The sequence below is a fragment of the Gottfriedia sp. NPDC057991 genome, assembly GCF_042886615.1.
Taxonomy (GTDB): domain Bacteria; phylum Bacillota; class Bacilli; order Bacillales; family Bacillaceae_G; genus Gottfriedia.
Map to the genome: position 1 here is coordinate 56,081 of NZ_JBHVQN010000005.1, position 54,315 is coordinate 110,395.

Annotated in this window: 54 protein-coding genes and 1 riboswitch (1 of these 55 running past the window's edge); of the genes, 10 read left to right on the top strand and 44 right to left on the bottom strand. The window is 32.7% G+C overall.

What is annotated here, in order from left to right:
- From ACFVR2_RS16910 to ACFVR2_RS16935, 6 genes are all read right to left on the bottom strand, one after another.
- Positions 1 to 108, bottom strand: the 5' end (the start) of a protein-coding gene (locus ACFVR2_RS16910; RefSeq protein ID WP_387364074.1) for a GlcG/HbpS family heme-binding protein. The gene continues 372 nt to the left of window position 1, outside the view; 108 of the gene's 480 nt are visible here — the first part of the coding sequence; the start codon lies at positions 106 to 108; its stop codon lies off the left edge, out of view.
- A 13-nt stretch (positions 109 to 121) separates the two neighbouring features.
- Positions 122 to 1,594, bottom strand: coding sequence for an aldehyde dehydrogenase family protein (locus ACFVR2_RS16915; protein WP_387364077.1), 1,473 nt, complete (start codon positions 1,592 to 1,594; stop codon positions 122 to 124).
- Between the two features lie 58 nt (positions 1,595 to 1,652).
- Positions 1,653 to 2,381, bottom strand: coding sequence for an iron-containing redox enzyme family protein (locus ACFVR2_RS16920; RefSeq protein ID WP_387364080.1), 729 nt, complete (start codon positions 2,379 to 2,381; stop codon positions 1,653 to 1,655).
- 219 nt (positions 2,382 to 2,600) lie between these two features.
- Entirely contained in the window at positions 2,601 to 4,055 is a 1,455-nt protein-coding gene (locus tag ACFVR2_RS16925; protein ID WP_387364083.1) for a hypothetical protein, read from the bottom strand.
- A 27-nt stretch (positions 4,056 to 4,082) separates the two neighbouring features.
- Positions 4,083 to 4,853, bottom strand: a complete 771-nt coding sequence (locus ACFVR2_RS16930; protein ID WP_387364086.1) for a creatininase family protein — start codon at positions 4,851 to 4,853, stop codon at positions 4,083 to 4,085.
- A 112-nt stretch (positions 4,854 to 4,965) separates the two neighbouring features.
- On the bottom strand, positions 4,966 to 5,298 hold the full coding sequence (locus ACFVR2_RS16935; RefSeq protein WP_387364089.1) for a 2Fe-2S iron-sulfur cluster-binding protein: 333 nt from the start codon (positions 5,296 to 5,298) through the stop codon (positions 4,966 to 4,968).
- Between the two features lie 281 nt (positions 5,299 to 5,579).
- Here ACFVR2_RS16935 and ACFVR2_RS16940 point away from each other — a divergent pair, with 281 nt between their 5' ends.
- The gene (locus tag ACFVR2_RS16940; protein WP_069033298.1) at positions 5,580 to 5,915 is read left to right on the top strand and encodes a hypothetical protein; all 336 of its coding nucleotides are present in this window, start codon (positions 5,580 to 5,582) and stop codon (positions 5,913 to 5,915) included.
- An 89-nt stretch (positions 5,916 to 6,004) separates the two neighbouring features.
- Here the strand turns inward: ACFVR2_RS16940 and ACFVR2_RS16945 are convergent, their stop codons facing one another.
- Complete coding sequence (locus tag ACFVR2_RS16945; protein WP_387364092.1) at positions 6,005 to 7,381, bottom strand: hypothetical protein; 1,377 nt, start codon at positions 7,379 to 7,381, stop codon at positions 6,005 to 6,007.
- 458 nt (positions 7,382 to 7,839) lie between these two features.
- Here ACFVR2_RS16945 and ACFVR2_RS16950 point away from each other — a divergent pair, with 458 nt between their 5' ends.
- Positions 7,840 to 7,995 carry a DUF1540 domain-containing protein gene (locus ACFVR2_RS16950; RefSeq protein ID WP_335408493.1) on the top strand — a complete coding sequence of 52 codons (156 nt, stop codon included), beginning with the start codon at positions 7,840 to 7,842 and terminating at the stop codon, positions 7,993 to 7,995.
- Positions 7,996 to 8,135: 140 nt separating this feature from the next.
- On the opposite strand, the gene ACFVR2_RS16955 is transcribed toward ACFVR2_RS16950, so the two are convergent.
- From ACFVR2_RS16955 to ACFVR2_RS16975, 5 genes are all read right to left on the bottom strand, one after another.
- Positions 8,136 to 8,462, bottom strand: a complete 327-nt coding sequence (locus ACFVR2_RS16955; protein WP_387364095.1) for an antibiotic biosynthesis monooxygenase family protein — start codon at positions 8,460 to 8,462, stop codon at positions 8,136 to 8,138.
- A 110-nt stretch (positions 8,463 to 8,572) separates the two neighbouring features.
- Positions 8,573 to 8,710, bottom strand: a complete 138-nt coding sequence (locus ACFVR2_RS16960) for a hypothetical protein (protein WP_387364098.1) — start codon at positions 8,708 to 8,710, stop codon at positions 8,573 to 8,575.
- Between the two features lie 124 nt (positions 8,711 to 8,834).
- The gene (locus ACFVR2_RS16965; protein WP_387364101.1) at positions 8,835 to 9,995 is read right to left on the bottom strand and encodes an MFS transporter; all 1,161 of its coding nucleotides are present in this window, start codon (positions 9,993 to 9,995) and stop codon (positions 8,835 to 8,837) included.
- Positions 9,996 to 10,120: 125 nt separating this feature from the next.
- Positions 10,121 to 10,492, bottom strand: a complete 372-nt coding sequence (locus ACFVR2_RS16970) for an ArsR/SmtB family transcription factor (protein WP_129690585.1) — start codon at positions 10,490 to 10,492, stop codon at positions 10,121 to 10,123.
- Positions 10,492 to 10,917, bottom strand: coding sequence for an SRPBCC family protein (locus ACFVR2_RS16975; RefSeq protein WP_387364106.1), 426 nt, complete (start codon positions 10,915 to 10,917; stop codon positions 10,492 to 10,494). The genes ACFVR2_RS16970 and ACFVR2_RS16975 overlap by 1 nt, the downstream gene beginning before the upstream one ends.
- A gap of 416 nt (positions 10,918 to 11,333) precedes the next feature.
- On the opposite strand from ACFVR2_RS16975, the gene ACFVR2_RS16980 reads away from it, so the two are divergent.
- Complete coding sequence (locus ACFVR2_RS16980) at positions 11,334 to 13,433, top strand: TerD family protein (protein WP_387364109.1); 2,100 nt, start codon at positions 11,334 to 11,336, stop codon at positions 13,431 to 13,433.
- 37 nt (positions 13,434 to 13,470) lie between these two features.
- On the opposite strand, the gene ACFVR2_RS16985 is transcribed toward ACFVR2_RS16980, so the two are convergent.
- The 6 genes from ACFVR2_RS16985 to ACFVR2_RS17010 all read right to left on the bottom strand — a co-directional run bounded on the left by ACFVR2_RS16985 (position 13,471) and on the right by ACFVR2_RS17010 (position 19,867).
- Complete coding sequence (locus ACFVR2_RS16985; protein WP_387364112.1) at positions 13,471 to 13,944, bottom strand: GNAT family N-acetyltransferase; 474 nt, start codon at positions 13,942 to 13,944, stop codon at positions 13,471 to 13,473.
- 127 nt (positions 13,945 to 14,071) lie between these two features.
- Entirely contained in the window at positions 14,072 to 14,362 is a 291-nt protein-coding gene (locus ACFVR2_RS16990; RefSeq protein WP_387364115.1) for a hypothetical protein, read from the bottom strand.
- Positions 14,363 to 15,072: 710 nt separating this feature from the next.
- Positions 15,073 to 16,266 carry a CapA family protein gene (locus tag ACFVR2_RS16995; protein WP_387364118.1) on the bottom strand — a complete coding sequence of 398 codons (1,194 nt, stop codon included), beginning with the start codon at positions 16,264 to 16,266 and terminating at the stop codon, positions 15,073 to 15,075.
- A gap of 326 nt (positions 16,267 to 16,592) precedes the next feature.
- Positions 16,593 to 17,633 carry a hypothetical protein gene (locus ACFVR2_RS17000; protein ID WP_387364121.1) on the bottom strand — a complete coding sequence of 347 codons (1,041 nt, stop codon included), beginning with the start codon at positions 17,631 to 17,633 and terminating at the stop codon, positions 16,593 to 16,595.
- Between the two features lie 90 nt (positions 17,634 to 17,723).
- On the bottom strand, positions 17,724 to 19,181 hold the full coding sequence (locus ACFVR2_RS17005; protein WP_387364124.1) for a sensor histidine kinase: 1,458 nt from the start codon (positions 19,179 to 19,181) through the stop codon (positions 17,724 to 17,726).
- Positions 19,178 to 19,867 carry a response regulator transcription factor gene (locus ACFVR2_RS17010; RefSeq protein WP_387364127.1) on the bottom strand — a complete coding sequence of 230 codons (690 nt, stop codon included), beginning with the start codon at positions 19,865 to 19,867 and terminating at the stop codon, positions 19,178 to 19,180. The genes ACFVR2_RS17005 and ACFVR2_RS17010 overlap by 4 nt, the downstream gene beginning before the upstream one ends.
- 257 nt (positions 19,868 to 20,124) lie before the next feature.
- Between ACFVR2_RS17010 and ACFVR2_RS17015 the strand changes: the two genes are divergently transcribed.
- Positions 20,125 to 20,457, top strand: a complete 333-nt coding sequence (locus ACFVR2_RS17015) for a hypothetical protein (RefSeq protein WP_387364130.1) — start codon at positions 20,125 to 20,127, stop codon at positions 20,455 to 20,457.
- Between the two features lie 52 nt (positions 20,458 to 20,509).
- Here ACFVR2_RS17015 and ACFVR2_RS17020 read toward each other — a convergent pair whose 3' ends face one another.
- Together ACFVR2_RS17020 and ACFVR2_RS17025 are read right to left on the bottom strand one after the other, a co-directional pair.
- Positions 20,510 to 21,355 carry a class I SAM-dependent methyltransferase gene (locus ACFVR2_RS17020; RefSeq protein WP_387364133.1) on the bottom strand — a complete coding sequence of 282 codons (846 nt, stop codon included), beginning with the start codon at positions 21,353 to 21,355 and terminating at the stop codon, positions 20,510 to 20,512.
- A 68-nt stretch (positions 21,356 to 21,423) separates the two neighbouring features.
- The gene (locus ACFVR2_RS17025; RefSeq protein WP_387364136.1) at positions 21,424 to 22,143 is read right to left on the bottom strand and encodes a toast rack family protein; all 720 of its coding nucleotides are present in this window, start codon (positions 22,141 to 22,143) and stop codon (positions 21,424 to 21,426) included.
- A gap of 291 nt (positions 22,144 to 22,434) precedes the next feature.
- On the opposite strand from ACFVR2_RS17025, the gene ACFVR2_RS17030 reads away from it, so the two are divergent.
- The gene (locus tag ACFVR2_RS17030; RefSeq protein ID WP_387364139.1) at positions 22,435 to 23,877 is read left to right on the top strand and encodes a flavin monoamine oxidase family protein; all 1,443 of its coding nucleotides are present in this window, start codon (positions 22,435 to 22,437) and stop codon (positions 23,875 to 23,877) included.
- Between the two features lie 167 nt (positions 23,878 to 24,044).
- On the opposite strand, the gene ACFVR2_RS17035 is transcribed toward ACFVR2_RS17030, so the two are convergent.
- The 4 genes from ACFVR2_RS17035 to ACFVR2_RS17050 all read right to left on the bottom strand — a co-directional run bounded on the left by ACFVR2_RS17035 (position 24,045) and on the right by ACFVR2_RS17050 (position 26,718).
- Positions 24,045 to 24,548 carry a GNAT family N-acetyltransferase gene (locus ACFVR2_RS17035; protein WP_387364143.1) on the bottom strand — a complete coding sequence of 168 codons (504 nt, stop codon included), beginning with the start codon at positions 24,546 to 24,548 and terminating at the stop codon, positions 24,045 to 24,047.
- A 23-nt stretch (positions 24,549 to 24,571) separates the two neighbouring features.
- The gene (locus ACFVR2_RS17040; protein ID WP_387364146.1) at positions 24,572 to 25,141 is read right to left on the bottom strand and encodes a nucleotidyltransferase domain-containing protein; all 570 of its coding nucleotides are present in this window, start codon (positions 25,139 to 25,141) and stop codon (positions 24,572 to 24,574) included.
- Between the two features lie 61 nt (positions 25,142 to 25,202).
- The gene (locus ACFVR2_RS17045) at positions 25,203 to 25,466 is read right to left on the bottom strand and encodes a hypothetical protein (RefSeq protein WP_387364151.1); all 264 of its coding nucleotides are present in this window, start codon (positions 25,464 to 25,466) and stop codon (positions 25,203 to 25,205) included.
- Between the two features lies 1 nt (position 25,467).
- On the bottom strand, positions 25,468 to 26,718 hold the full coding sequence (locus ACFVR2_RS17050) for a helix-turn-helix domain-containing protein (protein WP_387364153.1): 1,251 nt from the start codon (positions 26,716 to 26,718) through the stop codon (positions 25,468 to 25,470).
- Positions 26,719 to 27,145: 427 nt separating this feature from the next.
- Between ACFVR2_RS17050 and ACFVR2_RS17055 the strand changes: the two genes are divergently transcribed.
- On the top strand, positions 27,146 to 27,643 hold the full coding sequence (locus ACFVR2_RS17055; protein WP_387364156.1) for a hypothetical protein: 498 nt from the start codon (positions 27,146 to 27,148) through the stop codon (positions 27,641 to 27,643).
- 242 nt (positions 27,644 to 27,885) lie between these two features.
- Here the strand turns inward: ACFVR2_RS17055 and ACFVR2_RS17060 are convergent, their stop codons facing one another.
- From ACFVR2_RS17060 to ACFVR2_RS17075, 4 genes are all read right to left on the bottom strand, one after another.
- The gene (locus ACFVR2_RS17060; protein ID WP_387364159.1) at positions 27,886 to 28,347 is read right to left on the bottom strand and encodes a hypothetical protein; all 462 of its coding nucleotides are present in this window, start codon (positions 28,345 to 28,347) and stop codon (positions 27,886 to 27,888) included.
- A 65-nt stretch (positions 28,348 to 28,412) separates the two neighbouring features.
- Entirely contained in the window at positions 28,413 to 28,700 is a 288-nt protein-coding gene (locus tag ACFVR2_RS17065; protein ID WP_387364162.1) for a hypothetical protein, read from the bottom strand.
- Between the two features lie 245 nt (positions 28,701 to 28,945).
- Positions 28,946 to 29,665 carry a YebC/PmpR family DNA-binding transcriptional regulator gene (locus ACFVR2_RS17070; RefSeq protein ID WP_387364165.1) on the bottom strand — a complete coding sequence of 240 codons (720 nt, stop codon included), beginning with the start codon at positions 29,663 to 29,665 and terminating at the stop codon, positions 28,946 to 28,948.
- Positions 29,666 to 30,242: 577 nt separating this feature from the next.
- Positions 30,243 to 30,695: a hypothetical protein gene (locus ACFVR2_RS17075; RefSeq protein ID WP_387364167.1), complete on the bottom strand. Its 453-nt coding sequence runs from the start codon at positions 30,693 to 30,695 to the stop codon at positions 30,243 to 30,245.
- Positions 30,696 to 30,911: 216 nt separating this feature from the next.
- Between ACFVR2_RS17075 and ACFVR2_RS17080 the strand changes: the two genes are divergently transcribed.
- Entirely contained in the window at positions 30,912 to 31,433 is a 522-nt protein-coding gene (locus tag ACFVR2_RS17080) for a cupin domain-containing protein (RefSeq protein ID WP_387364170.1), read from the top strand.
- A 153-nt stretch (positions 31,434 to 31,586) separates the two neighbouring features.
- On the opposite strand, the gene ACFVR2_RS17085 is transcribed toward ACFVR2_RS17080, so the two are convergent.
- A complete protein-coding gene (locus ACFVR2_RS17085) occupies positions 31,587 to 32,114 on the bottom strand; it encodes an SH3 domain-containing protein (protein ID WP_387364172.1) in 528 nt (175 codons plus the stop codon).
- A gap of 187 nt (positions 32,115 to 32,301) precedes the next feature.
- Here ACFVR2_RS17085 and ACFVR2_RS17090 point away from each other — a divergent pair, with 187 nt between their 5' ends.
- Together ACFVR2_RS17090 and ACFVR2_RS17095 are read left to right on the top strand one after the other, a co-directional pair.
- A complete protein-coding gene (locus ACFVR2_RS17090) occupies positions 32,302 to 33,873 on the top strand; it encodes a catalase (RefSeq protein ID WP_387364175.1) in 1,572 nt (523 codons plus the stop codon).
- A 207-nt stretch (positions 33,874 to 34,080) separates the two neighbouring features.
- Positions 34,081 to 34,515 (top strand): SRPBCC domain-containing protein, encoded by a 435-nt coding sequence (locus ACFVR2_RS17095; protein ID WP_387364178.1) that lies wholly within the window; start codon positions 34,081 to 34,083, stop codon positions 34,513 to 34,515.
- Positions 34,516 to 34,981: 466 nt separating this feature from the next.
- Here the strand turns inward: ACFVR2_RS17095 and pbfA are convergent, their stop codons facing one another.
- From pbfA to ACFVR2_RS17125, 6 genes are read right to left on the bottom strand one after another with little or no spacing between them, the layout of a single operon-like run.
- Positions 34,982 to 36,334: a (R)-1-hydroxy-2-aminoethylphosphonate ammonia-lyase gene (gene pbfA, locus ACFVR2_RS17100; protein ID WP_387364181.1), complete on the bottom strand. Its 1,353-nt coding sequence runs from the start codon at positions 36,332 to 36,334 to the stop codon at positions 34,982 to 34,984.
- Entirely contained in the window at positions 36,328 to 37,140 is an 813-nt protein-coding gene (phnX, locus tag ACFVR2_RS17105; protein WP_387364184.1) for a phosphonoacetaldehyde hydrolase, read from the bottom strand. Before phnX ends, pbfA begins: the two co-directional genes overlap by 7 nt.
- Positions 37,137 to 38,231 (bottom strand): 2-aminoethylphosphonate--pyruvate transaminase, encoded by a 1,095-nt coding sequence (locus tag ACFVR2_RS17110; protein WP_387364187.1) that lies wholly within the window; start codon positions 38,229 to 38,231, stop codon positions 37,137 to 37,139. Before ACFVR2_RS17110 ends, phnX begins: the two co-directional genes overlap by 4 nt.
- A 21-nt stretch (positions 38,232 to 38,252) precedes the next feature.
- Positions 38,253 to 39,245 carry an extracellular solute-binding protein gene (locus ACFVR2_RS17115; RefSeq protein ID WP_387364190.1) on the bottom strand — a complete coding sequence of 331 codons (993 nt, stop codon included), beginning with the start codon at positions 39,243 to 39,245 and terminating at the stop codon, positions 38,253 to 38,255.
- Positions 39,246 to 39,285: 40 nt separating this feature from the next.
- The gene (locus ACFVR2_RS17120; RefSeq protein ID WP_387364193.1) at positions 39,286 to 40,911 is read right to left on the bottom strand and encodes an ABC transporter permease subunit; all 1,626 of its coding nucleotides are present in this window, start codon (positions 40,909 to 40,911) and stop codon (positions 39,286 to 39,288) included.
- A complete protein-coding gene (locus tag ACFVR2_RS17125; RefSeq protein WP_387364196.1) occupies positions 40,904 to 41,656 on the bottom strand; it encodes an ABC transporter ATP-binding protein in 753 nt (250 codons plus the stop codon). Before ACFVR2_RS17125 ends, ACFVR2_RS17120 begins: the two co-directional genes overlap by 8 nt.
- 224 nt (positions 41,657 to 41,880) lie before the next feature.
- Here ACFVR2_RS17125 and ACFVR2_RS17130 point away from each other — a divergent pair, with 224 nt between their 5' ends.
- On the top strand, positions 41,881 to 42,642 hold the full coding sequence (locus ACFVR2_RS17130) for a DeoR/GlpR family DNA-binding transcription regulator (RefSeq protein ID WP_387364199.1): 762 nt from the start codon (positions 41,881 to 41,883) through the stop codon (positions 42,640 to 42,642).
- A gap of 503 nt (positions 42,643 to 43,145) precedes the next feature.
- On the opposite strand, the gene ACFVR2_RS17135 is transcribed toward ACFVR2_RS17130, so the two are convergent.
- The 9 genes from ACFVR2_RS17135 to ACFVR2_RS17175 all read right to left on the bottom strand — a co-directional run.
- Positions 43,146 to 43,901, bottom strand: a complete 756-nt coding sequence (locus ACFVR2_RS17135; RefSeq protein ID WP_387364202.1) for a WD40/YVTN/BNR-like repeat-containing protein — start codon at positions 43,899 to 43,901, stop codon at positions 43,146 to 43,148.
- Entirely contained in the window at positions 43,898 to 44,365 is a 468-nt protein-coding gene (locus tag ACFVR2_RS17140; protein ID WP_335408566.1) for a flavodoxin, read from the bottom strand. Before ACFVR2_RS17140 ends, ACFVR2_RS17135 begins: the two co-directional genes overlap by 4 nt.
- 41 nt (positions 44,366 to 44,406) lie before the next feature.
- Complete coding sequence (locus tag ACFVR2_RS17145) at positions 44,407 to 44,802, bottom strand: hypothetical protein (RefSeq protein WP_387364205.1); 396 nt, start codon at positions 44,800 to 44,802, stop codon at positions 44,407 to 44,409.
- Between the two features lie 626 nt (positions 44,803 to 45,428).
- Entirely contained in the window at positions 45,429 to 46,154 is a 726-nt protein-coding gene (locus ACFVR2_RS17150; protein WP_387364208.1) for an ECF transporter S component, read from the bottom strand.
- A complete protein-coding gene (locus tag ACFVR2_RS17155; protein ID WP_387364211.1) occupies positions 46,133 to 47,806 on the bottom strand; it encodes an ABC transporter ATP-binding protein in 1,674 nt (557 codons plus the stop codon). The genes ACFVR2_RS17150 and ACFVR2_RS17155 overlap by 22 nt, the downstream gene beginning before the upstream one ends.
- The gene (locus tag ACFVR2_RS17160; RefSeq protein WP_387364214.1) at positions 47,779 to 48,669 is read right to left on the bottom strand and encodes an energy-coupling factor transporter transmembrane component T; all 891 of its coding nucleotides are present in this window, start codon (positions 48,667 to 48,669) and stop codon (positions 47,779 to 47,781) included. Before ACFVR2_RS17160 ends, ACFVR2_RS17155 begins: the two co-directional genes overlap by 28 nt.
- Positions 48,666 to 49,550: a DUF4430 domain-containing protein gene (locus ACFVR2_RS17165; RefSeq protein WP_387364217.1), complete on the bottom strand. Its 885-nt coding sequence runs from the start codon at positions 49,548 to 49,550 to the stop codon at positions 48,666 to 48,668. Before ACFVR2_RS17165 ends, ACFVR2_RS17160 begins: the two co-directional genes overlap by 4 nt.
- Before the next feature lie 94 nt (positions 49,551 to 49,644).
- Entirely contained in the window at positions 49,645 to 51,963 is a 2,319-nt protein-coding gene (locus ACFVR2_RS17170; RefSeq protein ID WP_387364220.1) for an Ig-like domain-containing protein, read from the bottom strand.
- A 358-nt stretch (positions 51,964 to 52,321) separates the two neighbouring features.
- A riboswitch (cobalamin riboswitch) is annotated at positions 52,322 to 52,519 on the bottom strand.
- 59 nt (positions 52,520 to 52,578) lie between these two features.
- A partial coding sequence (locus tag ACFVR2_RS17175) for an Ig-like domain-containing protein (protein WP_387364223.1) occupies positions 52,579 to 54,315 on the bottom strand: 1,737 nt, incomplete at its 5' end.

The window sequence follows — 54,315 nt, forward strand, 5'->3', positions numbered from 1 at the left end:
ATCTACAATTGCAATCGTCTCTGGAACGTTGATATCCTCTGATTTTTTCTTACCAGCTTCGATCATTACCTTTGCTTCATCTAGTTCTAATTTTAATATTTTTTTCATTTAAACCCCTCCTTTAGTAACCGATATAGACTGTTTTTATTTGTGTAAAGAATTCAAGTCCCACTCTGCCTGACTCACGGAATGTAGAAGTACTAGAGCGTTTAACTCCACCAAATGGTGCATTCATCAAATTACCTGTCGTTGTACGATTTACTTTAACTGTCCCTGCTTGAACATCTTTAGTAAATTGATGAGCGAGTTTCAAATTATTCGTAACAATCGATGCAGATAATCCATATTCAACATCATTAGCAATTAATACGGCTTCTTCATAGCTTTTTACTTCAATTACAGCAACTACTGGGCCGAAAATCTCTTCTTTAGCAATGCGCATTTCGGGTTTTACATTTGTAAAGATCGCCGGTTCAATATAGTAGCCGTTTTCGTATTTTCCATACGTAAGCTGTTGACCTCCATATTCAAGAGTAGACCCTTCTTCTTTAGCAATCTCTATATACTTCAGAACGTTTTTTAACTGTTTTTCATTTGCAAGAGGTCCAATAATGACACTTTCGTCAAAGCCGTCTCCAATTTTTAAAGCACTTGTTTTTTCTACTAATTTCTGAACAAATTGTTCCTTAACTTCCTTCATAACAATTACACGACTAGTGCCTGTACATGCTTGACCAGTAAGGTGAAAGCCTCCATTCACGGTTAGGTTAACTGCTAAGTCTACGTCTGCGTCATCCATTACAATTAGAGGATTTTTTCCACCAAGCTCCATTTGTGTTCTTGTAGTAAAGGATGTGTTTTTATGAATATGTTCCCCAGCACTCGTAGACCCAGTGAAAGTAACGCCTCGTATAGCAGGATGTTTAACTAAAATATCCCCGATATCGGATGAACTTCCTGTTACAAAATTGATTACTCCTTTTGGTATGCCAGCTTCATGTAGCGCCTCAACGAGTCGAAATGCAATTAAAGGAGTATCAGATGAAGGCTTGAAAACAACTGTATTTCCAGTTATTAATGCCGGAGCAATCTTTCTCGATGGTATGGATAGTGGGAAATTCCATGGTGTAATGACTGAAATAACACCAAGAGGCTCCCTTTCAGTTGTGACTCTCATATTTGGATCATCATTTGGGAACGTTTCCCCCGTAAAGCTTTGTCCCTCTATTGCATAATAACGAAGGGTTTCCGCTGAGCGAAGCACTTCCTGTTTGGCCGCGCTTATAACTTTTCCTTCTTCTCTTGTTAATTCCTCTGCTAGTTGTTCCACTCTCTGTTCAAGTATTGCTGCCGCCTTATTTAAAATGGCAGCACGTTTAGAAGGTGGAGTTTGTGCCCATGCAGGAAAAGCCTGGCTTGCTGCATCAATTGCTTGTTTCACGTCCTGTTCTGTCGATGCTTGAAATGTGCCGACAATATCTTCCTTATTAGAAGGATTAACGCTTTGGAACGTTTTATTATTTACAGACTCGACCCAACTTCCAGATATGTAATTTTTATAAGTTTCTAGTTTAGTAGTTAGCAAATTTATCATCCTTTCTGAACAAGATGGCAGTTCCCTAGACGGAAACTGCCATTTTATTTTCTAATTATTATGCTTGTACTAGAGCACCTAAATCTTTTTCAAGATATTCTCTCCATAAGCCATCCATATACATGCGACGCATTTTTGCACCAGTACGAACTACTTCCAAGCAACGTTGTTGTAACTCAGGAGTATCAGCATGATCAAGTACAATTTTGTATCCACGCTCTCCGTGAATTTCATCTGATACGATGTGTAAGTCGAAGAATTCAATCTCTTCATCTGTAAAGTTGTACTTCTCACGTAATGCTGGAGTTTGCTTACGATAAATGTCTGGAACTTGAGATTCTAGTCCTACAACCAATGCTGCAGTTGCTACTACGAAGTTTTCACGTGCTGCTACCGCAAAACACCAGCTTTGTAAACCTAGCGTTGTTGGAGCAATGTTGTTAGGATCCAATACACGCTCACGAGTTGTTCCGCAAGCTTCAGCAAATCGAATTAATAAGTCTGTATGACGATCGCCAGCGATTTCTTCTTCGTACATGTTTTGTAATGTGAAATCTTTTGCAGCTTCATATTTTGGTAAGTTTGGAGTGTTATGGTAGATATAAGCTAAGTAATCTGCAAAAGGTCCAACATAATGGTAATGGTTTTCAGCCCAACGAGCGAAGTGGCTACGCTCTAATTTCCCTTCAGCCCATGCTACAGTAAAAGGTGCTTTTTGGCTGTGGTTCCCTTTAATCGCTTCTTCTAATTCCTTACGAAACTCATCTTTAGATAATAATCTAGTCATCCAAACTCCTCCTCCAATATGTTTATGTAGTTTAATAGTTTAGTTAAACAATCGAAGTATACCAAATCACTTAAAACACTGATAAAAACTACTTAAATCGAGTTATTTATTTGTATTTTGTATTTGGTATACCAACTAACCTTATAGTAACCCATTGTTTTTTGTTTGTAAATACATTTTAATTAAATTTTCTAATTTTTCTAAATTCAAAAGATTGCTCTACCATATAACGAGAGCGAAAATGGTAGAGACTATTAGACCCGTAGCAACAGGAAGTAAGTTTTTCCTAGCTAACTCTAAAACATTCACACCACAAAAACTAGCAACCGCTACCAATGATGACCACGCAATTAACGTTCCACCACCTGTCCACACAGATCCCATTTGACCGATTGCTCCTAACGTACCAGGTTCCATACCAACTCCAGGTGCCAATGCTCCTGATAAAGCTCCCACTAGCGGTAATCCAGAAAACCCTGAACCTTCTAACCCAGTAATCGCTCCAGTAATTAATAGACCAAATGCTGTTAAAACTGAATTATGTGGAATGATCGATTGACCAGCCTGAACTAAATCAACTAAGAACGCTGGCTTTGCTACATTTTCTCCTAAGGAAAAAATGGTACCGCTAAAGTCCGAACTGCCTAAGAAGAAGAATGCTGCAATCGGAATAACTGGTCCCATTGCACGAAATGCAAATACGAATCCTTCTGTAATATGCTCACTAATTTTATCAAGAGCTTGCAAACGACGGAACGCTACACATGTTACTACTAACAACATAGTCGCAACACCACCGATAAATGCTGCACCGTCTCCTCCTTCAAAACCACTCATTTTACCATTGCCGATTTTCGTTGAAAACATAAATATGATAACTGCTAGTAGTGATAGTGGGACTAATACAGCAAAGATTTTTCCCCATTTTTCACGTTCTCTATCACCCACAGTAGCTTCTGTTGTAGCAGCTATTTCATTTGCGGAAGAGTTATTGTTTGCAAGTGATTGTAAATGTTGCAATGAAGCTTCACTTTCTGATTTACCGATTGATTTGCGTTCAGTAAAGTACGTAATCGCGATTGCCACTCCCCCTGTAATTAAAGAGAGAATCATGACCTTACCTGACACAGCTGATGTTTGAATACCTGCTGATTTTGCAGTAAGCATTGGAGCAATCTGCATAATATAGTCCGAAGATAATGCCATACCTTGTCCTGCAATCGAAACAACCATGGCACAAGCAATTGGCGACAAACCAGCACGAATAGCCGCAGGTACTAATAACGTACAAATAAGCGGAACGGCAGGAGTAGGCCAGAAGAATAAAGAAATAACGTATGTGACGACTAATAGAACAGCAAAAGCAATATGTCCGTTTTTCATTACCTTTTGCATAGGAGCAATCATTCTTTCATCTGCACCAGTATCTTTTAAGGAATGTAATAAAGCCACCATAAAAGTGATGATTAAAAAGATCGTAAATAGCTCCTTTGCTGCTACAAGATTTGCATTGAACAACGCTTGAAATCCGCCAACCAATGATCCTTTATAAGCAACAGAAACAAGAAAGGTTCCAATGATGGTAGGCAATACAACCCCTTTTCGAAACAGCATAGTCACAATTACAACAAGTGTCATGATACCATAAAGCCAGTGAGCAACAGTTAAATCCATAAACCCCACCCTCTCATTTATAGGTACTTACAACTTACATTCTACTTCTAGATGTAATAGCTTTTGGAGTTCGTTTGAAAGGTTATCGAGTGCTTCACCTACAATCTTTTCTCCTATTTCGTAACTTGCTTTTGTTGCATCCCCAATGCAACCATTAGTCGTCATCTCTTCGTATCGATAAAACCCTTGAATAGCTTTACCAGGTCGTAGTTGCTTCCATCTACCTTCGTTTTGGATACTTCCTTTAGTAATTTTATTTGGTCTAATTAAGTGAGGAGCCAAGTAAAGTGCTTCTGACACTTCTCGTTCACAGCTGTGACCGAACAATGGCGAGTGAATAGATTCTGAGATTGATAGTTTGGCAGATGCTGTCGTTTTAGCATAATAGATTTCTGAACCTAGCTCTTCAGACAACATGGTGCAAGCAACATTTAAAGTTGACTGATTGCCACCGTGAGAGTTTAATAATAAAAATTTTTGAATACCATGATGTTTAAGAGAGACAATCATATCTTTTAAAATGGCTATAAGCGTAGTCGGTTGCAATGAAATGGTTCCTGGAAAGTTCAAATGATGGTGCGAGACTCCCATATTGACAGTAGGCGTTACAATTACATGAGGATACATTTTTTCAGCTAATTTCTCAGCCATTTTCTCAGCTAGTACAGCATCACAGCTTTCAACCATGTGAGGGCCATGCTGTTCGTGTGCACCAATTGGAATTATTGCTAGTTTTACAGTATGTAATGCATCCTTTACTTCTTCCCAAGTCATCTCAGTTAACAAATATGATTTCATATTTTCACCCCCTTTCATAGTTGTATCCGCTTACAAAACTTTCTACTTTCGTCCTATGAATTCAACATTTAAATTAAATAGGTATTTTGTATACCTAGATGATGCAAAAAAATTACTGTGCATTTACTGGCTTTGCAACTTTCGGTATTGGGGCGTTTATATTTTCTTGTGAAATGACAATATCATCTTTGATCGTTAACTGACAGCATAATCGCATGCCTTCTTCAAGCTTTTCACCTAGCATTTTCTGCTCTTTCCAGTTTGGCGGATCAAGTTTTTCTGCTCCTTCCAGCACTCTACATGCACATTTTGTACATTTTCCCATCCCGCACCCATATTTCAGTTTTGGGAATTGACGAATGCCTGCCAACACTACTAAATTCGCGTGATCACGCACTTCTTGCTCAATAATTTCTCCTTCTACATGCAAGCGTACTTTTGGCATATGTATCCCTCCTATATAATTTTCTTAAAATTTAAAAAATTTAATCTGATTATAATTCGAATTTTTTAGAAAGTAAATACTATTATTTATTTGGAAATCTTTAACATTAATTGTATTGTCCATTCAAAAAAACTTTTTCTTACAAACGTACATCATTTTTATTAAAAATTCAGAAAATTATATTGATTAATATTTTTTTCTGTATTACACTATGGATAGAAATTTGGTATACAAAATACCTTATGCTCAATACTACATAATTAGATGAGGAGTGTGCAAAGATGGGTAAGTATATTGTTTTGACGAATAAAGACACGTTTCAAACTATTGTAGATAACGAGGGATTAAAGGCAATCGAAACATACCACTTCTACTTTTTCAACGAACTAAAAGCTAAATATACAATTGCCGAAGTGTTAGACGACAATATTAAAATTAAACTTTATGAAAAGTATGAAGGAAAAGAGTACGTGAATGATATTCGGGTAAAATTCTTTGAGACGTTTGAAACGATTGAAGCAGCACTAGAAGAGTTATACGAAATAGTAAAAGCTCAAGGAAACAGCGAGGACTCACAGCATTCCAAATTAGTGAAGTCGGACGTATTAACTGTATAGATTACATAGAAATAGCACTGATCCAGTGCTATTTCTTAATTTTACAAATAAAAAAAGACAACTATCATAATGTTGTCCTTTCGATTCCTCTAAATAAGCCACTCTAAACCAAACAAATAAAACATAACAATGAGTAAATAACTAATTGTATATGGAATATTCCAATTCGAAACTTTAAAGGAGCTTTCTTTAATGATGCTCGACATTAATCCGATCGTCGCATTATATGGCCCTACTAAAAACGCAGAAATAGCTCCGGCAAGTAATGACACGGTTAAAATATATGGTGAAATACCTAAGCTATGTGGATCAAGGGCTTCTGCCATTAACGTCAAAGTTACTGCAGGATGTAACCCTGTAAACGCAAATGCTAAAGGAATTAATGGTAATAGAATTAAAAATACCTCTGGTCCTACAATATCTTTAAAATGAGTGACTGCTATATTCACTGATTCATTTATATTCGTACCTTTTACAACGGAAATAAAAAAGCCAGCTGACAAAAAGATAAAAAATTGGTCTTTCATTTTAAAGGAATAGGAATGAAAATATTCCTTAAAACTATGTAAAAATGCTTTTTGTTGCTTAATGAGAAGTGACCAACTAAGAGCAAACGGAATTACTAGAATTGATACGATAATAACAAAAGAATACGAAAAAAGATGTTCTGCAAACGATATGATGAGATTGAATAGAATAATTGCTATGAAAATATGAAAAACTCTTCCTTGAGTAACCGCACCTTCTAGTGAAGCAGCAGTTTCATCTTTTACTAAATCATTTCTATGTCCTTTTGTGACATTTTTCCGTGAATTCCTTGACGCCAATACCCAATCTAACACAATCCCCAATATACTTAAGGGTAATACATATGGCAAAATAGATACCCATCTTACCCCAGTTACGTCAATAACAATCCCTACGATTGGTGTAATAGGAGCCCATAATAGAGGCATTGCAAATCCATGGGTAATGGCTCGACTCATAAATCGATCTTCTTTTTTTATAGAAAACAGACTTAAGGATGGTTGAATAGAATAGTAAGTCATTGGTAAAGTTGCCAAATTCATAAACATACTTAAAAAGTAAGATATTCCCGATGTCATGATGTACAATTGACCGGATGTTTTTACTTTTTTCTGTATGATCGTTTGAATCCCCTTTGCATACCCTCCAAATTTAACCGGAAATCCTAATATTGGTATTAATGCAAACAAGGTAAGCAAATCCAGCATTGGACCGAATGAAAGGATATATTCTTTTAAACTGGCATTACTTCTCCAAAGAAGAATAAATCCTATTAGTAAGAAAATACTTCCTATTGTTCTAACGAGCAATTTAACAGTAAACATCGTATAAAGAACAATTAAGACACATAAAGAAGAAATAACAAATTGTAAATCCAAATGAAATAAAGAGGAAAATAAATATAAAAAGATTACTAATCCAAACACATACTTCAACATTGTATCACCATCCTCCTCTTAAACTTGGTATACCAAAAGAGTTTAATTAGTATGATTTACAAGAAATTATACCATAAATACCTAGTTTTGGTATACAATTTTAACTTTTTCCGTTTTCCATTTGGAAAGTTAGGTATAAGTTAAAGAGGAATACATGATGAACTTTGACTTTGGAAAGTAAAAAATTTATTTATTTTAACTTTTATGAAATTAAATAATTGTTTAAAAAGATGAGCACCAATCTTTATATGGTTTTAAAAGTTATTATATTCAACTTCCAATATGTTTAACCAAGTTCAAGGAGATCACAATATAAAAAAACCTTACCGTATTTAGATAAGGTCTAAACTTGCCTTATAGAGTTTCTCACCTGAATTAATAAACATTAAAAAAAGAAATTATGGATGTATCAATCCCTTTATTAATGTAAATGATAAAATTAAGGGAGGTGTCTTATAATGGCAAAAGATGTACTTTGCGAAGTTGATAACTGTAAATTTTGGGCTTCTGGAAACAAATGTAGTGCAGATTCCATTTATGTTGTGAGCCATAAAGGGAAACAAGCTAAAAACAATGCTGAAACAGATTGTAATACATTTGAAGCTGGAATGTAATTGTCTTAAGGGTAACCTATTTAGAAGGTTGCCCTTTCTTATTTATAGTATTGATAATAACTATCATTTTCATTCAAATTTATTCCAATTATTTTATATTTTTACATCTAAACTACCATTTAATTTAATCACTACATTTACTACATTTCAAAAAAATTATCCCTTTCAATTTTACACACTCTTAATGCGAAGGATTCATACCAGTCTTTTTTTCCACGTTCTTGAGCAACTTTGTGAGCTGCGTGCTCTTTCCATGTCTTAATAGCATCTAAGGAATCCCAATAAGAAACCGTTATCCCCATTTCTTGATCACGAGCGCTTTCAACTCCTAGGAATCCTTGTTGACTTGATGCTAATTCAACCATTTTTTCGGACATCTTACTATACCCGTTATCTCCATCCGTTCTTTTAGAACAAAAAATTACAGCATAGTATGGAGGTTTGGGCGTTTTTGCAAATGAACTCATTTTTATCCCTCCTCTTTCTTTTAATCATATTTGATGAAAGAGTTAAATAATATAGACAAATTCAAAAAATGTAAATAAAAAAGCGATACCAAATGTATCGCTTTCAAATCTTACTCAAAAAAATAAGGATTTCCGCTTATGTTATTTCTCATTTCTTCTGTTACTTGATAATCCTTTTGTTGGTAATTTTGATCTAATGCTTCTTCATTCATTCCGCTGCCATCAAAATGTGCTGGTTTATTTTCCATACAAATCACCTTCTAATTAAGATTAGTTTAATGCCGCAAAACTACATTAATAGAATGTCCAATTCTGAAAAATAAATTAGTAAAAACGATGCAATAAAAATCGCATCGTCTCCCATTTTTTATATTAATTTGTACTTGCCTTCACTTTATTTGTTAGAGCAAAAGAATAAATCGCAGAAAATAAAGCAAAAATAACAATAACTCCTCCTACTAATGCGTTCATTGTTACTGCATACTGAGTAATTAGGATCCCACCTAAACTTGAACCTAAAGCAATTCCCGTATGAGAAAAAGAGTTGTTTAATCCAACTTGAATATCAGCCGAATCTTTTGCCACTCTCGCTAAACTATCTTGAACTGCTGGACTAATTGACCAAGATACAGTTCCCCAAAGAACAACTATAATAAATAAACTAATAATTGAACTAGGAGCGAATGTTAAAGTTAAAATAGAAATAGCTAATAACCCTAAATTAAACACTAATGTTTTACTTCCACCAAATTTATCAGTAGACCAACCACCTAACCATCCACCTAAAATTCCTGCCATACCAAATACTAGTAAAACAATACTGATCATATTAGTAGATAATCCCATCGTTTTCATTAAGTATGGTGTAAAGTAAGTATAAATTGTAAAATGTCCTGTTAATTGTAAAAATGAAATTAGTTGAATCGATAAAATCCGTTTATTTTTAAGTGTTGCAACTTGCTTAATCAATGGGATTGTAGGCTGACCTTTAACTTTCGGCAAGAATTTATAAATCCCTAACATAGCTAATAAGCTTAATAACCCGACTAAAACAAATGTCATTCTCCAACCGAAGTTTTCTCCGATAACTGTACCTAATGGGACACCAAAAACTAGAGAAGAACTGATTCCCATAAAAATAACTCCAATTGCTCTACCTCTAATTTCAGGAGAAACGATGTTTGCTGCAGTCGTTATTGAAACAACAATTACAACTGAGCAACTTGCTGCAAGTATAATACGAGCAATTAATAATACAGCGAAATTCGGACTAATGATGGAAAGAATATTTCCAAAGAAAAATACTGTTAATGCGATTAATAGTAATTTTTTACGTTCTATTTTTGAAGTGATCGCTATAAAAATAGGAGCCCCAAATGCAAATACTACTGAAAAAATTGAAACTAGTTGACCAACCGCACCAACTGAAACATGTAAATCCCCTGCAATCATTGACAGTAAACCAGTAATAATAAACTCAACGGTTCCTGCGACAAATGTTGCAATAGCTAAAATATATATACCTTTATGCATTGCTTAACTCCTCAAGTATGATCCTATTCATTCATAATAATTTTTTGCCACATTAGTTTATTATATAGATATAACGAAAAATGTCTATGTAAAAAAAACGAACCTATTTCAGATTCGTTTTGAAATTACTCTTCATTATTGTCTTTATTTGATTTAACTAGTTTTATACTTTGATCTTCTTTATTTTCAACTAAATGTTGTAAGATAGATAATTTATTTGCCCAAAATTGCTCGTAATATGATAACCATTGTTTAATCTCTAAAAATGCTTCTGGCTGTAATCTGTATCTTCTTTCTCTGCCAACTTTTCTTCCACTAATTAATTCAGCTTCTGAAAGTATATGGAGATGTTTTGCAATTGCTGTTCGACTCATCGGAAAATTACTTGATATCTCTGAAATCGGCAATTCATTATTAGCTAATAATTTAAGTACTTCTCTTCTAGTAGGATCGGCTATCGCTTGAAATACGTCATATTTTTGTGCAGAACTGGACACTAGTTTTCAACAACCTTTTTAAGCTTCTGAACAATACCAGCCCAGCCACCATTCATATTGTCGCGGACAATACCACTTTTTTGATTTGGTTTTGGAAGAATTTCGTCAGCTGCTTTCCATCCACTATGGATTAACGTAAATTCAGTTTGATTCCCTAAATCTTTTAAAATAAACGATACTACCCATCCATCAACATCCCAAGTAAACGATACTCGATTTGGTTCATCAATTTCTAAAACTTTACAAGGTGATGCACCGAATGGACCTTGCAAATGAAACTCGTGACCTACTTCTGGTTTAAAGTCATTTGGCATGAACCATGCAGATATACCTTCTGATGTTGATACGACCTCCCAGACTTTTTGAATAGGTGCATTATATATTAGAGTTTGTTTAATATCTTCAACTTGATTTTGTACGCCCATTTCAATCCTTCTTTCAAGTCAATATAAAACCTTTTGGTTATATTTGAAATTATATACAACCATTTAGTTTTATGTCAATCTAATTTTGCGTACTTATTTTTTCCTTAAATTATTAAATTATGATTAATCGGAAAACTAATTTATATTACGTTATTTTTCCTAATCAACGATAATATGTTTTCTGTTGCAAAACGTTTTCATAAATACTAAACTAATATAACAGGCTATGACTCAGCTTCCTTCTACATTCACTGATTAGAATTCATCTAGCGAGTCTCTTTCCTGTATTCCTTATCAGAATTGATAAGGTTACGAGGCTATATTGAATCTTCCTTCTATTAGGTTTGTACTCTAAGTACTTTTTCTAGATTCAATAATTTCCTCGTTTTTTTTATTATTATATTTGGAGGACTTACATGAACCAAACAAACATCCTTTTCCGAAGAAAAAATTCCCTCTATATCGAAAAACAAGAATACAACCTCCCAAAACCATTACTTGCAACAGCCTTGAAGCAACTTGAAGCGTTCGGTTATACTTTTTCACTTGAGCTTATTGAAATTTTACAAACATGGAACGATCAAGAATTTATAGCTTGGTTTATAGATTTCAAGGAAACGATTACTAATGAATTAGGCTATAATGTTGACCACATTCCTTTTTACAAAAACTTTCCTAATGACGTAATGAAAATTGATGAAGCAGAATTATATATGAATAGCTTATTGTATTATATATTTGGTGTTCAACCACTTACTCTAATTAAAAAACGACCACCTCTTAGAAATAAAAAAAATCTAAAAATAATTAATCTTGCAAAACAAGATGATTTAATTCAAATTATTAAAAGATTAATTGATAGTACTGGTTCTTTTAAGTCCCAAGACATTGAGGATATTCAATATGTACTTTTAGCTCAAAATAAACCACTAAACTTATTACCAGAACTATTTTTATCAAAAGAAAAAATGGTTATAGTCCTCAAACTATTGTATCAATCTAAAAAAATAAGCGAAAATGAAATCGCAAATTATTTAAAAACGGCAACAGATATTTTACGTTTTTGTGTTGCATTAAGTGAAGGTGATCCTTCTTTAAGCATGAATACTAAATTTATTTCATTTAGTAGAAAAGAGCGTAAATTAATCCTTTCATTATTAAATGAAATCCCTCATGCAATTGAGGAGATGGTTAAAAGACGAAACGTATGGATAAGAATTGGAGAAAAACTACATCCTGGTGAATATTCGAAGCGTTTTCCGCATGCTGAAAATTTATTTAATATCCTGAGAAACGAAAAAAAAGTAAGTACATACCAAAGTAAAATCACTGAATACTTAAGTAAAAAAAATCTCACTAAATTAACAAATGAATTAATCAAACGCCCTGGTGAGTTTGCTAGAAAACTAGATTTTGTTTTACGTTCATTTACTGAAGAAAATGTTCAACAATATATTGTTTCACAGTTTTCAATCGTTTGTAAGGATGTTTCAACTCCAGTACTATTGAGTCTATGGAATCATTTTAATAAACGAAATGATGAGAGAAGAATTCGCACTTTTTTTCCTAAAGGAAATATTGCGAAACTCTATGCAATTGAAAATAGAATAACAAAACTTAGTGAAGTTATAATCGATGATGTTTTAAATGTAGTTAAAGAAACTTTGTACGTACGTTTTTCTGTTAAAGAATCTCTTGGCAAAGTATGGATTGATGAATCATATCGTAACTTTACCTTACCTAATGGATTACGCTCGGCAAGTAAGTCACTTAGAACAATTCCTCGAGGTTCCACTATTCCGATTGGTGAAGGAGATATAATTAGATTCTTTCTTTATTGGAAAGAAGGAGATGTAAATGGTGTACATACTGGAACTGTCGATATTGATTTAAGTGCAGTATTTTACGATGATAATTTTAATTATATAAGTGATATCTCTTACTATGAGCTAAAAAATAAACAGCTTAAATGCTATCACAGTGGTGATTTCACAAGTGCTCCTAAAGGGGCTAGTGAGTTTATAGACTGCCATATTCCTTCTCTTAAAAATAATGGAATTCGTTATGTTGTATTAAGTGTAAATAGTTATTCGGATCATTCATTTTGTAATTTACCTAGTTGTTTTGCTGGGTGGATGCTACGAGACGATTTCAAGTCTGGTAAAATCTTTGAACCTAATACTGTAATGGATCGCTTCGATCTAGCAAATGATCAAAAAATAAGTATTCCACTAATTTTTGACACATTTGAACAGAAAGTTATTTGGTCTGATTTAGGTTTACAAGACAATATTGAGTACTATAACAACGCAAAAAGTAATTCGAATAGTTTAGCAATACTAACTGAAGCTATGACTGAAAAGAATAGTATCTCACTTTATGAACTATTAGCGTTACATGCAGTTGCCCGTGGTGAACTCATAACAAATAAAGAGGAAGCAGATACAGTGTTTTCATTCAATGAAGAAGTTACACCATACCGTTATGATTTAATAGTAAGTGAGTTTATGAGCTAAAATTACCCCCAGACAATTTAATAGAGTCTGGGGCTATTTAGTTTCCGCTGATCATTGTTATAAATTCAGCACGCTCAGTACAAAACTCATTTTCCATTTTAAAATCAAAATTTTCATACAATCGAATCGCTCTTTTATTAAACTTAGCTACTGTTAATCTAAATGTGGAAAGATTAGTCGTCTCATGTATTCCTTCAAGAATAAACCTGAAAATTTCACTCCCAAAACCTTTCCCCGTTAAATCAGGTCTAACACCTAATCCAATATCAACCATCCTTTTTTCATAAACACCAAACTCGTTCCCTTTTGGTACTTGAGCTGACTGACCAATACAATAAAAGCCGATTAAGTTCTCATCTTGGTCTATAACTGCTAAATACTGATTATTTAATAGTTCATCTAGTCCTTCTCGACTTAATTCATTATTATAAAAATCGTAAGGGGGAGCATAACTCCAATTAAGAATTTCAGTAGCGTAAGATTCTGTCATTTTACTAGTGTATAATTCCATGATTTCTCCTCATTTTTCTATTTGTTAAAACTGCAAAAATAAAAAGCATTACTCATTTATAATAGAGTAATGCTAGATTTAAATTAAGGTCTTTCTAAACTAAACAACCTGATCGAGCATAATAAATTTACGAAACTACCCTATTTCTAACAAAGAAGAATACTCCGATATTAATTAAAAAAATCCCTAAAAATGCTGCTAATAATAACTGAATACCTGAAATTACACCTGCGTTATCACTAGCATGAAGGATCCACCAAATACTCGCAATGCCTAAGATGAATAGGTTAATATTAAATGCAATCGACATTGTAGCTAATCCATTGTGTGTTTTATTTTGCATTTTAACTTCTAACCAAACAGATAAAATCAAGGATACGAAAATAATACTAAGGAATTCAATAAACTGTAGATTCATTTCTTATTCCTCCTAAATTTTATTTGGCAATCAACTTACTATTAGGTTATTCTTTTGATTCGTTATAAAAGAAGAAATTCCTTCCAAAAAATAGCATTATCCTTTTAAATAAGGACTTTTACCTATAACTTTTGGTATAAAAGTCCATCCTTTAATGGATTGCTCTCACGCTTTTGAAAAACAACCTATTCAATTAAATTACCAAATTTTCGTAAAAGGAGTAGGGTGATGTTGACTTCCACTACGGGGTGCTCGCTTTCCATGGGGCGAGATGCTTTAGCCTCCTCGGCTAGCCTGCGGGGTCTAAGCCTTCCCCCTTATCCCATAGGAGTCGAGCACCCCTTTCATTCCAATCAACTTATTCAACAAAAAATGGTTACACTAAAAACCTAATTATATATCCTTTACTTAGAGTATCAAAACTGCTTGTAAATCAGTTTGTAAGTCAATTAAGTTCGAACATCTACTTATTATAATAATCATTTGAACTTGTTTTTCTAAAATTAGCTCTTATATATTTTTAAAATCTCAAGATAAATAATTACTATAGTTTGTTGATATTATAAAACCGCTCAAAAATTTAACATTTAAAATCATAATTAGATCAAAAAAATTATATTAGTATTAAGATTCACTTAAAATATGTTTGACCATTTTATATTTCAACACACAAAAAGCAACCCTTTGAAGGATTGCTCTCTTTTATCTTTTTATTTTTCATATTGAGTCCAACTAGAACCATGAATCTTATTTGAAACATCAATTATTTTTTTCTTAACTCTTTGTTCTTCAGAGCCTTTTAAAAATAATGGTTGATAATTATTTCGGCTAGATACTGATGAAATTGAAAATGGAACAACTTTTATTTCTTTTTGATTAGTGAGTATTCCATTATTTAGATGAAAAATTTGTTGGAAAACAAATGTATCTTTATCTTTTGGATTTTTATTTCCGCCGAACATAAAATTCCCTAAACTATATACAATAAATTTCCCTTTATACTCTTCAATTCCTTGAACAACATGCGGGTGATGGCCGACTATTAAGTCCGCTCCATGGTCGATTGCATAATGCGCTAAATTCTTTTGAGTACTATTCGGTACGTAGTCTCTCTCGATTCCCCAATGGAAATGGATTAGAATAATTTTCACACCATTTTTTCTTAAATTTTGTATATCATTATTAATTTTAATCCTTAATTCAGGTGAATCATTCCAGCCTTCATAACCAAGTGCAGCAACTTTAACACCTTTAATCGTTGTTACATATTGGTCGTTATAGCCAAAATAACCTATTTTTTCTTTTTTCAAATTGTTAATCGTATCTTCAAAACCTTTTTGCATATAATCATGACTATGGTTGTTAGCTAAATTGACCGCTTCAATACCACTTAAAGTTAATATTTTGGCATAAGAAGGATTACCTTTAAAGCGAAATGTTTTAGTTGCTCTTATTTTTGCATTCGTTAACGTCGTTTCTAAATTTACAGTTGATAAATCATCTTGTTTAAAGATATTATTTAGCCCTTTTGTAAAATAAGCTAATCCATTTTTATTGGCTTCTGCTGGAAAAGAATTAATATATTGAAAATCCTCATCTGATCCAAGTGTAAAATCGCCAGCTGCACTAATTTTAATAGTCGTTTCTATATTTTCTGGTTTTGCCGTATTGTTATTATCTGGCTTTTGAACTGGTGGCTTTATTGCTGGCTTTTTAATCGATTTTGGTTTATCTACTACTTTATTTTTAGTCTCGTTTTTTACTAAATTGCTTTCTTCATAAACTTTCTTATAAACAAAATAACTAAATCCTGAAATACAGCCAAATAGAGCTAAAATCATAATCCATATAAATATTTTTTTACTATTTCTTTTTTCAGTATTTTTATCCTTCCGACTCCTCATATGTTTATATTTCTCCTTTTAATATCTTTGCTAGAAATATATATTCGATTATTAGTTAAATAAAAAAAATTCTATTTCTATTTAGTACGGATACCTAAGCCTCCCCTACTACATTTAGACAAAGATTTTACATAATTGATAAAGAAAACTCGTCGACTGACGAGCATAAGCGAAGGCAGAAACGTAGTTGCACTTATACTTTTTATTCCTAAAATTGGTTACGACGCCTTAGTACGACTCCTCTCTGCCAATTTATACTTTCTTAAAGTGACAAAAGAGAAAGTGAGCTTTACTCTCACTTTCTATAGATGAAACTATTTCGTTTCTTAATTTTTCAACGTTAATACATATGCCACAAATTCATTTAGATTATCTTTTAACATCACTTTAGAAACCAATATTTTTTTACCGGATGGACTCCAAGTTATTGGCCCAGCAATCTCGTCTAAATCAGTCGATAATTGTGTTATCTTTCTAGATTTGACATCGATCACGAATAATCCTCTTTCTCCCTTATCTTCCGAAATTACGGAAAAAGCTAATGTTTTAGAGTTTGGCGACCAACCTGCACCGAAAATTTGAGTTCCAGTTGCTAAAGATACGGTTTTTCTTCCATTTTCATCGGTAATAAATAGCTCTCTTTTGGTTGGTGCAATTTTTCTAACAATAGCGAATTGCTTTTGATCTGGAGATGAAATAACCCATTCAACTTTTTGCTCGTTGTATTTTTTTCTTATTAAATTAACTTTATCAGAATTAGCAACAATCTTTTTTACTTGTCCATTTAGATTAGCTGAATACATTTGGTTAAATAATGTTGAATAAATGATTGTATAATTGTCGATCCATCGTCCTTCTGTCGCGAATGCATAAATGGTATCCGGCTCTGACACTTTAACCTTTCCAGTTCCTTCAGAATTTATAATATAACCTGTACCAGAATTTCCATCCTCTGTTTGCTTATAGAAAATATGCTTTTTATCAGGTGAAATAACAGCCCCTACTTGATCATGCTCCTCACTAGCTAATACTTTCGATTTGTTCGTGTTTAGATCATATGAGAATAAATTAATGTGATAAGTATAATCACCATTATCTGTCATAACTGATTTTGGTAATTTCGTATTTTTTTGTTCAGTTAAAATCGTATCCTCATCCAACCAATCCGTCCCACGAATACCCTCATAACGATCTATTTTCTCAAGGGCTAACTCGTTTGTTACAACCTCTTCATTTCCTGTTAATACGGTAATTTTTTTATGATTTTTTTCAATTACTATATCTTCATTTTGACTTTGACATCCCGATATTAATAGAAATGTACTAACTAGAAAAAATACTTTAATTATGCACTTATTAAACATCACATCACTCCCCTCCCCTACATTCGTACAAACTTTATGATACGTTTAGGATGTTTCTATTTTTAACATATCATGTTTCCAATTTGTAAACTTTTATTTTGCTACCGGAAATGTAATGATAAAATTTGATCCGCTACCTTCAATTGATTCAACACGAATCGTACCATTTTGCTTTTCAATTAAATCCTTTGTTAAAGCAAGCCCTAAACCCGATCCTCCAGATTGACGAGAACGATCTTTATTTACGGTAAAAAATGGTTCAAATATTTTATCCACTAATTCTGCAGAAATACCAATACCCGTATCTGATATATTAATAACTAAACGATTATTTAGGGTCCTATTTGAAACGTTTATCTCACCATTTGTTTTATTATATTTAATGGCATTATCTAATAAATTCATAATGATTAATGTAAAGCTTTCTTTATCAATAAGAATCGTTGCATGCTCAAAATTTGTACGGATAGATAAGCCAAACTTAGTCATTTTCCCTTTCATTCTTAAACAGATATCTTCTAAAAGGGAATATACATCGACTTTTTCTTTTACAATTTCAAAGTCATATTTCTCAAGTTCTGCTAGCTTTAATATTTTTTCAACCATATCGTAAAGACGAAGTGATTCTTTCCCTATATTGCTAATTGCTTCTTCTAATAATTTTGGGTCATCCGAATACATGTCTAATAAATCAATATATGCCCTAATTACAGTCAGTGGGGTTTTAAACTCATGAGTAATCGATCCAATAAATTGCTTTTGTTGTTTTTCTAAAACCTTAAGCTTTTCAACAGCTAATTGCAGATTTTCTTTTTCTTGTTGAATGCCTTTTATATTATTTTGAATTTCATTACTCATGTAGAAGATTGCTTTGCTTAAATAACCCAATTCATCTTTTCGACTTAAAGTAGAACGGTCTGGATAGTTTCCTAATTTAATTTCCTCCGTTACTTTTCTAAGTTTTAAAATACTCATAACAAGCGAATTAAAAAAGAAATATCCAATAATAAAACTAAGAATTGTAGTGATTAAACCAATTTTAATAAACAGTTTAATTGTATTATCATAAAACTTCTGATTATTAATTAATGAATAATCGAACTGAACAACCCCAATTTGTTTATTAGCATTATAAATCGGTGCAAAATAAGATAATGTTTCACCGCTCTCCTGATATGCAATTTTACCTTTTAACGCATAACTTAAAGTATCTCCTACATCTCTTGTAGATTCTAAAGGAAGAGAATCTCCTGCAACTTTTCCAGACATATTAAAAATTGTGACATGAAGACTACTAATAATCCCAATCTGCCTTGCAATTTCCCGACCATATCGTTTAAAAAAATCTTGAGGATTTTCTGTTGTTTGACTTAAATAAACTTGCTTTACATATACATTTGCTAATTTACTTTGCCTAGCAAGTGTTTCTTCAGTTTGATTTTGCTGGTTTTGTTTGATACCTTGTAAGACTAATATACTTAATACAATGACCGTTCCGATTAAAAGCATGGCTAAAAATAAGCTCGACTTAACTTTAATACTCAGTTTCATTTACTTTCACTAGATATCTTATATCCGACTCCAAAAACAGTATGAATTAAATGTTGATAAGAATTACCCAACTTTTTACGCAAACGTTGTATATGAATATCGACTGTTCTCGTTCCACCGATATACTCCATTCCCCACACTAAATCTAATAATTCATCTCTGCTAAAAATTCGATCAATATTTGAAATTAATAAGACTAGAAGGTCGAATTCTTTAGGGGTTAATTCTATATTTGTTCCATCAACTGTAACTTTTCTTTGAGCAGGAATTACTTGTAGCTTATTAATTGAAAAGCTCTTTTTTTCGTCAGGTGTTGATTGTTTTTTTAATCTTCGGAGTAAGGATCTAGTTCTAGCAAGTAATTCTCTAATATCAAATGGTTTTGTTATATAATCATCAGCTCCAAACTCTAATCCTAAAACTCGATCAATAATATCATCCTTAGCTGTAAGTAAAATAATGCCAAGTCCTTCTTTATTTCCTATTTGTTTACATAGGTCCAAACCGTTCATTACAGGCATCATAATATCCGATATTAAAATATCTGGTTTAAAATCTGGGATCTTATCTAATGCTTCTTTTCCGTTAAATGCGTTTTCTACGATAAATCCTTCTCTACGAAATGCGTAAGTTAATGGATCTACAATACTTTTTTCATCATCTACAATTAATACTTTCCCTTGCAATTACCTCACCTAAATTCATAATTTATGTTTTTTCTCTTTACTAAATATTTATTATTTAATATTTTCCTTAGGAAAAATTATAGATGGCTCATTACTGAATTACTAAACGTTTTTCATGTAAATACAAAAAATTTACATCTTTGAAACATCTTGTTCTTTTTTTATCCTTTGTTCTTATCATTTAATTAGTTTGGACAATATTCTAGTACTTTATCTGAATCATACATTAAGTAATGAGTACAAATGGGGGGGAATTCATGGAACATCCACATATTCGAAATATGCAAGCTAAGTGTAAAAAATATAATAACTGCCATGTAGTGTTTCAAACCAATGATAGAGCTTTATTAGAAGGTATTCTATTAGATAACAACTCGATAAGTGCGAACTTGCTTGTCCCAGAAGACCTCGCCGCACCGGAATCGCGTTATTTTGAATTAAGACAAAGCGGAGGCGAAACTTTTCGCCCTAGATACCGAATTTATAAAAAGGTCACTGTACCACTTACTTCAGTTGTAGCAATACACTTGTATCCATATTACTATCCAAGCTATCCTTATATTTATCAAAGAAATTATTATCCTCAATAGTAAAAAAGCATCTAGATATATTTAGATGCTTTTTTTATGTTAGAGAGAAATTTTATTCAGCTATAAATGCAAATATCGATAAAGGCTTTATTTCATTAGAGGTAATAGACTCTTCTAGCATTTTTACCTCTGATCGAATTAGTCCATTTAATTTACTAGGTATATTCTCAATATTTATGAGTTCAATATCGATATCTCCCAAAGTCTTATTAACTTCCCAGCTAGCATCCTGTAATTTTGGAGAAAATATAGATGTTTCATTCATTATGTTCCACCCTGAAGCTTCACAAATATTTTTAATATCATTTGGAGTAAAAAGGGTGCGAATATTTGATTCACTATTTTGTTTTAATGACTCATACTGAGCTTGAATTAAAATCGATAGTAAATGCGGGTACTGCTCAATTGAGCTAATTCTTGTATCCCATTCGGCAAAGCATAATTTTTTACCCCATTTTTTAATCTTTTTTAAGACTGCAATAAATTCTTCATGTGATTTTAAGTACCATGAACAGTGAGACATAACAATATAATCAAACTCATTTTCATGAAAATCAACAGTTGGTGATAATATGTCAATTTCAAACTCCATCTTTAATTGTTTACCTAAATTCGATTGTAATAGGAAGTCTGCGGAATCTCCTAATGAAATTGGACTGCCGTATGTTGGTGGGCCAATATCGATTCCATGAACAAATCCATTTTCCCCGACAATATATGCTAAAACGGCAGTCGTATCTCCTTGACCACAGCCTATTTCTAATACTTTACTTCCTTTTTCTATATTCCAAAACTCAACTAATTTAAAACGATGTTCTGTTTGAATTCTTTGTATATCAGACATCCCCTCACCTGATGCCATACAATTGATAACTGATTCAACTGCATCTTTTAGCATTGAATCCCTCCTTAGAGATAAAAATTTTTATGAAACTATTTTTCTATTACTTTCAAACTGATTTTATATTAATCTAATTTAAAGTTTACTTCTCCTACACCTAAATCCATATTTATTGTTAATTTAACATCAGCGTTTTCATACGCTGCATTAACATAAACACCGTTACCTTTCGAAATTAAATCGATTACATTTGCCTTGCCAATTCCCTTACTTAAATTTATCTTTACACCCACATCGGAAGGTAGCACGATGGTCGTTTTCCCAACCCCTGTTTCAATATTTGCTTCGAAGCTTTTATTCCAGCTTCCACCTAAATTAACTTTAAGCTCTCCGACACCAGACTCAATCTTCAATTCATTTAAATTCAGTCCCCGTAAATCAAGATTTGTTTTTGCTGCGCCAGTATTAATAGCTAAATCAATCGGAAGTTTATTCGAAAGCTTCAAATTCCATTCATTTTTTAATTTACCAATTTTCACTTTTGGAAAATGCTTTTTAGATTGATCAATACTTACTTCTCCTGTGGAGTCTTTAAGCTTATATGATACATCTGGAGTCAAATATTTATTGTTATATTCGATCGTTCCGTCTACCCAATTTTTTGTACCTTTTGAAACGTTCATTACTCCTGCACCTAAATCTAAACTAACATCCAATTTTTTAGCTTGATCTTTATGAATAGAAACAGTTTCTTCTTTTACCTTTTCATTGTTAAAAATTGAACAACTAGTCAGAACGAATACTGAGGTAATCATTAATAAAGCAGAAATAAATAATTTTTTCATTTTTTTTAACCTCCAATTAAAAACTTCTAATAATCACATTTTATGGAAATTAAAAAATCTAGATAACATCCTGCAGTATCAATCCGTCTACGACCAAAGTATGAAAGTAAATAAAGTACAAGATATCCAATAATAACTATTAGATTTTTTGACAGCATTCTCCTTTAATTGTTTATAAAAAGATTAATTATTCTAACTGAAACTAGCTATTCCTTCAAATTCAAATCAATTACATACGATTTCATGAATGCGAATAAAATGTAATGAAGGAACTGTAAAGGAGGAGAATCTATGACAAGTTCTCCACTAACAACTGACCAAATGATTTCAATCATTCAAAATGGCCTTAGAAAAACTGAATTCTCAAAAAAAGTAGTTATTGTAGGCGCTGGAATGGCCGGTTTAACCGCAGCTTCATTATTAAAGAATGCAGGACACCATGTCACAATTATCGAGGCAAATGATCGAATAGGAGGTCGTGCTTATACTTTACGTGCGCCATTTAGTGATGGCCTATATTTAAATGCTGGTCCATTACGAATCCCAAATGTCCATCATTTAACTTTAGAGTATATTAGAAAATTCAATTTGCCAGTAAATGAATTTATTAATGAAACGCCAAACGATATCATTTATGCAAATGGAATAAAAACGAATCAAGCTAACTATAAAAGCAATCCCGATATATTAAATTATCCAGTAGCACCAAACGAAAAAGGAAAAACTTCAGATGTGTTATTGGATCAAGCTTTACAGCCATTTATCAATTTTATTATTCAAAATCCATTAACTAATTGGGAAATAGTCGAAAAAAGGTATGGTAATATTTCATTTGGTTCTTTTTTAAATTCGTACTTTTCAGTTGGTGCAGTAGATATGATTGGTGTGCTCCTTGATTTTGAAGCATTTATGGGAATGTCCTTTTTAGAAGTATTAAGGGAACAAGTCGCTTTTAAATCAGCAACGAAATTTTATGAAATAACAGGTGGAATGGATCTATTACCAAAAGCGTTTCTTCCTCAATTAAAGGATAATATACTATTAAATCAAAAACTGACGAAAATTTTTCAAAATGGTAATTCCTTAACAATCCAAACAACTGATAATAAAACCTCAAACCAATACACTATGAACGCAGATCTTGCCATTATAGCTATACCATTTTCACTCTTAAGATTTGTGGAAATTGAACCATTCCATTCGATTTCTTATTACAAGCGAAAAGCAATTCGCGAAATAAACTACCTGTCTGCAACAAAAATTGGAATTGAATTTAAAAGTAGATTTTGGGAGAAATATGGTCAATTCGGTGGTATGTCTACAACCGATTTGCCTACCAGACTTTCACTCTATCCTAGTACTGGAATTGGCACCTCAGGTCCAGCTGTTGTCAAGGCCAGCTATACGTGGGCAGATGAGGCACTAACATTGAGTGCCTTAACTGAAGAAGAGCGCATTCAATATGCTTTACGGGACTTGTCTAAGATTTGGGGCAACCAAGTTTATTCTGAATATGTAACAGGTAATTCTTTTAACTGGAGTCAAAATCCGTTTTCTGTTGGTGCCTTTACATTTTTCGAACCGGGGCAAGAGGAAGAATTGAATTCTTATATAAGCAGTCCTGAGGGAAGATTACACTTTGCAGGGGAGCATACTTCTCGTTCCCACGCATGGATACAGGGTGCTATTGAATCTGGGATACGGGCTGCTAATGAAGTTAATAGCGTATACTAAACTACTAAAAAGTAAAGAAAGACCGGGTAATCACTGCCCGGTCTGGTTTTATCTACAAATACTTTTCATCTTTACTTCAGTAATCTTATGAATTAGCTCTGCTCATACGATTTGTTTCAGGTCTGTTTAACTTCCCAAATCGAAACCTGATTTTTTGCTAACTATTACTATTGAATAATACCACCTGGCCTAAATCGACACATCATAATCTCATCAACAAATCGACCATTAGCTTTTATATTCCCTCTTTTAACACCTTCAACTCTAAACCCAAACTTTTCATATAACGCTTGTGCCCTAGGATTTGTTTCTAATACTCCTAGTTCTACTCTTTCTAACATTAGCCAATAATCTGCCAAATCTAATATTTTCGTAAGCAAAGCTTTTCCAATTCCTTTATTATGATGATTGCCATCAGTTGCGATAAATAAATCTCCTACATGAGATCTGCGTCCTGTTCTTTGTACTAAACCAACTAACCCTACCACGTCTCCATTACATTCTGCGACAAATTCAAATTCGTTTGCTTGTAAGTTTCTAATTCGATTTTCCATCATGTCTATTCGCATACTAGGCAAAAATATCATATAAGGAAAAACATTTTCTTGGGTGCATATACGATGAAGTGCCTTAGCATCATTTATTTCTACTGGTCTAATCAATACTTCCATCTATGCTCACTCCTACAACTTTTTTATATTAAATCTTCAAGCCATTCATGATTAGGATGATGGATCAAGATTGCTTCACGTAACCATGCTTTTTTGTGAATGGTCAAATAATCTTTCACGCTTTTAAAGTCCTGATGATCTTTTTCTCTAGTATTTCTAACCTTATATAAAAGCACTATTTCTGGATTTAAGTAAGGAATTCCTTCATTTGTAACACTATAAAATGAGTTAAGTTTACAAGTAATCGATTCATCTCTTCTAAACTTCCATTCATTTAACTCGATTTCATTTAATAGGACTTCTAATTCATCTTTTGTCTTATCACTTTTGCCATGTATTTCATGAATAGGTAGTTCTAAATATTCATTCTCCCAAATTGATAAATCCCCTTTAATGACTTTATTAAACGTCCAGTTATGCAAATACTCTTTAAGATATAGTTGATTCTTACGCGCTATGGCGATTTCAATATCATGGTGATTTCTCGTTTGTTTTTCTAAGAAAAGGTCAATTGCCCATCCACCAGCTATATACCATCCTTTATTAAAATCCTTCATTCGTTTATTTATTTTATAGCATTTTTCAAAAGACATAGCTTTCTTTCCTCCTAATTAAAAAAGTACCACACTAAATGTATGATACTTATTAAAGGTTTTATTTAGTTCTTATAAAGAATTGTCTTTCTACCTTAGGATGAATTGGCTCATCTGCATAAGAACGATTTGATCGATCAAATGGTTGAAACCCTTCATCTGCAGATACACTTGGATTTAAATCATCCGATAAAAGTTGCGTTCCTGATTCATCTGAAACAATTGAAGTCTGCGAACCATCAGAAACTACATTAGGACCATAATTAATAGATAGGACAGTGAACAAACACAATATAGTTATAATGTTGGATAATCTTTTCATCATGTTATTTCCTGCTTTCGATAACTTTTAATAGAGTGCTATTGTATTCTTTATATAACATGTTTTGTTTTTCTAATGATTCGTGTTTTTCATAGTAATCTGTAACAACATCATAGTATTTGATTAATTTTTCATGATCATTGGTTTGAACCCATAGTGGCAAGCCAACTTCACGTAAATATGTAACTAAATTTGCTTCGTCCTTTTTTGCTTCTAGTAATAAAACCTTCATTCGAATATAGGATGCACTATTTTTATCCTTTATTTTAGAGAGATTCTTACATAACAACTTAGTAGCAGTCTCGTAATCGTTTATGATCATCATATTATTCGCTATATTTGAAATGACTAAAAAATACTCTTCAGTATCCTCCTGAATAGTAGATAAATACTCTTGATAATACTTTATTGCCTTTTTATGTTGATTAGAATGATAGTATAAATAGCCTAAATTATGTAAAGCACTCATATGTATTGTTTTATCACTTAATATGACAGAAGAATCTAGTATTTCAATTAGAAATTGCTCGGCTCGATCTAAAAACTTGCTCTTTATTAATTGAAGTGAAAGTAACATTTTTGCATCAAGAATCCGCTTAATATTATTATTTTGTAAAAAAATAGGAATTGCCTTATTACAAAAATACATAGATAAGGAAGTCTGATTTATAAAGCTATATACTAAAGCTCTATAGAAGCAATATTCCTGGAAATCGATCTCAAGGTTTGGCGTAATTTCTTGTACTTCATCCATTACTAGAAGAGAGTCATTATATCTTTTTTCTTTTATGCAATATATTGATAGTGTAAACAAATATTTTATCGTTTCATATTGGGAAAATTTCTTCTTTTTTGCCTCAAGTTGTTTCCATTTTTTCTTTGCCATTTTAAGGTTTTCAATAAAAATATAATATCTCCAAGTCGTAATACAAAAATCATTTGATATATTAGTATAATTTATACTTTCCTCTTTACCAATCAATTCTTCAAACAGCATTTTACTAGAATCATAGTCAGCTCGTTCGATAGAGTTCCATAATCGTTTAAGTTGACCAGTCACTTCATCTATATTATCATTTTCATCTATTTCAACTTGCATTCTCTTTAAAAGCAATTCAATCGTTTCTATACCAGCCTCTTTTGTACCGTTTTCAATTTTACTTAAATGCGAAACGGAGCATATTCCTTCACATAATTTCTCCTGGGTCCATCCTAATTTTTTTCGATGATGAAAGATCATCATGCCATAATCCATAATAAAATCTCCTGTTCACCTTTATTTAAAATAGATATTTATATGACTAGAAACTATTAATTTCCTATATTAATATTTTTAATTTTCTCTTAATAATTAAATTCTATTAGATTTTCCGACACATTCATATACTTTTTCGATTTTTTTCAGACAAATTATATTCAAAAAATTTTCCCAATACAAAAAAGTCAAACAGAATGGTATGATTTCTATACAAGCAATTAAACGATACTAACGACCAATAACTTCATTAGTATTATTTAAATGCACCCCCATTTAATAACCAGTTTTAAAGCAAGATGTAATCATTACATCTTGCGATTTTTTTGATTAAAGCTATTTTTATCTCAATAAATAATTTAAATATAGTTTTATAAAATTCAAGCTAGTAAACTTCCAAATTAATTGATACTTGTAGAGGTCCCATATGGCTAAAAAACCACTCACTTTATATTTGGTAATTTTTGGAATAATTGTCATTATTATATTAACATTAAAACTATCGATTGAAAAAGAAAAACAGAAGAGATTGGACGATGAAGCGTCTACAGAATTAATAATTGAACAAAATGTTCAAAATTCTGTAAGAAACTATATTACAGCTTTAAAGTGGAAAGATGTTGAGATTTATAACGCTGCTGTAGTAGATTCATTAAAAATCAGCAATCACTCTTACTACTTTACTAAGATCATGTCTAACGTAATTGATGCAAAATTCATCGGTGATAATTTATCTGTCATCCATTTAAAAAAGAAAGATCATAAAGCTACCGTACATATAAAATACGAAATAACATTTGTGGACGGGATAAAACCTGAAGGAAATTATAAAAACGGTAGAAATATATGTAATGTAACATTGGATCTTGTTAAATTAAAAAATAAATGGGTCATTTCAAGTATTTATGATTTAAAAGTCATCTAAATAAAAATACGTTCTCAATAAAGACCGTGACAAATGAAGAAAGTCCACTAGGTGATTAATTTTCCTTGTGGTTTTTTTTATGAATAATCTTCATTTTATGTTCGTGTTTCCGTAAACCATTTTATTGAAAAATTAATACAAAAAAGGGGGTCTCAAAAGTACTCTGACTTTGAAACCTCCTTTTTTAAGTCATCTGTAGTTTCTTCCCAAATCAATTAGCCTAATTACTAAAACAAAACGGATTAAATAGTATCTAAATCTTTCAGCAACAAATCTTTACTTTCTTCAAACTTTACATCTTTTACATATTCATACGCTTTAGTTTTAGCAGCTAAGCTTTCAGGAGACTGATTTAGTTTTGCATACGCTCTTGATAAAGCTTCATATGCATATGCAATGTAGAACGGCTCAATCTCATTTTCTAAACTAATCGTGACACATTTTTTTGCGTAATCTAAAGCTGTTTCTCCTTGCCCTATAACAGCATACACTCGTGATAATTGCCAATATCCAATCGATATGTTTCTTGGTGTATGGCTCTCAACTTTTGTCCAATGCCAAAATGAGCTATGACATAAATGAACCATTTCTTCTGTTTCACTTACAGATCTATTTTCTAATTCAAGTAGATCCCACACTTTATTAAAACACGAAGCAGCAAGCTCCCTATGAGTGAAGCTATTTTGTTTAATCGTCTCTTCCATAATTTACTCCTCCATAAATAAAATCAACTATATGTATTACCCCAAACTAGTTATGAATAATAAATTTATTCACATTCCGAGTTTGAGTCAGCATCACAGGTGGCTACGGATCTAAAGCCTGTTGAGCTATTTTTAATTTGAATAACTGCATTTCTTCGTTGCTCTTCTAACTTCAATCCTTTTTCGCCAACGGATTGTTCATAATAATTTATTTCTTGTTCTTGTCGCCCATCAGCATTAGCATTAAAGCTCATTAAAATACCTACTGGAGTTGCTAAAACTAACAAAAATACACCAATTCTTAGAGCCGCGTACTTAAATGCTTTGTACCCGTTTTTTAATAATTTATCCATATATATAGATCTCCTCAAATTGAATATGATATTCGATAATTCCTTAGCAAATCTTGACTAACAATACTATTCTCTGTACTATACATATTTTCCTGTCTTTCACTCATGGATCATAAAAATTCTATGAGTATTCCTGACCAAATGCTTAATTCAAAAAAACAAAAAACGCGTTCATACAGATGAAAATTAATTCATCTATATGAACACGTTTATCTTAATTCATCGTATATATTGTTGTTAAGCTTCTATTCACCTAAATCTACATTGTGGTAAACACGTTGAACATCTTCTATATCTTCAAGAACATCTAACATTTTTTCGAACTTTGCCAGGCCATCTTCAGATAGAGTTACGTCACTTTGCGCTAACATTGTTAATTCAGCTACTGTAAACTCCGTAATACCTACGTTTTTAAACGCTTCTTGTATTGCATAGAATTGCTCTTGATCTGCATAAACAATAACAGCTTCATCTTCTTCTAAAATATCGCGAACATCAACATCTGCTTCCATTAAGATTTCAAGCACTTCATCAGAAGATTTACCTTCAAGTCCAATTACAGCCGTTGCATCGAACATATATGAAACTGAACCAGTTACCCCAAGGTTACCACCGTTTTTACTAAATGCAGCACGAACCTCTGCAGCTGTACGGTTTACATTATTAGTAAGCGCGTCAACAATTACCATTGATCCATTTGGTCCGAAACCTTCGTAACGAAGTTCATCAAAGCTTTCTTCTGAACCACCTTTTGCTTTTTCAATCGCACGATCAACAATATGTTTCGGTACACTATAAGTTTTCGCACGCTCTAGTACAACTTTTAAAGCTTGGTTTGATTCTGGATCCGGCTCACCTTGCTTCGCTGCTACATATATTTCACGTCCAAACTTTGCATAAATACGACTAGTATTTGCATCTTTTGAAGCTTTCTTCTCTTTAATATTATTCCATTTACGACCCATCTTGTTCCACTCTCTTTCAACTTTAAATCTACGATTAATTTACTATGTATTTGACTTTCGCCAAACATTTACCATTTAATATTATACCTCATTTACACTTTTTTTCGAAATTAATCGTTACTAAAAATTAGTGGAAATAAAAAACATTACTTCTAATTTTGAAGTAATGCTTTCAGATTGTTGAAATATGTTGTAGTCAATATTGAAAAATACAAACATTAAATGAATTTCTATAAAAAAATAGTCTATTTATTATAGTTTTATCTGTCATCTGATTGATAAATGAGTATTTTTGGTTGATATATAAAAGTTTCAACTAACTCGAAATAATTAAAATATCTCTCATTTGACGAGCAATATTTGGAAAGATGTGTAAGTCGTCATCATAAGTTACAATTTGAATAATAAAGGGTAATTCATTCGTTCAATTGACTCTTCTTTTGTTATTAAGATTATTATTTCTTATAAAGAGCTTGATTGGAACGAAAAGGGTGCTCGACTCCTATGGGATTAGCGGGAAGGCTGAGACCCCACGCATGAAAACATTACATCTAGTTTTGAAGTAATACTTTTATTTTTATATAACCTTTACTTTTATCAAATAAGTAAAATAATTATTCCCCTTCCAAATACCTTTTACTTCATATATTTTTTCCCCTTTTTTAGATCCAAGTTGGAATGAGTAACTTCCGTAATTATCTAAATTATGGTCATAAATATATGTTTTTTTAGTCCCAGAGTGCTCTAATATTTCCACATTTTCGGGTTGTTCCGAAAAGTAAATCTTTAGAAGCTCTCCTTCTAAAGCTGGAATAGCTACTTCTTCTTTAATATTTTTATATGTACCATTTGTTGATTTATCTTTATCTAATAATTTTCCCCAAGAATAATTTGCTATTTTATAAGGAATTGTTTTATCTGCTAACTCAAATTTAACTTTCGGTTTTTCGTCTTTAGACAAAATAGTTTGGTTAATAATGATCGATATCGTAAATATTGCCACTAAATATAAGATCCCTTTTTTAAACATCGAACTTCCGCTCCATATTTTTTCATTTAATAAGTTTAATGTAATCTATTTCTATTAAATTGTATATTGGGAAAATTCTGTACTTTTTCCAAATGTTCCATCAATTAATTTATACTATTCACTTTCTTAAAATAAGATAATTTTCAACATATTTATCATAGAAATAACAAAAATTAAGGTAATATGGTGGGAGAAGTAAAAGAAAGGATTGATAAAATGTTTAACAATAATCCAGAATATTGGATCTCTAAACTTGGCCTAGAAGCACATCCAGAAGGGGGATATTACAAATCTACCTATCAATCAAAGGAGCAAATATCTGATCGTGAATTAACCGTAAATTATGATGATCATAGATTGCTTTATACTAGTATCTATTTTTTGCTACAATCACATGATATTTCTCATTTTCACAGATTAAAGTCTGATGAATTATGGTATTTCCATGCAGGCAGTTCATTAACGATTCATGTTATACACGAGAATGGTCAATACGAAGAAATAAAATTAGGACTTAATTTAGAAAATAGAGAAGTTCCTCAATATTTAGTACCGAAAAATTCAATTTTCGGCTCATCAGTTATGGAAGAAAATACTTTTTCCTTAGTAGGCTGTATGGTTTCACCTGGATTTGATTTTAAAGACTTTGAATTATTTACGCAAGAGCAATTACATAATAAATACCCTGAACATAAAGAGATTATTAATAAGTTAGCTTATAAGGTACTTCCTTATTAGGTCTAAATAAAGAAAGTGAGCTTTTAGCTCACTTTCTTTTTTGGGGGAATAGGGAAACAACTAACTCAGAGTTAAGGTAATCTTTTTTTGATCGTATTTCACTGTATATCGTTACGATTTCATTATTTAAATGTTAGTTCTAGCCATTTGTGGTTATTTCATATTTAAATAACTAGTACTTACAAATCCTTTTTTACCATTGTAAGAAACAATAGCCCAATTGTAATCGATTTGAGTTTTCTCTGCAGTTTGATAGCCAAGGAAGTTGACTTTTGCACCTTTAGGAATTACCGTAAGAATTTTATTTTTTGTACTAGGACCGCTACGTAAATTTAAATTAGCCTTTGTTGTAACAGTACTTGGTACTTTTTGTAAGTATTTAGTACTTACATAAGCTATACCATTTTTAGTTGTTGTTGTTTTAATTTGTGCCCAGCTAGCATTATAGAATTTTACAATCTCAATTTGATCTTTCTTTCTTAAAGTATCTACTACTTTTGAACTTGTATTTGGAGCACTTCGTACGTTTAATACACTTGCAGTTACCTCATATACACTAATCGGTGCATTTAAAACCGCTGCACTAACATGTGTTGGCTGTGCTGCTACACCATTTGAAAATAATAATGCGCCGGATAATGCCATCGTTGATACAAAAGCTTTTAATAATTTTTTCTTCATTTTAAATTCCTCCTCTCGCTTTACATCTCAATCATATTGAATCAATGTTTCAAAATTAGTCATGAGATGTATCCAAATTGTAAACTTTTCAATTGTACTGATCCGTTACACCCTACAGGAAAAATTTGCATATGCTTCCATTTTTTTGGACATTCTAAATTTTGTATTTTTATGAATGGAGGCAATTATGGATAATCAAGCGAACAATGAAGAAATATTGACGAATCGGCAAGGCCATCCAGTAACGGATAATCAAAATGTAAGAACCGTTGGTAATCGGGGACCAACAACTTTAGAAAACTATGACTTTCTTGAAAAAATCTCTCATTTTGATCGTGAACGAATTCCAGAACGTGTTGTGCATGCACGTGGAGCCGGTGCACAAGGATATTTCGAAGCCTATGGAAAAGTAGGCGATCACGCAATTTCTAAATATACTAGAGCAAAATTATTTCAAGAAAAGGGGAAAAAAACACCTGTGTATGTTCGATTTTCCACAGTAGTAGGTGGTGGACATTCCCCTGAAACTTTACGTGATCCGCGTGGCTTTGCTACAAAGTTTTATACTGAAGATGGAAATTGGGATTTAGTCGGTAATAATTTAAAAATCTTTTTTATTCGTGATCCTTTGAAATTTCCAGATATGGTTCACTCTTTTAAACCAGATCCAGTAACAAATCTTCCTGATCCCGAAAGAATGTTTGACTTTCTTCATCTAACACCAGAATCCACTCATATGGTAACTTTTCTCTTTTCACCATGGGGAATTCCAGCTAACTATCGACAAATGCAAGGGTCCGGTGTTAATACATATAAGTGGGTAAACAAAGATGGCGAGGCAGTTCTTATTAAATACCACTGGGAACCTCTTAAACAAGGAATAAAAAATCTATCACAACATGAAGCAGATGAAATCCAATCTACAAATTATAATCATGCAACTCAAGACCTTTACGAGGCTATTAAGAAAGGCGATTATCCAGAATGGGAATTATGTGTACAGATCATGAGTGATGATGAGCATCCCGAGCTTGATTTTGATCCACTTGACCCTACAAAACTATGGGATCCAGAAAAGTTTCCTTTTTTACCCGTTGGAAAAATGGTTTTAAACAAAAATCCGGAAAACTATTTTGCAGAAGTTGAACAAATTGCATTTGGGACAGGTGTAATAGTTGATGGACTTGATTTTTCAGATGATAAATTACTTCAGGGTCGTACTTTTTCGTACTCAGATACACAACGATATCGAGTTGGAACAAATTACTTACAACTACCAGTTAATTCACCAAAAAATCATGTAGCAACAAATCAACGTGATGGACAAATGGAATATAAAGTTGACGCCGCACCAGGTCAAAACCCACATGTGAACTATGAACCTTCATCACTAGGTGGATTAAAAGAAGCACCAAAGACTGGAAAAGATCATGAACCTGGGTACAATAATAAGTTAGTACGACAAAAAATTGACCGACCTAACGACTTTATCCAAGCTGGAAATACTTACCGTGCTTTCGACGAAACTGAAAAAAGTGAACTAATTTCAAATTTAGTAGATGCACTAAAAGTATGTAAGCCTCATATTCAAGAAACGATGGTTGGTTATTTTACAAAAGCTGATGAAGAATACGGACGCAGAGTACGCGAAGGTTTAGAAAAAGCGAATAGTAATCGAACTGAACACACTGGTACGGAAGCAGCTGATGTCGCGTCTGACAAAGCCAAAAATATGGGGCATGAATCGGATCGATATTAAACGTATAAATTGGGATAGGCAGTCGCCTATCCTTTTTAGCGTAATAGTTTATTTTCAAAAATACGAACAAAATATTAGAAATAGGTAAAAGGTTATTATCTGAATATTACGACTCAATATTCACAATTAAAAGATAACAGTTTAAAATAAGTTTGTAAGGACAATGATGATACATATGAAATTAATTGAGAGTGGGCTGATACTTAAATGAATAATGTGACTAAGTTTAATATTTTCAAACCAGCAAAAGACATATTTGAGGCATTTGTTGATCCAACTAAAATAGGTAACTTTTGGTTTTCTTCTAGCTCTGAACGATGGGAAGAAGGAAAAGTCATTACTTTAAAATATGATCTTTACAATGCAGAAGGCAAAATAAAGATCATCGAAGTTGAGGAAAATAAGAAGATTGTGTTTGCTTGGGGACCTACAGAAGAAGGAAATATCGTAACGATTACATTAAATGAACAGGATCAAAATAACACAATTATTGAAGTGGTGGAAGAAGGCTTTAATGAAAGCAGCCCAGAATATGTTCATCATTTAATCGATAATAAAGAAGGCTGGGTATTTATGTTAAGCTGTTTAAAATGTTATTTAGAATTTGGTGTAACTAAGTTAAGAGGCGGATTAGTGAAATAATTTTAAATTAATACGGTATTCTATGGGGGTGTCTCATGAGTTAGGTTAACCGACTCTTGGGTGCCTCCTTTTACTGTATAAACTTTTAAATAGAATGTAAGTTGATATACGTTGTGGAGGTATTTCAGCTGCGATATGCGGTTCCTTGGAATTTAATTGCAGTTTTGCTAATTTTATTTGCGATTCTCGGATTTTAATTGCAGTATTGCTGTTTTTATTTACGATTCCCGGATTTTATTTGCAGTTCGCTGTTTATTTGCATCATTTCACCATTTATTTGCACTGATGGAGTCATTATTTGCAGTTCTATTAAACTTATTTGCAGCTCATAAATTATTTACGATAACTCATCAATTATTTACGATTCTCAGACTTGATTTGTCACTACTCTTTTTTGTTTTGTAAACTCCCATCAAAAAAAGTGTAGCTAATCTCATTAATAGAATATTAGCTACACTTATACAATTTAACTAAATTTTTTCAACCCTTCTTCAAGAAGCCCCACAGCAAACTCTAACTCATTTTTTGTAACAATTAAAGGTGGATGCAAAGTGATGCAATTGCCCCCCGATAGCTTAAATGAAAGCCCATTACTTAAACAGAAATAAAGAATTTTTTCGGCTAATTCATCATTCTTTTCTTTTGAATCACGTGACTTAACTAACTCAATAGAGATTAACAATCCGGCAACTCGAATATCACCAATCTTCTCATACTGATCATATAGTTCAACTAGCTTTGTTTTTACAAATTCGGATTGTACTCGGCAATTCTCCTCCAAGTTGTAGTCGTCTATATACTCAATCGTTGAACAAATCGCTGCACAGCCTAATGCTGGTTTCTCATGTGTATAATGACCAAGTGATGTTTCTTTGGCAACATCGTATTTTGAACGAGTTAGTACAGCCGCTTGAGGTATAACTGCTCCACCTAGACCTTTTCCAAGAACTAAAATGTCAGGCTCGATTTCAAAGTTTTGATGAACATAAAATGCTCCACTTCTCATTAAGGCTGTCGGTACTTCATCAAATATTAATAGGATGCCATGTTGGTCACATATTTCTCTTAGTCTCTTAAAATAAGACTTTGGCGGGATATGTGTATCAGTTGCTCGAATTGGTTCTAATAGAATTGCGCCAACTTCGCCTTCATGCTCAATCATATATTCAATATGGTCTAGGCAAAAATTCGCTACTTCTTCATGTGAATCACTTTTTAATAGATTACGATATCCATTAAAAGGAATTGCTTTTAATGTACCAGGCATGAGTGGACCCATATCTTTTTTAAAGACATATTCTCCCCCAACTGAAATTGCATCTAATCCAGCACCATGGAACGATTCCCACATCGAGATGACTTTATGACGCCCAGTTACTTTTCGCGCAATTTTAAGAGCTAATCCGACAGCTGCACTTCCAGATGGAGTAAATAGAACCTTGTAATCTTTTGAGGTTGTTTTATTTACTAATGCGTTAGCTGCTTTAATGACAATCTCAGATGTAAACCTTCTTGGAATAAATGGAAGTTCATCAACTTGTCTTTTGATTGCATCAACTACATATGGATTTTTATAGCCAACTTGATGTGAACTATTTCCATGAAAATCTAAATATTTCTTTCCATTCACATCAATTAGATAACTTCCATTAGCATCGACTATTCCATTAAGACAAGGCGTAGACATTGATTGTCTTACAAAAACCCTCTCATCCTCTTGAATGACATCTCTACTAATTTGATTTAATTGATCCATCCATTCGGTCCGGAGAGGGCTTGAGTTAATATCGCCTTCTCTTTTCAAATGAGTATTTAACATGTTACTTTCTTACCTTCTACAATTAAATCATTAATTTTTTCAATTAACATAGGTAATTCACTCATCGATTTAATTGTGAAGTCTGCTCCATTATGTCTAAATGATTGTTCCGTTTTTGAAATGATTGCTTCTTTTTCACTATCTGTTAAGCTATTAAACTCTTCTAAACTAAGTCCCATTTCAGAACTTCCGATAACAACGCCGACAGACCAAACACCTGCATTAATCCCTTCTTTAATATCCGAAATTGTATCGCCTACTTTCACGACTTTCCATGGAGCTGTTAACTTTAATGCTTCCATGTTACGGTAAATCATATACGGATATGGTCTACCAAATGAATTTGTTTCATCAGGTGTAATATAGAAGTCTGGATAATAGCCTTTCGTCTCAGCATTTGGAACGACTACATCCATCATTTTATTTGTGTAGCCTGTTGTTGATCCTATTTTAAGACCTTTATTTCTTAATTCCTGCACTACTTCGATGACTCCAGGAATCGGATCTGCATAGTCAGATAGTGAAGCCATTAGAGCTGGCTCAAAGTTTGCATAAAGTATATTCACATCTTGTTCATTGAATGGTCTCTCATATTTCTCAATCCAAAGCTTAGAAATTCTAGGCATTGAAAGCATTTCACGAATATGGTCGATTTTTAACATCCCCATTGGTGCTCGAGCTTCTTCCATCGTTACTTCAATTCCTGCATTTTTAAAAATATCGATAAACACATTTACTGGCGCAAAACATCCGAAGTCTACTGTTGTACCTGCCCAATCTAAAATGATTCCTTCAACTTTATTCATTTTGTCACCACTCCCATATATTCTTCGATAATATTACATAAACTTTGGATGTCTTCTTCATAAATTTCTCCAATATTTCCTACACGGAATGTATCAGCATCAGTTAGCTTACCAGGATAGATAACATATCCTTTTTCCTTTATGAAGTAATAGAATTTTTCAAAGCTAAACTGTTCACTTGGAAATAAGAAGGTTGTAATAATTGGCGATTGGTTTTCCTCAGTAATATAAGCATGAATTCCAACTTCATTTAGTCTCTTTCTTAACAAGCAGTTATTATTTTGATAGCGAGAAAATCTAGCTGAAATGCCACCTTCTTCAACTAATTCATCAATCGCTTTTGAAAATGCTGCAACAACATGTGTTGGAGAAGTGAATCTCCATTTTCCATCCTTGTCCATTTCCTTCCATTGATCGAATAAATCTAAAGATAAACTTCGGGCAATTCCTTCACATTGTACAAGCTTATTTAGTTTTGCTATAACAAATCCAAATCCTGGTACACCTTGAATACATTTATTCGCACTACTAATTAGGTAGTCAATTTCCAGTTGTTGTACGTCAATTTCAATGCCACCAAAACTACTCATCGCATCAATAATTAGCGTTTTACTATATTCTTTTGAAAGTTCGGCCACCATTTCAATTGGATTTAGAATACCGGTTGTTGTTTCGCAATGAACCATTACGATGTGAGTAATGGTTTGGTCTTTTTCAATAATGTCCCTTAACTCTTCTTCCTTAGGTAGCTCATCATATGCAATGCTATATTGAACGAAATTAAGCCCAATATACTTAGCCATTTTTACTATTCGTTCACCATAAGCTCCGTTCGTTACAATTAATACTTTTTCATTTTTTGAGATTGTTGAACTAATAACTGATTCAACTGCAAACGTACCACTACCTTGCATTAAAACAACTGTATAATCTTCTTCTGATGCATTTGCTAACTCTAGAAGTTGATTTCTAATTTTTTGTGTAATGTCTTTATAATCTTGATCCCAAGTACATCGGTCGAAGAGCATTTCTTCTTTGACCGTACTTGTAGTAGTTAATGGACCTGGTGTTAGTAATTTATAGTTTTTCATAGCCTTTCATCCCCTTAGTAATCATTTTGCAGCATTAAAGAACTGTTGGTGCTCTTCTAATAATTTAACTGTTAATGGTTGACTAAATTTCATAGAATGAGCTGGTTTATGCTCGTCGCTAACAGTTTCTCCTTTGTATAAAGCAACTGGGTAATTTTTGATTAAATCTTTACGAGCATCTTTAATAATTACTTCCGTCATTTTCATCGCTAATTCATTTGATTTCTTATCTTTTTTAACAACTGCGACTGATTCAGTTAGTGAGAAGTTTCCTTCTATTGGATCTACATAGTCAATTGGTAAACCTGAATTTTTATCTAAAACTGCTTGGTGACGTAATCCGATACCCGCTGCAACTTCACCAGCTTCTACTTTCTTAATTGGACCTGAACCTGAGCTCTCTAAATGTGGACCACAGTTTGCGATTAAATCATGTAAAATTGTTTTACCTTCTACCTCACCATACTGTGTAATAATTGCTTGAATTAATAACCATCCAGTTGAAGAATCCATAATATTTGGAATTGATACTAAACCTTTAAATTCTGGTTTTGCTAAATCTTTAATTGAAGTCGGCATTGGTAAGCCTTTTTCTTTCATTACTTTTGTATTTACAAAGATTGATCCTGTATTAGCTAAAATTGGTGTATAGAATGAAGGGTATTTCTCAAGTGAGTTTGTTTTAAACGTTAAGTCTTCAAACATATTGTGTTTTTCTTGAGCACTATCTAAGAAATATGAACTCATCGTTACTAAGTTCGCTTCGATTTTGTCACCTTCTGCCATTAGTTTTCCACCTAATTCCGAAGTACCAAATGTTTGGAATACATATTTCCCTTCATAACCTGCTTTCTTTAAAGCAGTTTCCATTGATGTAATGGCTTCTTCATCACCATTCGTATAAATAACAACTTTTCCTGAGGCATTTGTTTTTGAACTATTACATGCAGTTAATGAGAAAACTAAACATAAGGCTAACAACGACAACATAATTCCTTTAAATTTCTTAAACATAAAATAACCCCACTTATTTTTATTTTTTATAAATGATTGATCATCCCTGAATAACACTTTTTCGTTGGAAGTAGTCACAGATAAATTTAACGATTAAATTCGTGAAAAAGATTAATAGAGATAATACAAATATTTCATCGTATTTTTGGAAATGCTGAAGCTCTTTAATTTTGCTTGCAACCAATGAAGTTTCAGCTGTTATTAAGAAAATGATCCCACTCACCGTTACCATTGAATTGATAAAGTAGTAACTAATCATTTCAAAAACTGTTGATTTAGAGTTTGGTAAGACAACTCTGTAAATTGTTTTAAACCATGAATCCCCCATTAATTCTCCAGTAGTCTCCCAAACCGGATTCATTTTTGATAATGAGTTTTTCGCTAATAAATATGGTGTAGTAAAGAAATGAACGATGTTGCAAAGAATGATAATTGCAAACGTTCCTTTTAAACTACTATTATTGAAAAATAGTAAATACGATAAACCTAAAACCATCCCTGGAACAGTATTTGTTAGCATCGAAATTAAATCAATAACTAACTTAGATTTACTTTTTATAGCTGTTCGCACATTTAATAGTGCCGAGCTATATGCAATAAAAGTTCCTAGTATTGCTGTTACAACTGAAACATATAACGAGTTTTTATAAACTCCTATTAAATCACTAGATTGAAAAGCATCTACGAAATGTTGTAGCGTAAAGGTTAATTTAAATGGATAACTAATAAAAAATGGAATGATAAACATTACTGCAAATACTGACAGGATTCCAACTAAAATGATTGTAGAAATAATCCCGAAACAAATATCTCTTACTTTATTGGAAATCATTTCAACGTTTGTAAACTTGTCATAATGAAAATTAAATTTTTCAAGATAGTTTAGTAATAAAACGCCAAATATAGCAGGAACTAGCATTAATACTGCAATAACTGCCCCATTATTAAAATTAGGAATCGATCCAAGCATAACCTGATATAACTGGGTAGCTACAACGTAATATGTACCACCCACTGAAGCTGGAATACCGTAATCTGTAAAGCTTAAAATAAAGGAAAGAACAAAAGCTCCACCAAGCGTTCCAAGTAATGGGCGAATAATTGTATTTTTGAAGCTTCTAAATGGACCGTCACCCATCAGTTCAGAAACAACCATAAATTTTTTATCAATATATTTAAAAGAATTATTAATTAATAGAAATGCTGCTGGTAATGTATAAATGACGTATCCAATTAGCAATCCATCAAACCCATAAATTTCAAATAGGTTTTTTCCTAGTAGTTTTGTTATTAAACCTTGTTGACCAAACGAATAAATGATTGCAAATCCATAAGTGATCGTTGGAAGCAACATTGGTATGAGAATAACGATTTTCATAAATCCTTTTAAAGGTTGAATCAATTTCGTACAGTTAATTGAATAGGCCAGAATAAAAGCTAAGACTGTACTGATACAAGCTGTAATCGTAGAAACTTTTATGCTATTTCCAATTGCTTGTATTAAGGTTTTGTCTGACAAGATTGTTAAATAGTTATTTATCCCAAAACCATGATCCGTTTCGAACGACCGATAAAATAATATGATTAATGGTAGTAATAGAAATGAGACAAATAATAGTAATATTGCTAAGTAAATAACTCGCATTTCCGGTTTTACTTTATGCATACTTCTCACCAAATAAGTTGTAAATATTATGTCTCTTAATTTGAAGCTGCTTTAATATAAACTCTTCAACAAATCGATTACTTGGTTGGTTTATGATTTCACTTGGCGTTCCAAATTGTGAAATTTCACCTTCATTAATAATTAAAATCTTATCTGATAAAGTTAAAGCTTCTTCTGGATCATGTGTAACGATAACTGTAGTTAGTTTAAATTCTCTTGCGATCGATTTAATTCGTTCTTTAATTGATTCTTTTATGACACCATCTAGTGCACTTAACGGTTCATCTAATAGTAAAATTTTTGGCTTCGTTACTAATGTTCTAGCAAGTGCTACCCTTTGTTTCTGACCTCCGGATAGCTCTCCTATTTTCTTATTTAAATGAGGCTTTAATTCTAAGAAGTCAATATATTCCTGTAATTCTTGATCCGATACAAGACCTTTCTTATTTCTTAATCCATATACAATGTTTTCATAAGAATTTAAGTTAGGAAAAAGTGCATAATCTTGGAAAACGATATTGAATCCTCTATTTTTCATTGGTGTTTTCGTAATATCTACATCATTGAATATTATTTGACCTTGATCCATTTGCGTTAGACCTAGAATTAGATTTAATAAAGTTGTTTTTCCACTTCCACTTGGACCTAATAATGAGACGATTTCTCCAGTTTTAATTTCAAGATTTATATCTGTTAATACGACTTTTTTATCAAACTGCTTGCTAACGTTTTGTAGTTTGAGCAAACTGTCCACCCCCTTAAGTACAACCTTAGTATAAAATTCATATGTAAATCCAATTAGCCTTTCAAGTAAATAATATGTAAATTATGAGTAACTTTTGCACAACTTATGCATATATTTACATTTAATTAACCAAACATTTGCATTACTACTATTGAAAATCTGCATTCTTTTCATTAAACTGTAAGCAAATATTATTTATTATTAAATACTGAATGGGTGAGGTTATGTTTCCACTTGAAAGACAAAATAAAATAATCGATTTATTAAAATCAAATAATGTTTTAAAAATAACTGAGCTAACTGAAGCTCTAAATATATCTACTGATACGTTACGAAGAGATTTAAATCTACTTGAAAAACAAGGCAAAATAGAGAAAATATATGGTGGTGCAAAAATAGCTGAATCGAAGTTTTTTGAATCATCAATGGAAGAAAGAATGGTAAGTCACTTAGAGGAAAAAGAAAAGATTGCAAAGAAATGCACTGAACATATTGAAGATGGAGATTGTATCTATTTAGATAGTGGCTCTACTACACTCCAAATTGCAAAATATATTAAAGATAAAAAGAATTTAACAGTCGTTACGAATTCAATCCCAATCATCAATGAGCTAATGAATAGCTCAATTGAATTGATCATAATCGGTGGTAAAATTAGACGAAATGAACAATCGGTTGTTACGTACGATTACTTATTTAATTTTAATGAATTAAATATTCTAAAGACGTTTATATGCGCGAGTGGAATTACAATTGAAAAAGGGATTTCCGATTATAATTTAGAAGAGGCTATTACAAGGAAGAAAATAATTGAGTTATCCAACCTTAATTATGTAGCAGCAGACAGCACAAAATTCGGTAAGAACGTCACTGTTCATATAGCATCGCTTGAAAAAATTGATTATATCATTACGGATTCTCATATTAATAAAAGTTTTATTTCTAAATTTAATAAGACAAATACAAATCTGGTAATTGCAGAATAGATAAAAGCAGGAGGGTTCCCAATTTTAAGGGAGCCCTCCTGCTTTCATTTATACGGTAAGTAGTGTTGAAATCAGGGAGAGCTGCAAATAAGTCGTAGAAAAGTGCAAATAAACAGCTGGGTGCAATTAAATTCCGAGAATCGCAATTAAAAATGGCAAAACTGCAATTATGACCTAAAACTTATAGAAATTAGGTACTTTCAAAAATAGAAAACTGCCAAATTGCTCTAATTCTTTCTATATCCAATAAAAAATTGATAAAACCCGCTAATTATCAATAACCTTCAGATCTTAATAAACTGTTCAAATAAAAAAAGGCTTCCATATGTCAGCCTCTGTGACCGATGGAACCCCCATATTCTACCCTTATCAGCATACTCTCTTAGAATCTTTCTCAAAAAATCTAGTTTCATATTGTCCAGCTACGATGTAATTTTCATTTTCATTGCAGATTCTCCAGCCATGACCTTTTACGTAATCGCACGGAACAATTAATTGATTTTCTAAGTATACCCTTGAAACGGTGCTATAGCCTGAATCATTTTGACTGGAGGTTGTGTACACGATTCATGCGCACTAATATCTAAATAACTTCCATTGCTTTTTGTACTGTAGCATTGATTCCAAAGACAATTTTCTTGGTAAAGACTTTTGATAGGTAAGTATTCTACAACTCCATCTCTTCCCCTACATGAGCCACTAACCGTAACGAATAGTCCATTATTTACTAGCATCGATGAAATCATTTTATCAGACTCTGCTTTCACTCTGATGAATTTATATGTGCGTAAGTCTAACATCCAAATTCCACCATCAGTTGGATGAATTTTTGTACCAATGAATAGCATACTTCCATGTAAGCATAAAGAACGTATAGAAGGTGGCTTACTTACTTTAAATGGAGAAATGATTTTCCAAGTTTCACCAAAGTTTGTTGATATGTAAATTACGTTATCTCCATGTGCTATGACAAGTCCGTTTGATTTACAGCATACACTCCACACACTTGCTTTAGTAGGAAACTGCTTGATATTCCAGTCTTTACCTTCATTAAGGCTCTTAATAAACAGCCCGTTATCTCCAACACCATATACAATCCTTCCTACACATTTCAGATCACGAATTTGATTTTTTATTAATGGAAAGTTGAAAGTCCTGTTTCCTTCATAATCAATAATAATTCCATTATTTACGGTAGCTATAATCGTACTACCATTTTCAGTTCTTGTTACTGCTGTAGAACTGAACATGTTATTCATACAGTTCCCTCAAATTGATCTTCAAATTGGCTAATATAGTTAATGGCAAATGTAACACAACGCTCAATGTCTTCTTCTGTTTCCGGTGCTAATTCTACTTTTAATCCCTCCTCTATTATTTCAGCACCACATTCTTTTAATCTCTCTTCTAATAGATCTACTGCAGCGCAAAACTTAGGATAAGCATGATCACCAGACCCAAATACAGCAGCTTTTTTACCAGTTAAATTTAAGGTTTCAATGTCATCGTAAAAATCTTCAACTTCATATGGAAGCTCTCCGTCCCCCCATGTATAAGCCCCAAGTATGATTCCATCAAATTCTAATAATTTCTGGGTGTTGATATTTTCAATTTCTTTCATCTCTATATCATGGCCCATTGTATCTATACTAGATTTAATTAACTCAGCTATTTCCTCTGTGTTACCTGACATACTTGCAAAAGCGATTAAAATTTTAGCCATTCTTCTCTCTCCTCATTCATACGTTTATTTATGACAATTATTTAAACAGCATCTTTATTTGTGAAGAATTTGTTCTTTAATTCTTTTAAACTACGTAATTCATTCGCAATTGTAAGAAATGACTCTCGATCATTCACATCAAGTGCTTCGTTAATTTTAAAATTCAAATGATTTATTTTAAGATCTAGATCCCAGATGGAACAAAGTACACCGCTTTCGTATAAGCTTTCTATGTCTTCAACATGTAAATAAAATTCAAAATCATTGTTGTTATCAATCAAATAATGCCATCCTAAACAATCAACATATTTTCTCTCACATGACATCGTCCATAAATCACCCTCGCTAAATTCAATTACGTGTTGATGCTTTTGACCTGGACAACAACATGTTACTTGCTGATGAAATGGCTCTAAAATAATGAAATGTTTATCCATCAACTGCCTCCTTAATGGCTCTTTCATACTCATCCTGATTATTTATTTTAAATAAGAGAATCAATTATCACATGATATTGATAATCATTTTCAATTGTAATTTTATATGATAATGATTATCAGTGTCAATTATATTTTTTATTCTTTTTCTTAATGTCTGATTTCTATATCTGAATTTATAAGAAAAAACGAGGGTGTCCCAAAATACTTTTATGGGACACCCTCGTTTTTAAAATTCAAGTAGATTAATATACCTTACCCGTAAAAGGATCATGAGTTAGTATTTAAGCTGAATTTCGGAATTTACTTACTCATAAAGGAGTCATGAGTTAGTATAAGTGCAGATAAATGAGATTTACATACTCATAAATAGGTCATGAGTATGTATATAAGCGGAATTTTGGAATTTACTTACTCATAAGGGGGTCATGAGTAACTAAAAAAGCTAAAATACGAAATTTACTAACTCATAAATGATCTAGGATTAAAATCTGAAATAAGATCAGCTTTATCAAAAACAAATGAAAAGTGCAGCTGTGGTCCCCCTCCCCGCCACGTTCGAAATGCTCCTATAGTGTTATGATCCTGACTTTGAAGAAGTCCCTTCACCTAAAGACAAATAGTTTTTAACGACTTTCAACTAATCCATATTTCTTCTTAATTCGTTCTAATTTTTCAATCATCGGATTGGCAAGTAATGCTAAAAAAATCACTGTCGCTGCTGCGTGTCCTAAATCAAATGGGACTCCGGAAAGATACGTGGCTAGCAGTGCTTCCCATGTAGGATGTGCTGACCACATTAATAGAGCCCCTAGATTTATGAGTCCGCCATAGATAAAAAATGTTGATAGACCACCGAATAGACAGAGTATTAGTTTCTTCTTTGGTAATCTTCCGTTATGAAATAAAATGCCTGCGATGAAGCCAATTATGCCAAAACAAAACATTTGCCATGGTGTCCACGGACCTTGGCCGAAGAAGAAATTAGAAACAAATCCTGACATTGCACCGACTAAAAATCCGCTTTCAGCACCAAAGGTTACTCCGGCAATAATGACGATTGCAACAACTGGCTTAAATTGCGGAATCCAAAAAAATGCTGCTCTGCCAGCTACTGCGATGGCACACAGTACTGCAATAACGATTAGCTCTCTAGCTTGAGGACGGCGTCTTTCAAAAACCATTCCAAATGGGAGCATAGTATAGAAAATGATTAGAAGACTAATCAGATAATATTTTCGATCATTCAAAAAAATGATTCCTCCTGCAATTGTAAGTGGAATTGCAATCAAAATTAGGAGAGTGGCCAGAATTCTTCTTTTATTTGCCATTATTGCATTGCCATCTTGCATAATTCAATCACATCCTCATTTGTTATGGCATCTTTAAAGTAATGGCGAGATATGCGATTCGCTGCAGTAGTATAAAAACTATTTCCAGCAAAGAATTCTGTAGCCGTACTTTCTGAAATTAAATTTCCATCGAAGAATAGTCCACAACGTTCGGTGTATTTTGCACAAAACTCTACATCATGTGACACCATCAAAATCGTTACGCCTGTTTTAGTTAGTTGGTTTAAAATTGTAGCCAACTTTTCTTTAAAACAGTTGTCTAAGCCCTTGGTAGGCTCATCTAGTAATAGAATCTTAGGTTCTAATAATAATATTTTTGCTAGTGCTACGCGTTGTTGTTCTCCACCACTTAAATCAAAAGGGTGATTATTTAACAAATGCTCTATTTCAACTAAAGTAGAAACCTCTGAAATTTTCTTTTTTAATTCTTCTTCTCCTAATTTTCGGTCCTTTAAGATTGAAATTAAATCTAATTCTACAGTCTTTTTCACGAATAAGCTTTGTGGATTTTGTGGTAAGACACCTAAATTTTTGCGAAACAGTTCTTTATTATTGTATTTCGCAACGGGTTTACCATTTAGTAAAACTTTGCCACGATAAGGTATATTGATTCCTGCGATCACCGAAAGAGTCGTTGATTTTCCTGTTCCATTTCCACCCATTATGGCGTAAAATCTACCTCTCTCTATTTTAAGCGACAAACTTTTTAAAATATCAGTCCCGTTTTTTTCATATTTAAACCATACATCTTGCAATTCAATGATGTATTCATCACTTTTCCTTACACTCTTTTCATGATGAGTTTTTTCTTTTAATGTCCTATTGTTTAGTAATTGATCTAAAAAGTTTCTTCCGTCTCGAACTGTAACTGGACATTCATGATCATTTGGTAAGCTTGAATAAATTTGCATGGCACTTGGTAATGAGTTTATTAGATGGTTCTTTCCGCTTATTAAGCTCTCACAAACATTTACAGGAGAATCATGTATAATAACCTTGCCATTCTCCATAGCGATGACCTGATCGGCCATAGGAAATACTTCTTCTAAACGATGCTCGGTTAAAATAATCGTAACACCTAATTCATTATTTATTTTTTTTATTGCTTCCAAAAACTCAGCTGCAGCAATTGGATCTAATTGTGAGGTTGGCTCGTCAAGTATTAATACTTCAGGTTGCATTGCCATGACCGATGCTAAATTTAGCAGCTGCTTTTGACCACCCGATAGCTCACTTACATTTTTCATAAACCAATTTTGGATGCCAAAAAAGCTAGCCATCTCTGCTACTCTGAGTCGTATTGTTTGATTATCGATTCCTAGACTTTCTAATCCAAATGCTAATTCATGCCATACTTTATCAGTTACGATTTGATTATCGGGGTTTTGCGATACAAATCCTATTTTGCTCGCTACTGTTCGCAAATCGAGTGATTCAATTGGTTCATTCATAAAAAATATTTCACCAGAGCGATTTCCATGAGGCGTTATTATCGTTTTCAAATGTCGTAGTAATGTTGTTTTACCACAACCTGATTTTCCAATTATGACTGTAAAATCACCCCGGTTTATGTTAATCGAAACATCATCCAGCGCTTTATATTCTTTTTCTGGATAAGAAAAGGTTAGCTGTTTAATTTGATAGATTTCCATTTCATATCCTCCATAATGTTTAAGATCATTGGTGTGCATAAAAAAATCACGTATGCTAAATAAACAAAAATATTCAATACAGATAAAGGTTTTATTAAAATAGCAGGATAGTATTTAATAGAAGTAATTCCTTGATACGTTCCAATTAAAATAATTGTAGTACACGCAATAAAAACTGCTAATAAAATACGGTCTCTTTTTTCGAATTTAAAAATTGAGAATGCAGTACGACCTTTAAGCCCATAACCGCGAGATTTCATTGAGTCAGCTGTTTCGATTCCATTTTCTAATGCCCAAGTAATTAAAATTGATATGATATTAATACCATTCTTTATTCGATGATAAATATTACCGTTTGATGTAGATTTACCTATACATCTTTGTGCTTCAGTAATTTCTTTTATTCGCACTTTAAATCTAGGAACAAATCGTAATACCATCGAGAAAATTAATGATAAACTAGGCAGGATTCTTCCAAATAAATAGATAAATTTATCAGAAGTCATCACAGCGTTGTAGCAAGCAAACCAATTAATGACAGTAACAAGCATACATGCTACAGCAATACCATATAAAATCGATTCAAGTGTAATCGGATTCCCGTCATCAATATAATAAAGAATCGTCACACCTGCGTGACTAAACATTGGATTAATAATTGCCGCAATAACCATCGTTGGAAGCATCATAAAAAGATTAAATTTGACCGATTTGACACCGTTTAAATAAATTGAATAGATGACTGCCACTAATAGAGAAATGATTAATAGGGCCGGATGCAGAAAAAACATTGAAAAAATAATGACAGCTGTAAAATAAAACAAATTTATGAATGGATGGCACGATGAGAAAGCATCTTTCATTGATTCTCCACTCCTTCAACATACCCGCCTACATCACGTCCTAAATCACATGTATAAACCCACTCAATGACATCTCCATCTTTTAGTTCATAACGACTTGATCCGTAATTTGGAAACCAACCATTTACTTTGTACATCCAACCAGAAAGCTCACCGCAATCAAATTCATAAATATTATTTATTCCCTCGATATAAGCACTGTTGTATGCTGGATAAAATTCCATTTCCATTTGAATTTTGGATGCTCTCGTTTCTCGTTTCAATACATCTAGAACGCTTTCTCCCTGTGAAAATTCCACTGTCCTTTTTGCCATTATCACTCCATCTTTTGGCAAGACAGATAATTTATCTTGGTTAAATTTGTCCATATTATTTAAAATCGTATTGCAGAGGATAGAAATTGTAGCAGTTAATTTTTTTGCAGGAACAACGGTTGTATCTTCAGGTTCTACAGGCTTTGGTTTTTCCTTTGGTACTGGATCGGTTTGATATTTATCCTTTTTACCACTCGCTGGTTTTTTTGTAGTTACAACGTCTTTCTTTTGAGTCTCTTTCGGTGGAGCATTCGATTTCTTTTGTAATTTATCGGTACTATTTGATTTCTTTTCTTGAATTGGTGCTTTATTTACTTCCTTTTTTATTTCCTCTTTTTTAGGGCTTTCCTTTTGCTCTTGTTTGACTTCAGTATCTTGCTTTTTTTCAGGACTTTGTTTTTTTTCAGCACTTTGTTTGGCGTTATTCTCTTTTATTGTGCTAACAACTGATTGCGAAATTTCACCGTTTGGAGCTTGTTTCTTTCCCTCGGCGGAATCATCCTTTCCACACCCAATCAACAGTGTCGGCAAAAGAACTAGTAGTATGGAAACTAGCCACTTTTTCATCGCATTCTCCTCCTTTTAAGTATTGAAACGACCTCTATTAAACTAGTGGTCGTTTCAGCCTAAAATTTAACTATCGAGCTTGGCCGATAGATTATTATTTAACAGTTACAATCGTATTTGCACTTTTATTTCCAGCTCGATCTACTACATAGATTGTTAATTTCGTATTCTTTTTTTGTTTTGGAATTTTAATAGAGTAAGATCCAGACGATGATACCTTTGAAGTTCCTATCTTTTTAGAGCCTTGAAGTATATAAATCGTGCTATATCCTTCTGCTTTCCCAGTAACTATTGTTGTATTACTTGAAATACTCTTTACTGTCGGTTTAGCAGGTGCTTTTTTATCAATGTAAAATACGACAGTTCTTTTGTTTCCTTTTAAATCAGTTACTGTGATTGTATATTTAGCAGAAACTGAGTAAACTTTACCGGACGAATAAGGATAAGACTTTCCGTTAAGTGTATATGTTGCCTTTAAAATTCCAACATTATCGCTTATTTGGACGGTTTTATTTACTTTGTAATAAACATTATTTGTTACGCCTTTTATTGTTGGTAATGTTTTATCAGCCTTTATAACAGCAAGTCTTGCTTCAGCAGTAGTTAGTTTGGTAATACTTCCAACAAGTGCTTTTTGATTTGTGTCTAATGCGCTGTAGCTAATTCGCACTGCTTTAATCGCTGATTCACTTGTTAATCTTACAGATCCTGAGGCTGGTAAAGCTGCAATTTTATCTTTAACCGATTTTGCTGCATTTTTTAAGTTAGTAATCGTTTTTTCAGCTGTTACAAGTTTATTTAAAGCAGTAGAACTTACAAATCCTTTTTGTGCTACTGTTAATCCGTTATATGCTTTTCGAGCCGCTACAACTGCTGTTTCATTAGTAAGCTTTATTTGAGCAGGTAATGCGTTAATTTTTGTTTGCACTTCATTTGCCTTAGCTTGATTTTTTAATGTAATAATCGCATTTTCAGCTAAGACTAATTTGTTTAAAAGAGTAATTGATACTTTCTCTTTTTGAGTTTGTGTTAGTGCATTATATGCATTACGAGCTGAAACTACAGCAGCTTCATTTGCTAGAGTAATAGTAGTTGGTAGAGCGTTTATTTGGTTAATGACTGAATCTACTAATGTAGTCTCGTTTTTTAATGTTCTTATTACCTCTTCCGCATCTATTAATCGATCTTTTAGAGCTGATGCTATTAATTCTTTCTGAGCTAATACTAGTCCATCATAAGCCGCTCGAGCTGAAATAATCGCTGACTCATCTGAAAGTGTAATCGTAATTGGTAATGCATTAATTTGATTGGTGACAATCGTCACAGGAGCATCTGTCATTTTATAAAGACTATTCTCTCCCTTTAAAAATCTGTCATAAGATACAAGAGCGTAAGTCCCTTGATCTGTAGCCATTCCGTCTGCACTACCTTCTAAAACATGCTTGAATCCTCCACCGTCTACATAAAATCTAAGTAGTGCAGTTACTAAGTTTCCATTTTGTTTTACAAATCGACTGTCCGTTGCCGGATTTACACCTACTGCTGTTAAACCTACGATTACTTGTGCAATACTTTCGCTAGATGTAGAGCCCCAGGCAGTAAAGCCCCCATCTGAGTTTTGTAAATTTGAAATAGCCGTTAAAGCTCGATTAATTGCTCCGTCCACCTCGGGCATTGATTGGTATGGAGCCAACGCTTGCAATGCCATCGAAGTAATATCAGGATCAGGCGTTGTGCCATATAATGCAAATCCTCCAGCTTGATCAGTATCCTTTTTTACTTCTTTACTTAATAGATAGTTAATGTATTTTTCTCTTGTTGCTTGTTTTGTAGAATCCGCAATGATCGGAATCTTATATTGATTGGAATCAAATGCTATTAAGGCAAATATACCGCCATTAATCCCTTGACTAATTGTCTTGTTATAGTCAGCCAGGGGTATTAGCAAGTTGTAGCCACCTATATCAGTAGGGTCTTTCCCTAATGCACTAAGTGCCAGTATTAGCCTAGAATATTCCGTATTCTTTGCTGTAGACAACACACCGTTTGCTGACTTTACGGTATCGAGAATACGATTATAGTAATGAACAAAATATTGATTTGGCACATTATAATTACCTCTTGCTAGTGATAGTACTGACCATTCACCTGAAATTGTTCCAAAATTTGGCTCAGGAACTTTAGATACTATATAGCCTAAAGAATCGTTTATTTTGGTACTTATATCAACATTATTATTCGATTCATTTAGGTTCATTATTGAATTACTAGATTGTGTTTTGGCACTCTCGTATGTTGGTTTCCCTAAAACGATAGCATGTCCGCTTAAACTGTCTGCATGCACTGAATTAGCAGGAATAGAAACTGAAAAAGTAAAAATAATTGATAGTAATAGCCATGATATTTTTCTCATTTTTATACCATATCCTCTCTTCTTTTTCCAAAAAACTATTTTTATAGACTGCTCCTCTCTCCTTATCCTTAAGAAATTTCTAGTACTTTTTAGTGACGAAACTCTTTAGGCGAAGACATAGGAGTAGTTGCACTTATTCTTAGAACCTACTATTGGAAATTACATCGATTTCTCTTCTCCGCTGCCAATTATTATCTTCTAAATGTAAAAAAAGAGCCCTGCCTTATTGGCAAGACTCATAGTTATCCAAAAATTAAACTGCTCGGCAATATACATAAAGCCAGCACGTCGCAGCGTTCTTCTACTATAAGCATAAGAACTAAATTTTTCTGATAACAAAACTTCCCTCACTAAAAAGACTTGTATATGTAGAATGGCAGGTCTCCTGACTTAAGCTTCAAGCCTACTCCATTCATCTTCCCAGTTTCCCAGTGATTAGCGTGCTTATTGATCGCACCTTGAATGTTTCGTAGCTTTTACAGTAGATGTGAGCTGTTTTGGTTTTTCACCAAATTCCCTTTTAATGCAAATTGCAACCATTTACTACTTTTATTTTTCTATTAATATAGTGATTGTTTAAATTTAAAGTACCATCATTTCGAGGTCTTATAGATGTTATTTAACAGTTACTAGTGTAGCTGCACCCTTATTACCTGCGCGATCTACTACATAGATTGTTAGTTTCGTTCTTTTTTTCTGCTTTGGTATTTTAACAGAGTAAGTACCACTCGATGTTACATTTGCGTAACCAATTTTTTTTGAACCTTGATAAATATAAACCGTACTATTTGCTTCTGCTTTACCAGTAGCCTTTGTTGTACTACTCGTTATACTTTTTACTGTTGGTTTAATAGGTGGTTTATTATCAATATAAAAGACAATACTTCTTTTATTACCTTTTAAATCAGTCGCGATAATATTGTACTTACCAGATGCGGCGAATACTTTCCCTGAATAATAAGTGTATGGCTTACCATTATACGTTAGTTTTACATTTAACAGCCCAACATTATCACTTATTTGAATTGTTTTTTTCGTTCTATAATAATTATTATTCGAAATACCTTTTATGGTAGGCAATGTTTTATCTGCTTTTATTACCGCTAGTCTAGCTTCAGCTGAAGTAAGTCGAGCAATACTTCCTACTAGCGATTTTTGACTTGAGTCTAGAGAATTATAAGCTGTTCGTGCCGATTTTATCACTGATTCACTTGTCAATTTAATTTGAGATGTAGTTGGTAATGCAGCAATTTTAGCTTTCACAGCTTTTGCAGCATTTTTTAAATTCACAATTGTTTTTTCAGCTGATACAAGTTTGTTTAATACATTTGATATTACTAAATTCTTTTGAGCAGTTGTTAAACCGTTATACTCTTTACGAGCTGCTATTACTGCAGATTCGTTAACTAATTTAATTTGCGAAGGTAATGCATTGATTTTAGTTTGAACCGCATCTGCTTTTACTTGATCTTTTAATAATTTAATTTTATTTTCTGCTGCAATTAATTTATTTAAGACAGCTGTAGATACTTTTCCCTTTTGAACTTGTGTCAGCTCATCATATGCTTTACGAGCTGATACAACTGCTACTTCATTTGATAATGTAATTGTTGTCGGTAATGCGTTTATTTTGTTAATGACAGCGTCTACTATTGCAGCTTCGTTTTTTAACCTATTAATTTCTGATTCCGCTTCAACTAATTTATTTAATACAGTTTCTGTTACTTGCTCTTTTTGAGCTTGTGTTAATCCATCGTATGATTCACGCGCTGATGCTACAGCTGTTTCATCTGATAGAGTAATCGTTGTCGGTAATGCGTTTATTTTATTAATAACTAAATCAACTTTTCCTAATTCACCTTTTAGTCTATTAATTTCTGATTCCGCTGCAACTAATTTATTCAAGACAGTTTCTGCTATTTTTTCTTTTTGAGCTTGTGTTAAACTATCATATGCTTCACGAGCTGAAACTACTGCTGTTTCATCTGATATAGTAATTGTTGCTGGTAATGAGTTTATTTTATTTATTACTGCATCGACTTGTCCTGCTTCGTCTTTTAGACTATTAATTTTTGCTTCCGCTGCAACTAACTTATTCAATACAGCTTCTGTTACTTTTTCTTTTTGAGCTTGTGTTAGACCATCATATGCTTCACGAGCTGAAACTACTGCTGCTTCATCTGATAATGTAATTGTTGTCGGTAACTCATTTATTTTGTTTATTACTGAATCGATTAGTTTAGCTTCGTCTTTTAAACTATTAATTTCTGTTTCTGCTTCAACTAATTTATTCAATACAGCTTCCGTTACTTTCTCTTTTTGAGCTTGTGTTAGACCATCATATGCTTCACG

Bases quoted from the DNA above. Each gene is read 5' to 3' on its own strand.
- ACFVR2_RS16915 (WP_387364077.1), bottom strand. From the start codon at position 1,594: ATGATAAATTTGCTAACTACTAAACTAGAAACTTATAAAAATTACATA.
- ACFVR2_RS16920 (WP_387364080.1), bottom strand. From the start codon at position 2,381: ATGACTAGATTATTATCTAAAGATGAGTTTCGTAAGGAATTAGAAGAA.
- ACFVR2_RS16925 (WP_387364083.1), bottom strand. From the start codon at position 4,055: ATGGATTTAACTGTTGCTCACTGGCTTTATGGTATCATGACACTTGTT.
- ACFVR2_RS16930 (WP_387364086.1), bottom strand. From the start codon at position 4,853: ATGAAATCATATTTGTTAACTGAGATGACTTGGGAAGAAGTAAAGGAT.
- ACFVR2_RS16935 (WP_387364089.1), bottom strand. From the start codon at position 5,298: ATGCCAAAAGTACGCTTGCATGTAGAAGGAGAAATTATTGAGCAAGAA.
- ACFVR2_RS16940 (WP_069033298.1), top strand. From the start codon at position 5,580: ATGGGTAAGTATATTGTTTTGACGAATAAAGACACGTTTCAAACTATT.
- ACFVR2_RS16945 (WP_387364092.1), bottom strand. From the start codon at position 7,381: ATGTTGAAGTATGTGTTTGGATTAGTAATCTTTTTATATTTATTTTCC.
- ACFVR2_RS16950 (WP_335408493.1), top strand. From the start codon at position 7,840: ATGGCAAAAGATGTACTTTGCGAAGTTGATAACTGTAAATTTTGGGCT.
- ACFVR2_RS16955 (WP_387364095.1), bottom strand. From the start codon at position 8,462: ATGAGTTCATTTGCAAAAACGCCCAAACCTCCATACTATGCTGTAATT.
- ACFVR2_RS16960 (WP_387364098.1), bottom strand. From the start codon at position 8,710: ATGGAAAATAAACCAGCACATTTTGATGGCAGCGGAATGAATGAAGAA.
- ACFVR2_RS16965 (WP_387364101.1), bottom strand. From the start codon at position 9,995: ATGCATAAAGGTATATATATTTTAGCTATTGCAACATTTGTCGCAGGA.
- ACFVR2_RS16975 (WP_387364106.1), bottom strand. From the start codon at position 10,917: ATGGGCGTACAAAATCAAGTTGAAGATATTAAACAAACTCTAATATAT.
- ACFVR2_RS16980 (WP_387364109.1), top strand. From the start codon at position 11,334: ATGAACCAAACAAACATCCTTTTCCGAAGAAAAAATTCCCTCTATATC.
- ACFVR2_RS16985 (WP_387364112.1), bottom strand. From the start codon at position 13,944: ATGGAATTATACACTAGTAAAATGACAGAATCTTACGCTACTGAAATT.
- ACFVR2_RS16990 (WP_387364115.1), bottom strand. From the start codon at position 14,362: ATGAATCTACAGTTTATTGAATTCCTTAGTATTATTTTCGTATCCTTG.
- ACFVR2_RS16995 (WP_387364118.1), bottom strand. From the start codon at position 16,266: ATGAGGAGTCGGAAGGATAAAAATACTGAAAAAAGAAATAGTAAAAAA.
- ACFVR2_RS17005 (WP_387364124.1), bottom strand. From the start codon at position 19,181: ATGAAACTGAGTATTAAAGTTAAGTCGAGCTTATTTTTAGCCATGCTT.
- ACFVR2_RS17015 (WP_387364130.1), top strand. From the start codon at position 20,125: ATGGAACATCCACATATTCGAAATATGCAAGCTAAGTGTAAAAAATAT.
- ACFVR2_RS17020 (WP_387364133.1), bottom strand. From the start codon at position 21,355: ATGCTAAAAGATGCAGTTGAATCAGTTATCAATTGTATGGCATCAGGT.
- ACFVR2_RS17025 (WP_387364136.1), bottom strand. From the start codon at position 22,143: ATGAAAAAATTATTTATTTCTGCTTTATTAATGATTACCTCAGTATTC.
- ACFVR2_RS17030 (WP_387364139.1), top strand. From the start codon at position 22,435: ATGACAAGTTCTCCACTAACAACTGACCAAATGATTTCAATCATTCAA.
- ACFVR2_RS17035 (WP_387364143.1), bottom strand. From the start codon at position 24,548: ATGGAAGTATTGATTAGACCAGTAGAAATAAATGATGCTAAGGCACTT.
- ACFVR2_RS17040 (WP_387364146.1), bottom strand. From the start codon at position 25,141: ATGTCTTTTGAAAAATGCTATAAAATAAATAAACGAATGAAGGATTTT.
- ACFVR2_RS17045 (WP_387364151.1), bottom strand. From the start codon at position 25,466: ATGATGAAAAGATTATCCAACATTATAACTATATTGTGTTTGTTCACT.
- ACFVR2_RS17050 (WP_387364153.1), bottom strand. From the start codon at position 26,718: ATGGATTATGGCATGATGATCTTTCATCATCGAAAAAAATTAGGATGG.
- ACFVR2_RS17055 (WP_387364156.1), top strand. From the start codon at position 27,146: ATGGCTAAAAAACCACTCACTTTATATTTGGTAATTTTTGGAATAATT.
- ACFVR2_RS17060 (WP_387364159.1), bottom strand. From the start codon at position 28,347: ATGGAAGAGACGATTAAACAAAATAGCTTCACTCATAGGGAGCTTGCT.
- ACFVR2_RS17065 (WP_387364162.1), bottom strand. From the start codon at position 28,700: ATGGATAAATTATTAAAAAACGGGTACAAAGCATTTAAGTACGCGGCT.
- ACFVR2_RS17070 (WP_387364165.1), bottom strand. From the start codon at position 29,665: ATGGGTCGTAAATGGAATAATATTAAAGAGAAGAAAGCTTCAAAAGAT.
- ACFVR2_RS17075 (WP_387364167.1), bottom strand. From the start codon at position 30,695: ATGTTTAAAAAAGGGATCTTATATTTAGTGGCAATATTTACGATATCG.
- ACFVR2_RS17080 (WP_387364170.1), top strand. From the start codon at position 30,912: ATGTTTAACAATAATCCAGAATATTGGATCTCTAAACTTGGCCTAGAA.
- ACFVR2_RS17085 (WP_387364172.1), bottom strand. From the start codon at position 32,114: ATGAAGAAAAAATTATTAAAAGCTTTTGTATCAACGATGGCATTATCC.
- ACFVR2_RS17090 (WP_387364175.1), top strand. From the start codon at position 32,302: ATGGATAATCAAGCGAACAATGAAGAAATATTGACGAATCGGCAAGGC.
- ACFVR2_RS17095 (WP_387364178.1), top strand. From the start codon at position 34,081: ATGAATAATGTGACTAAGTTTAATATTTTCAAACCAGCAAAAGACATA.
- pbfA (WP_387364181.1), bottom strand. From the start codon at position 36,334: ATGTTAAATACTCATTTGAAAAGAGAAGGCGATATTAACTCAAGCCCT.
- phnX (WP_387364184.1), bottom strand. From the start codon at position 37,140: ATGAATAAAGTTGAAGGAATCATTTTAGATTGGGCAGGTACAACAGTA.
- ACFVR2_RS17110 (WP_387364187.1), bottom strand. From the start codon at position 38,231: ATGAAAAACTATAAATTACTAACACCAGGTCCATTAACTACTACAAGT.
- ACFVR2_RS17115 (WP_387364190.1), bottom strand. From the start codon at position 39,245: ATGTTTAAGAAATTTAAAGGAATTATGTTGTCGTTGTTAGCCTTATGT.
- ACFVR2_RS17120 (WP_387364193.1), bottom strand. From the start codon at position 40,911: ATGCATAAAGTAAAACCGGAAATGCGAGTTATTTACTTAGCAATATTA.
- ACFVR2_RS17130 (WP_387364199.1), top strand. From the start codon at position 41,881: ATGTTTCCACTTGAAAGACAAAATAAAATAATCGATTTATTAAAATCA.
- ACFVR2_RS17135 (WP_387364202.1), bottom strand. From the start codon at position 43,901: ATGAATAACATGTTCAGTTCTACAGCAGTAACAAGAACTGAAAATGGT.
- ACFVR2_RS17140 (WP_335408566.1), bottom strand. From the start codon at position 44,365: ATGGCTAAAATTTTAATCGCTTTTGCAAGTATGTCAGGTAACACAGAG.
- ACFVR2_RS17145 (WP_387364205.1), bottom strand. From the start codon at position 44,802: ATGGATAAACATTTCATTATTTTAGAGCCATTTCATCAGCAAGTAACA.
- ACFVR2_RS17150 (WP_387364208.1), bottom strand. From the start codon at position 46,154: ATGCAAGATGGCAATGCAATAATGGCAAATAAAAGAAGAATTCTGGCC.
- ACFVR2_RS17155 (WP_387364211.1), bottom strand. From the start codon at position 47,806: ATGGAAATCTATCAAATTAAACAGCTAACCTTTTCTTATCCAGAAAAA.
- ACFVR2_RS17160 (WP_387364214.1), bottom strand. From the start codon at position 48,669: ATGAAAGATGCTTTCTCATCGTGCCATCCATTCATAAATTTGTTTTAT.
- ACFVR2_RS17165 (WP_387364217.1), bottom strand. From the start codon at position 49,550: ATGAAAAAGTGGCTAGTTTCCATACTACTAGTTCTTTTGCCGACACTG.
- ACFVR2_RS17170 (WP_387364220.1), bottom strand. From the start codon at position 51,963: ATGAGAAAAATATCATGGCTATTACTATCAATTATTTTTACTTTTTCA.